The sequence below is a fragment of the Nocardiopsis eucommiae genome (assembly GCF_965344335.1).
In the GTDB taxonomy this organism is placed as follows: Bacteria; Actinomycetota; Actinomycetes; order Streptosporangiales; family Streptosporangiaceae; genus Nocardiopsis; species Nocardiopsis eucommiae.
This window is the reverse complement of record NZ_CBDRIY010000031.1, coordinates 1-57,671: the sequence shown is the minus strand read 5'-3', so window position 1 is coordinate 57,671 and position 57,671 is coordinate 1. Positions and strand designations below refer to the sequence as shown.

At 71.3% G+C, this 57,671-nt stretch carries 46 protein-coding genes, 3 tRNA genes and 1 pseudogene (1 of these 50 running past the window's edge); 29 read left to right on the top strand and 21 right to left on the bottom strand.

Annotated elements, in window-relative coordinates:
• Positions 1-388: the 3' end of a glyoxylate carboligase gene (gene gcl, locus ACRWK8_RS19340; protein ID WP_378741092.1), read on the top strand. 1,328 nt of this gene lie to the left of the window's left edge; the window shows 388 of its 1,716 coding nt (coding positions 1,329-1,716); its start codon lies off the left edge, out of view; its stop codon occupies positions 386-388.
• Positions 389-672: 284 nt separating this feature from the next.
• Here the strand turns inward: gcl and ACRWK8_RS19335 are convergent, their stop codons facing one another.
• The 3 genes from ACRWK8_RS19335 to ACRWK8_RS19325 form a co-directional block, all read right to left on the bottom strand.
• Positions 673-1,935: a M14 family metallopeptidase gene (locus ACRWK8_RS19335; RefSeq protein ID WP_431871987.1), complete on the bottom strand. Its 1,263-nt coding sequence runs from the start codon at positions 1,933-1,935 to the stop codon at positions 673-675.
• A 650-nt stretch (positions 1,936-2,585) separates the two neighbouring features.
• Positions 2,586-3,068, bottom strand: a complete 483-nt coding sequence (locus ACRWK8_RS19330; RefSeq protein WP_378741096.1) for a hypothetical protein — start codon at positions 3,066-3,068, stop codon at positions 2,586-2,588.
• A 10-nt stretch (positions 3,069-3,078) separates the two neighbouring features.
• Entirely contained in the window at positions 3,079-4,497 is a 1,419-nt protein-coding gene (locus tag ACRWK8_RS19325; protein ID WP_488186462.1) for a helix-turn-helix domain-containing protein, read from the bottom strand.
• 303 nt (positions 4,498-4,800) lie between these two features.
• Between ACRWK8_RS19325 and ACRWK8_RS19315 the strand changes: the two genes are divergently transcribed.
• The 3 genes from ACRWK8_RS19315 (at position 4,801) to leuA (ending at position 8,565) form a co-directional block, all read left to right on the top strand.
• The gene (locus ACRWK8_RS19315; protein WP_378741099.1) at positions 4,801-5,925 is read left to right on the top strand and encodes a methyltransferase domain-containing protein; all 1,125 of its coding nucleotides are present in this window, start codon (positions 4,801-4,803) and stop codon (positions 5,923-5,925) included.
• An 11-nt stretch (positions 5,926-5,936) separates the two neighbouring features.
• Entirely contained in the window at positions 5,937-6,419 is a 483-nt protein-coding gene (locus ACRWK8_RS19310) for an ATP-binding protein (RefSeq protein ID WP_431871984.1), read from the top strand.
• 445 nt (positions 6,420-6,864) lie between these two features.
• Entirely contained in the window at positions 6,865-8,565 is a 1,701-nt protein-coding gene (leuA, locus tag ACRWK8_RS19305; RefSeq protein WP_378741103.1) for a 2-isopropylmalate synthase, read from the top strand.
• Positions 8,566-8,968: 403 nt separating this feature from the next.
• Here the strand turns inward: leuA and ACRWK8_RS19300 are convergent, their stop codons facing one another.
• Complete coding sequence (locus ACRWK8_RS19300; protein WP_431871982.1) at positions 8,969-9,715, bottom strand: CAP domain-containing protein; 747 nt, start codon at positions 9,713-9,715, stop codon at positions 8,969-8,971.
• A 337-nt stretch (positions 9,716-10,052) separates the two neighbouring features.
• Here ACRWK8_RS19300 and recO point away from each other — a divergent pair, with 337 nt between their 5' ends.
• The 4 genes from recO to ACRWK8_RS19280 all read left to right on the top strand — a co-directional run bounded on the left by recO (position 10,053) and on the right by ACRWK8_RS19280 (position 13,361).
• Entirely contained in the window at positions 10,053-10,784 is a 732-nt protein-coding gene (gene recO / locus ACRWK8_RS19295; RefSeq protein WP_378741108.1) for a DNA repair protein RecO, read from the top strand.
• Entirely contained in the window at positions 10,781-11,608 is an 828-nt protein-coding gene (locus ACRWK8_RS19290; protein WP_431871980.1) for an isoprenyl transferase, read from the top strand. Before recO ends, ACRWK8_RS19290 begins: the two co-directional genes overlap by 4 nt.
• Positions 11,608-12,405: an SGNH/GDSL hydrolase family protein gene (locus ACRWK8_RS19285; RefSeq protein ID WP_378741112.1), complete on the top strand. Its 798-nt coding sequence runs from the start codon at positions 11,608-11,610 to the stop codon at positions 12,403-12,405. The genes ACRWK8_RS19290 and ACRWK8_RS19285 overlap by 1 nt, the downstream gene beginning before the upstream one ends.
• A gap of 119 nt (positions 12,406-12,524) precedes the next feature.
• Positions 12,525-13,361, top strand: coding sequence for an SGNH/GDSL hydrolase family protein (locus ACRWK8_RS19280; protein ID WP_378741114.1), 837 nt, complete (start codon positions 12,525-12,527; stop codon positions 13,359-13,361).
• A 62-nt stretch (positions 13,362-13,423) separates the two neighbouring features.
• On the opposite strand, the gene ACRWK8_RS19275 is transcribed toward ACRWK8_RS19280, so the two are convergent.
• From ACRWK8_RS19275 to ACRWK8_RS19245, 7 genes are all read right to left on the bottom strand, one after another.
• Positions 13,424-13,783, bottom strand: a complete 360-nt coding sequence (locus tag ACRWK8_RS19275) for a hypothetical protein (protein ID WP_352388364.1) — start codon at positions 13,781-13,783, stop codon at positions 13,424-13,426.
• On the bottom strand, positions 13,780-14,007 hold the full coding sequence (locus tag ACRWK8_RS19270) for a hypothetical protein (RefSeq protein ID WP_352388362.1): 228 nt from the start codon (positions 14,005-14,007) through the stop codon (positions 13,780-13,782). The genes ACRWK8_RS19275 and ACRWK8_RS19270 overlap by 4 nt, the downstream gene beginning before the upstream one ends.
• 65 nt (positions 14,008-14,072) lie before the next feature.
• Entirely contained in the window at positions 14,073-15,038 is a 966-nt protein-coding gene (sph, locus tag ACRWK8_RS19265) for a sphingomyelin phosphodiesterase (protein ID WP_378741116.1), read from the bottom strand.
• Between the two features lie 173 nt (positions 15,039-15,211).
• Positions 15,212-15,619, bottom strand: a complete 408-nt coding sequence (locus tag ACRWK8_RS19260) for a Fur family transcriptional regulator (RefSeq protein WP_378741118.1) — start codon at positions 15,617-15,619, stop codon at positions 15,212-15,214.
• Positions 15,616-16,518: a metal ABC transporter permease gene (locus tag ACRWK8_RS19255; protein WP_378741120.1), complete on the bottom strand. Its 903-nt coding sequence runs from the start codon at positions 16,516-16,518 to the stop codon at positions 15,616-15,618. The genes ACRWK8_RS19260 and ACRWK8_RS19255 overlap by 4 nt, the downstream gene beginning before the upstream one ends.
• Positions 16,511-17,356: a metal ABC transporter ATP-binding protein gene (locus ACRWK8_RS19250; RefSeq protein WP_378741122.1), complete on the bottom strand. Its 846-nt coding sequence runs from the start codon at positions 17,354-17,356 to the stop codon at positions 16,511-16,513. The genes ACRWK8_RS19255 and ACRWK8_RS19250 overlap by 8 nt, the downstream gene beginning before the upstream one ends.
• Positions 17,357-17,423: 67 nt before the next feature.
• Positions 17,424-17,795, bottom strand: a complete 372-nt coding sequence (locus tag ACRWK8_RS19245) for a DUF6703 family protein (RefSeq protein WP_431871975.1) — start codon at positions 17,793-17,795, stop codon at positions 17,424-17,426.
• Between the two features lie 337 nt (positions 17,796-18,132).
• On the opposite strand from ACRWK8_RS19245, the gene ACRWK8_RS19240 reads away from it, so the two are divergent.
• From ACRWK8_RS19240 to ACRWK8_RS19225, 4 genes are all read left to right on the top strand, one after another.
• On the top strand, positions 18,133-21,837 hold the full coding sequence (locus ACRWK8_RS19240; RefSeq protein WP_378741126.1) for a CDP-glycerol glycerophosphotransferase family protein: 3,705 nt from the start codon (positions 18,133-18,135) through the stop codon (positions 21,835-21,837).
• 68 nt (positions 21,838-21,905) lie between these two features.
• Positions 21,906-22,202, top strand: a complete 297-nt coding sequence (locus ACRWK8_RS19235) for an antibiotic biosynthesis monooxygenase (RefSeq protein WP_378741128.1) — start codon at positions 21,906-21,908, stop codon at positions 22,200-22,202.
• A gap of 202 nt (positions 22,203-22,404) precedes the next feature.
• The gene (locus ACRWK8_RS19230; protein ID WP_378741130.1) at positions 22,405-23,793 is read left to right on the top strand and encodes a glycine--tRNA ligase; all 1,389 of its coding nucleotides are present in this window, start codon (positions 22,405-22,407) and stop codon (positions 23,791-23,793) included.
• Between the two features lie 149 nt (positions 23,794-23,942).
• Positions 23,943-24,551, top strand: coding sequence for a LysE family translocator (locus ACRWK8_RS19225; protein WP_431871972.1), 609 nt, complete (start codon positions 23,943-23,945; stop codon positions 24,549-24,551).
• A gap of 25 nt (positions 24,552-24,576) precedes the next feature.
• Here ACRWK8_RS19225 and pdxR read toward each other — a convergent pair whose 3' ends face one another.
• Positions 24,577-25,959, bottom strand: coding sequence for a MocR-like pyridoxine biosynthesis transcription factor PdxR (pdxR, locus tag ACRWK8_RS19220; protein ID WP_431871970.1), 1,383 nt, complete (start codon positions 25,957-25,959; stop codon positions 24,577-24,579).
• Positions 25,960-26,261: 302 nt separating this feature from the next.
• Between pdxR and ACRWK8_RS19215 the strand changes: the two genes are divergently transcribed.
• The 3 genes from ACRWK8_RS19215 to ACRWK8_RS19205 all read left to right on the top strand — a co-directional run bounded on the left by ACRWK8_RS19215 (position 26,262) and on the right by ACRWK8_RS19205 (position 30,026).
• Positions 26,262-26,636 (top strand): PadR family transcriptional regulator, encoded by a 375-nt coding sequence (locus ACRWK8_RS19215; protein WP_431871968.1) that lies wholly within the window; start codon positions 26,262-26,264, stop codon positions 26,634-26,636.
• Positions 26,633-28,015, top strand: a complete 1,383-nt coding sequence (locus ACRWK8_RS19210; RefSeq protein WP_431871966.1) for a permease prefix domain 1-containing protein — start codon at positions 26,633-26,635, stop codon at positions 28,013-28,015. Before ACRWK8_RS19215 ends, ACRWK8_RS19210 begins: the two co-directional genes overlap by 4 nt.
• 124 nt (positions 28,016-28,139) lie before the next feature.
• Complete coding sequence (locus ACRWK8_RS19205; protein WP_431871964.1) at positions 28,140-30,026, top strand: outer membrane protein assembly factor BamB family protein; 1,887 nt, start codon at positions 28,140-28,142, stop codon at positions 30,024-30,026.
• Positions 30,027-30,080: 54 nt separating this feature from the next.
• Here ACRWK8_RS19205 and trhA read toward each other — a convergent pair whose 3' ends face one another.
• Positions 30,081-30,752, bottom strand: a complete 672-nt coding sequence (trhA, locus tag ACRWK8_RS19200) for a PAQR family membrane homeostasis protein TrhA (protein ID WP_378741142.1) — start codon at positions 30,750-30,752, stop codon at positions 30,081-30,083.
• 465 nt (positions 30,753-31,217) lie between these two features.
• Here trhA and ppdK point away from each other — a divergent pair, with 465 nt between their 5' ends.
• The 8 genes from ppdK to ACRWK8_RS19160 all read left to right on the top strand — a co-directional run bounded on the left by ppdK (position 31,218) and on the right by ACRWK8_RS19160 (position 45,461).
• Positions 31,218-33,911 carry a pyruvate, phosphate dikinase gene (ppdK, locus tag ACRWK8_RS19195; RefSeq protein ID WP_431871962.1) on the top strand — a complete coding sequence of 898 codons (2,694 nt, stop codon included), beginning with the start codon at positions 31,218-31,220 and terminating at the stop codon, positions 33,909-33,911.
• 341 nt (positions 33,912-34,252) lie between these two features.
• Positions 34,253-35,350, top strand: coding sequence for a YdcF family protein (locus ACRWK8_RS19190; protein ID WP_431871960.1), 1,098 nt, complete (start codon positions 34,253-34,255; stop codon positions 35,348-35,350).
• A 49-nt stretch (positions 35,351-35,399) separates the two neighbouring features.
• The gene (locus ACRWK8_RS19185) at positions 35,400-36,665 is read left to right on the top strand and encodes a deoxyguanosinetriphosphate triphosphohydrolase (protein WP_378741148.1); all 1,266 of its coding nucleotides are present in this window, start codon (positions 35,400-35,402) and stop codon (positions 36,663-36,665) included.
• Between the two features lie 147 nt (positions 36,666-36,812).
• Positions 36,813-37,838: a LacI family DNA-binding transcriptional regulator gene (locus ACRWK8_RS19180; RefSeq protein WP_431871957.1), complete on the top strand. Its 1,026-nt coding sequence runs from the start codon at positions 36,813-36,815 to the stop codon at positions 37,836-37,838.
• Positions 37,839-37,964: 126 nt separating this feature from the next.
• Positions 37,965-39,815 carry a DNA primase gene (gene dnaG / locus ACRWK8_RS19175; RefSeq protein ID WP_431871955.1) on the top strand — a complete coding sequence of 617 codons (1,851 nt, stop codon included), beginning with the start codon at positions 37,965-37,967 and terminating at the stop codon, positions 39,813-39,815.
• 161 nt (positions 39,816-39,976) lie between these two features.
• Positions 39,977-41,029 (top strand): RNA polymerase sigma factor RpoD, encoded by a 1,053-nt coding sequence (gene rpoD / locus ACRWK8_RS19170; protein ID WP_378741155.1) that lies wholly within the window; start codon positions 39,977-39,979, stop codon positions 41,027-41,029.
• A 117-nt stretch (positions 41,030-41,146) separates the two neighbouring features.
• The gene (locus tag ACRWK8_RS19165) at positions 41,147-42,475 is read left to right on the top strand and encodes a glycoside hydrolase family 18 protein (protein WP_431871953.1); all 1,329 of its coding nucleotides are present in this window, start codon (positions 41,147-41,149) and stop codon (positions 42,473-42,475) included.
• Positions 42,476-42,533: 58 nt separating this feature from the next.
• Positions 42,534-45,461: an FAD-binding and (Fe-S)-binding domain-containing protein gene (locus ACRWK8_RS19160; RefSeq protein WP_431871951.1), complete on the top strand. Its 2,928-nt coding sequence runs from the start codon at positions 42,534-42,536 to the stop codon at positions 45,459-45,461.
• A 22-nt stretch (positions 45,462-45,483) separates the two neighbouring features.
• Here ACRWK8_RS19160 and ACRWK8_RS19155 read toward each other — a convergent pair whose 3' ends face one another.
• The gene (locus ACRWK8_RS19155; protein ID WP_431871949.1) at positions 45,484-46,029 is read right to left on the bottom strand and encodes a hypothetical protein; all 546 of its coding nucleotides are present in this window, start codon (positions 46,027-46,029) and stop codon (positions 45,484-45,486) included.
• Positions 46,030-46,031: 2 nt separating this feature from the next.
• On the bottom strand, positions 46,032-46,376 hold the full coding sequence (locus ACRWK8_RS19150; protein ID WP_378741163.1) for a hypothetical protein: 345 nt from the start codon (positions 46,374-46,376) through the stop codon (positions 46,032-46,034).
• 158 nt (positions 46,377-46,534) lie between these two features.
• Here ACRWK8_RS19150 and ACRWK8_RS19145 point away from each other — a divergent pair.
• Together ACRWK8_RS19145 and ACRWK8_RS19140 are read left to right on the top strand one after the other, a co-directional pair.
• A tRNA-Asn gene (locus ACRWK8_RS19145) sits at positions 46,535-46,607 on the top strand.
• A gap of 163 nt (positions 46,608-46,770) precedes the next feature.
• Positions 46,771-46,843 (top strand) — tRNA-Asn (locus ACRWK8_RS19140).
• Between the two features lie 120 nt (positions 46,844-46,963).
• Here ACRWK8_RS19140 and ACRWK8_RS19135 read toward each other — a convergent pair.
• Positions 46,964-47,848: an SAM-dependent methyltransferase gene (locus ACRWK8_RS19135; RefSeq protein WP_378741165.1), complete on the bottom strand. Its 885-nt coding sequence runs from the start codon at positions 47,846-47,848 to the stop codon at positions 46,964-46,966.
• A gap of 607 nt (positions 47,849-48,455) precedes the next feature.
• On the opposite strand from ACRWK8_RS19135, the gene ACRWK8_RS19130 reads away from it, so the two are divergent.
• Both ACRWK8_RS19130 and ACRWK8_RS19125 read left to right on the top strand, forming a co-directional pair.
• Positions 48,456-49,157: a RibD family protein gene (locus tag ACRWK8_RS19130; RefSeq protein WP_378741167.1), complete on the top strand. Its 702-nt coding sequence runs from the start codon at positions 48,456-48,458 to the stop codon at positions 49,155-49,157.
• Complete coding sequence (locus ACRWK8_RS19125) at positions 49,157-49,642, top strand: cytidine/deoxycytidylate deaminase family protein (RefSeq protein WP_378741169.1); 486 nt, start codon at positions 49,157-49,159, stop codon at positions 49,640-49,642. Before ACRWK8_RS19130 ends, ACRWK8_RS19125 begins: the two co-directional genes overlap by 1 nt.
• Before the next feature lie 30 nt (positions 49,643-49,672).
• Here ACRWK8_RS19125 and ACRWK8_RS19120 read toward each other — a convergent pair whose 3' ends face one another.
• Both ACRWK8_RS19120 and ACRWK8_RS19115 read right to left on the bottom strand, forming a co-directional pair.
• Positions 49,673-52,165, bottom strand: a complete 2,493-nt coding sequence (locus ACRWK8_RS19120; protein WP_431871997.1) for a DEAD/DEAH box helicase — start codon at positions 52,163-52,165, stop codon at positions 49,673-49,675.
• Positions 52,166-52,313: 148 nt separating this feature from the next.
• Positions 52,314-53,303, bottom strand: a complete 990-nt coding sequence (locus ACRWK8_RS19115) for a malate dehydrogenase (protein WP_378741171.1) — start codon at positions 53,301-53,303, stop codon at positions 52,314-52,316.
• Positions 53,304-53,564: 261 nt separating this feature from the next.
• Between ACRWK8_RS19115 and ACRWK8_RS19110 the strand changes: the two genes are divergently transcribed.
• Positions 53,565-53,638: transfer RNA gene (locus ACRWK8_RS19110), tRNA-Ile, on the top strand.
• Positions 53,639-54,017: 379 nt separating this feature from the next.
• Here the strand turns inward: ACRWK8_RS19110 and ACRWK8_RS19105 are convergent.
• Both ACRWK8_RS19105 and ACRWK8_RS19100 read right to left on the bottom strand, forming a co-directional pair.
• The gene (locus ACRWK8_RS19105) at positions 54,018-54,452 is read right to left on the bottom strand and encodes a hypothetical protein (protein ID WP_431871946.1); all 435 of its coding nucleotides are present in this window, start codon (positions 54,450-54,452) and stop codon (positions 54,018-54,020) included.
• 19 nt (positions 54,453-54,471) lie between these two features.
• Complete coding sequence (locus ACRWK8_RS19100) at positions 54,472-55,074, bottom strand: hypothetical protein (RefSeq protein WP_431871944.1); 603 nt, start codon at positions 55,072-55,074, stop codon at positions 54,472-54,474.
• Between the two features lie 234 nt (positions 55,075-55,308).
• Here ACRWK8_RS19100 and ACRWK8_RS19095 point away from each other — a divergent pair, with 234 nt between their 5' ends.
• Entirely contained in the window at positions 55,309-57,216 is a 1,908-nt protein-coding gene (locus ACRWK8_RS19095) for a GDSL-type esterase/lipase family protein (RefSeq protein ID WP_431871942.1), read from the top strand.
• 10 nt (positions 57,217-57,226) lie between these two features.
• Here ACRWK8_RS19095 and ACRWK8_RS19090 read toward each other — a convergent pair.
• Positions 57,227-57,598 (bottom strand): annotated as a pseudogene (locus ACRWK8_RS19090) (TetR-type transcription factor C-terminal domain-containing protein); the annotation flags it as partial.
• Positions 57,599-57,671 lie beyond the last annotated feature (73 nt).

The following is a 57,671-nucleotide window of genomic DNA, read 5'->3' as shown; positions in this document are numbered from 1 at the left end:
CGTCGGCGACTACGGCTTCCAGTACATGGTCGAGGAACTCGCGGTCGCGGCCCAGTACAACGTGCCGTACGTGATCATCATGCTCAACAACGAGTACCTGGGCCTGATCCGCCAGGCGTCGATCCCGTTCGACATGAACTACCAGGTGGACATCCACTACGACGAGTACGGCACCGACAGCGTGAAGCTGATGGAGGCCTACGGCTGCTCCGGCCGTCGCGTCTGGGAGCCGGGGGAGATCCGGGAGTCCCTGGAGTGGGCCCGCAAGGAGGCACAGTCCACCTCCCGCCCGGTGCTGGTCGAGATCATGATCGAGCGCGAGGCCAACACCCCGCACGGTCCGGCCATCAACGCCGTCAGGGAGTTCGAGCCGCTGCCCGGCGAGTAGCTCCCAGGCCCGGCCGCTCCGGCGACCGGGCCCCACAGACCGCCACGGGGTCGGACCTGCACCCCGACCCCGTGGCACGGGCCCCCTCCGCGACCGGCAGGTGGGGGCCCGCACCAGCCCCGGGGGGTGGTGACGTTCTTCGCTGGCTCAGCGCCACCCCCCGGTTCCGCCACCGGACCCCGGGCGTTCCCGGGGTCCGGACAAGAGCGAACCCCCTCGCGCGTGCGGACCTTATCTCGGCACGCGCGAGGGGGCGTTCTGTCGCCCGGGCCCCGACCACGAGGTCAGGAGCAGTAGGCCTCCTCCTCGCCGATGATGCGATAGGGGCAGTCCGCGTAGTCGAGCAGGCGCAGCACGGCCTCCTCGTTGCGGGCGGTCTCGCGTTCGATCACCGAGGAGGGCGGGTAGAAGCCGCCGTCCTGGGGCGATTTCGGATACATCTCGTACGTGTAGTTCACGATGCCCTGGTCGGCCCAGAGCCAGTCGTTGATGGACCCGTCCGTGACGTAGAGATCGCTGGACTGCTGGGGCGTGTAGCCGTTGGCCTCGGCCATGTACTCGCCCAGGGCGCGGTGGGTGTCGTACTCCTCGCGGTTCATGCCGTCGGTGACCTCGTCGTACGTGTACCCGTACGGCCACAGGATGAGCTCGCTGTAGGTGTGGAAGTCGATGGCGCTGGTGATCTGCTGCTCGCCGTTCACCACGCGACCGCGCACGAAGTCCGCGACGGCTTGGACCTCGGGGGCCGACTCGGCGGAGTCCCCCCGGTAGGTGATGCTGCTCGGGTCGCCCGAGGAGCCGTTGCAGCAGCCCCAGTTGTGGGCCCAGTTGCGGTTGAGGTCGGTGCCGATCGCGGAGGTCCCCTCGTTGGGGGAGCGGTTCTTGCGCCAGTCCCGCCAGGTGTCACCCGCCATGTCGTACTCGCTGCCGTCCGGGTTGACGTTCGGCAGGATCCAGATCTCCCGGCTGTCCACCAGACCGGTCACACGCTCGTCCTCGCCGTACCCGTCGGTGAGCAGGCGCATCAGGTGGATCGCCATCTCCACGGTCAGGTGCTCGCGGGCGTGCTGGGAGTGGGTGAACAGCACCTCGGGCTGGTCCTCGTCCACGGACACGTTGTCGCTGATCTTCACCGCGACGAGGTCGCGGCCCTCGTGGGACTGCCCGTACACCTCCTGTGCGGCGATGTCGGGATGGGCCGCGACGAGGTCGTCGATGATCTCCAGCAGTTCCGGGTAGGTCGTGTAGCCCGGATCGGGGTTGGCGAAGGTCTCGGGGAGGGCGTACGGCTCGGCGGCGTAGCCGAGCTCGCCGAGCTCCGCCATGTCGTGCACCGAACCGGTGACCAGGACGGACTCCTCCCCGACGTGGTCGATGGCCACGCCGGACGCGGCTATCCGCGACCGTTCCTCGGCGGTGGTCACACCGGAGATCTCGTACAGGTCGTAGGAGGGTTCGGCGGTCGCGCCGCCCGGTGTCAGCAGCCCGAGCAGGAGGGCGCTCGCGGCGACCGGGACCAGTGTTCTTCGAACGGGGGTGAGGGACACGATGCCTCCGTAGAGCGGGGGTGAGGCTTCGGATATGTGGCGATATTGGAGATCGGGGCGCCCGGAACTGTCAATGTGGAAGGCCCCGTGCCGCAGGGGTTCGGAATCGTCTGGTTTGACGGCCTTGCCACGTGAAGCCCGCTTTTCCTGTCACGACTCACTCGCTCTCCGTGTCCGGATGTGGCCACGACGGAACCGGGTTCCGTGGATGGTGACAGTGGGGGAGAAGTGAAGGCTAGGTGGTCCGCGGCGGACGGCGCCACGGGGCGCGCCGGGATTCGGGTGGCGTGCGGTGTGGCGCGTGTGGTCTCGGTGATCAGGAGTGGCGTGAGGGGAGGGGTGTGTTCCGGCGGGAGTGACGGTCGGTCCGTGCCACGGAGCGGGGCACCGGTGGGCGCGGCGAGCGGCCCGCCGTGCCGGTGGCACGCGTCGGGTGTGTGTCGCTCCTGTGCCTGGGACCCCGCCCTCGGCCGAGTTTCGGGAAAACGCGGACACGGGCGGGTCCCGGGGGCTAGGTTGTGAGCAAGGCCGTGGAAACCCCCACGGCGCGGCCACGCCGGTCCACGGCCTGGCCATGCTCGACGGAGTCCCCGGTGTGCGTGTCGGAGACTCCTCGGTCCGGGGGAGGGATGGGGTGAGCCACGGGGTCCTCAGCCGCGCCGCACGCCGTCCGGCCAGATCACCTCGACCGGCAGCCCTCGCTGACGGGCGGTCTCCACGGCGTCCCCGGTCCCGCCGTGGCCGTCGGCCGGTTGACCGTCCCACACCGCGAAGAGTCGGTCCGCCTGGGACATCAGGGTCCGGTTCGCGGCTTCGTACGCCGCACGGCCCGCACTGCGGTGCGGCATGTAGCGGACCGAGTCGGCGCGGATGAGCAGCTCGTCGAACGAGTCCCGTTCGTGCGGCTTGACCTTGTTCTCGCGGTAGTCAGCCGAGGGAAGGACCACCTCCACGCGCCCGCCCGCCTCCAGAACCGCCGACGCGAACAGCTGGTCCGCGCCACGAGCCAGGCACGAGATCCCCACCAGCTCCCCGTCGCTGTACGGGGCGAGGGCGTCGGCCAGTGCCCCCCTCACGACCTGCGCACTGTTCCCTGTCAGGTTCGAATGTCCGGTGATACCTATCCGTGTCACAGCATCCCTTTCACGTTCGGGGCAGTGGAAGCAGGGTAAAGGAGAGCTCCTCGCGCAGCTGCGCCACGTCCGGGTCCCGGTGCAGGACGGCCGCTTCGGTGTGCCAGTCCTCGATCCGTCGCCGTACGCGTCCCGACCCGATGGCCGAACGGGATCCCAGCACACTGCGCACCGACGCGGCGGAGGCGGCGGGCTCACCGAGCACCAGGTAGGTCCGGCCCAACCCGACCTGGTCGAACGCGCGTCCCTTCTCCTGGTCGTCACCCCGTGATTCCAGGGCCCGCAGGAGGTACTCGGTCGACACCTCCGCGTACCGGCGCCTCTCCGCGGGCTCGTCCTGGAGCCGACCCAGGTCCCGGTAGCGGGCGCCGATCACCCCCGAGAGTTCCGCGCCGTTGAAGCTCCTGGCCCACAGGGGCAGGTCGTCCCCTCCCTGCGAGAACAGGTCCTCGGCCTGGTGGACGGAGCGGCGGAAGGCCGCGGCCCGGCCCATGTGCGCGTAGGACCACGCCTCCCGCGTGCGTAACAGGGAGCGGGCGACGGGTGCCAGTCCGAGGGACTCGGACTTGTCGAGGGCCAGCCGGATGAGGTCGAGCGCGTCCTCGGGACGGTGCAGGTCGAGCATCTGGCGGGCCATGTCGGCCAGGACGCCGATGCCGTAGGCCCGGTGTTCGGGCCCGGCCTGTTGCAGGGCCCGGAGCGAGATTCCGTAGTAGCGCTGCGCGGTGGCGTGGTCCCCGGAGTCGAAGGACATCGACGCCACGATCTTGGCGAGCTCCGCCATCACGGCGAAGAGCCTCGACTGCACCTGGGCGCCCTGCGGGTTCTCCACGAGTTCGGAGACCTCGGAGAGCTGGCCGATCACCGCCTTCCTCCGCGTCCCCATCCGCCACCTCTCGCGCCAGTGCCTCAGGCAGACCGTGGCGGCCTCGATCCTTTCGAGTTCCAGTTCCCCGATCGAATTCCGACCGTTCACCGGTCCCGCGGCGCGCGGCGCCAACCAGCGTTCGACCAGCTCCGTCAGGGCGGCGCCAGCGATCAATCCTCCGCCGACGGCGAAAGCGTCTCTGCGTTTCATCAGGTCCCTCAACGTGATCTCGGCGATGTCCCCCGCCGTTGTGGTGGAGGGAGAGAATTCGCCATGCTGTGGAGACAGTTCTGTCCCGGGACCCACATGATCATGCCTTTCCGGGCCATCGGCGAGTCCGAGGGCACGTCTGGCCTGGGTGGGCATCTCCAGGCCGTCCGCGACACGCAGCCACGTGTTGAGCGCGGTGACGGACCTGCGCCCCGACATGATCGCGCTCACGTGGGGCTGTGCCATGTCAACGGCTGATCCGATCACCTGTTGGCTCGCGCCGGTGTGCTGCCGAAGGAGGCCGAAGAGCCTCCCCGCGTCCCGTTCCGTGAGGGAGCGGCGGACGTCCATGCGGCTCCAGAATGGAAGTGGTGGCCTCAGTGCCGCGTGGGCCAGGTGTTTTGGCATTCATACCACCGGTGTATATCCGTTCGGGATTCCGCGAGGAAGGGTGATCGGGTTCCCATGTTCCTGTTCATCCTTACCCAGAACGAACGGCCGTGTAATGGACTCAAGACCCTGATTGGGTCCGGACCGCGGCGGATGGAGTCCGTCCACCTTGAAAACCGAGACACGGAGTCGAACGCACCAGCGAAACAGACCCTCGCGAGAAACGGCCCTCGACCCGTCGGAGCTGGTGAACGGGGGGCGTCCGTGACCTCCCACCGGAAGGACCTCGTCGGGCGGCTCCTGACACGGGGCCTGTTACCGATGGAGTGGCGGTCCTCCTTCGAGGCCCTGCCGCGTCACCTCTTCGTGCCCGATCGGTTCGAGGACTCCGAGGGAGTGCGGCTCGACCGGTACGAGGACGAGGACGGGTGGCTTCGCGGGGCCTACGCCGACTCCCAGATCCTGGAGCCGCAGGGAGAGGACCGGACGCGGCGGGTCCGTGTCGCGGTGTGCTCCCCCTCGCTGGCGGCCGAGGTCCTGGGTGCCTCCCGGGCCACACCGGGAATGCAGGTCCTGGAGGTCGGCTCCGGCAGCGGCTACTGCGCCGGGCTCCTCACGATGCGGCTCGGCGACGACGCGGTCACCACGGTGGAGTCGGGCTTCGCGCGATCCGAGCACGTCCGTGTCCGCCTGGCCTCCGCCGGGCTCGAACCGCGTGTGGTCAGCGTCGACACCGACGCGGGGTGGCCGGAGCGGGCGCCCTGCGACCGCGTGCTGGGCTTCGCGCCGGTCGATCGGATCCCCTACGCCTGGATACGCCGGTGCCAGCCCGGCGGACGGGTCCTCGTCCCGTGGGGGGACGCGTCCCTGCAACTGGCCCTGGCCGACCTGCGTGTGGGCCCGGACGGCGTGGCGAGGGGCCGGTTCTCGCCGCTGAGGGCGGGCGAGGGCCATCAGGGCGGGCTCGCGCTCTGGAACCGTCTGTCACGGAGTCTGCGGCCCGAGGCGGACCGGGCCGTTCGCGGTTCCGATCTGGGTCGCGGCGACCTCCTCGACCCCTCGGCGGTGTTCGCGGCGGGGCTCCTCCTCCCCGGGGTGGGGCGGGCCGTGCGCCACGGAGCGGGTCACACGGTGTCCCTGTGCCTCGTGGACCCGGCCACGGGTTCCTGGGCCCTCCTGCGTACGCCGGGCGAACCCAGGTTCGGGAGGTCCGAGGTCCGCCAGAAGGGTCCCCGGTTCCTGGCCGACGAGCTCGAACGGGCCCACGGTCTCTGGCGGGAGGCCGGTCGCCCGGACCCGGGCCGGTTCGGGCTGACGGTGACGCCCGACCGGCAGAGCGTGTGGATCGACGACGAGGCGTCGGTCCTGAGTGTTTCCCCATCATCCTGAGGAGAGCGGCCATGAACCGAACCAGCACCCACCCGACCGAACCCCGCACCGAGCAGCGCTGGAAGTCCCGTTGGTATCCGGGCGACCCCCGCCATATCGGCGTGGCCCGTGGCGATCTGGCTCGGGACCTCTCCCGCCTCCCCGGTGCGGGTGGGGAGACGGAGGACGCCGTGCGGCTCTGCCTCAGCGAGATGTTCACCGGAGCCCTGACCCGGGCCTCCTGGGCCGGCAGGGGGATCGTCGTGTTCCGCAGCCTGTCCCTGCGCGGCGGAGGGGCGTCCCGGCGTGTCTTACGCCTCTCCGTGGGGGAGAGGGAGTCCGCCGAGGTGGCACCGGTCCCGCCGCTCTGGGGAGGCGTGGAGCAGGCCGAGGGGACCGGGCTGACGCTCATCGCGCACTTCGCCAGCCGGTGGGGAAGCAGACGGATCGGCACCGAGGAGGAGTGGGCGTATCTCATGTGGGCCGAGTTCGACCTCGGCGTGCCCGAGCGGTGACGCCCGCGGTGTGAGGAGGTCCGTCGGCGGTACCGGCCCTGCGGTGGCTGGGCTTACCTGCCTGTGGGGGCCTCGGGTGTTGGCCGCACCCTGGGTCCCGCCGACGGACTCCGTATGACCCCCCTAGCACTGAAGGGTTCGCCACCAGGGTAACTGCTCGCGGCTGTATCTTGAAGTCGAGGTACCTGATTTCGAGGATCGGTTGATAGCCACGGAAACCGGGCAGGGCGTCCCAGTTCAGGCAGGGTGAGTCCCACCATGTGGACGTCGGGTACCAGAATTCACGCCCCGTCTGCTAGCGTGACGATCGTTATGCTGCGCGAGCTCCTCCTTCTTAGTGGCCGCGGCGGGGATCGTTAGAAGGTCGGCCCCTCGCCGCGGGACTTCGGCTTGCCGTGTCGACCACGACATCACGCGCCACACTTTTCCCGAGGAGCCCACCGTTATGGTGCCGCAGCAGCAGACCAGCCCCATGCCGTTCCACCGCTACCAGCCGTTCCGGTCGGTGGACCTGCCCGACCGCACGTGGCCGGCCAAGAGCATCACCGAGGCGCCGCGCTGGCTGTCCACCGACCTGCGTGACGGCAACCAGGCACTGATCGAGCCCATGGACGCCACCCGCAAGCACGAGATCTTCCGGCTGCTGGTCACGATGGGCTACAAGGAGATCGAGGTCGGCTTCCCCTCCGCCAGCCAGACCGACTTCGACTTCGTCCGGTCGCTGATCGAGGACGACCTGATCCCCGACGACGTGCAGATCTCCGTCCTGACCCAGGCCCGCGAGGACCTGATCGAGCGCACCGTGCAGAGCCTGGTCGGCGCCAAGCGCGCCACCGTGCACCTGTACAACGCGACCGCTCCCACGTTCCGCCGCGTGGTCTTCCGGGTCGACCGCGAGGCCTGCAAGGACATCGCGGTCCAGGGCACCCGCCACGTGGTGCGCTTCGCCGAGCAGTACCTGGGCGACACCGAGTACTTCGGCTACCAGTACTCCCCGGAGATCTTCGTCGACACCGAGCTGGACTTCGCCCTGGAGGTCTGCGAGGCCGTCATGGACGTGTGGCGGCCCGGCCCCGGGCGCGAGATCATCCTGAACCTGCCCGCCACCGTGGAGCGCTCCACCCCCAACGTCTACGCCGACCAGATCGAGTGGATGAGCCGCAACCTGTCGCGGCGCGAGCACGTGGTCCTGTCCGTGCACCCGCACAACGACCGCGGTACCGGTGTGGCCTCCGCCGAACTGGCCGTCATGGCCGGTGCCGACCGCGTCGAGGGCTGCCTGTTCGGCCACGGCGAGCGCACCGGCAACGTCTGCCTGGTCACCCTGGGCATGAACCTGTTCAGCCAGGGCGTCGACCCGAAGATCGACTTCTCCGACATCGACGAGATCCGCCGCACGGTCGAGCACTGCACCCAGCTGCCGGTCGCGCCCCGCCACCCCTACGGCGGCGACCTGGTGTACACCGCCTTCTCCGGCTCCCACCAGGACGCCATCAAGAAGGGCTTCACCGACCTGGAGGCCCGCGCCGAGGAGGCCGGGAACGCGGTCGAGGACCACCCGTGGGACGTCCCGTACCTGCCCATCGACCCCAAGGACGTGGGCCGCAACTACGAGGCGGTCATCCGGGTCAACAGCCAGTCCGGCAAGGGCGGCGTCTCCTACATCATGCAGCGCGACCACTCGCTGGACCTGCCGCGCCGCCTGCAGATCGAGTTCTCCCAGGTCATCCAGCAGTTCACCGACGCCGAGGGCGGCGAGTTCCCCGCCGACCGGATCTGGGACATCTTCACCCAGACCTACCTGGCCGAGAACGGTCCGGTGGCGGTCCTGGCGCACCGCTCCAGCACCGCCGAGGACGGCACCTACTCGATCCAGGCCGACGCCCGCGTCAACGGTGAGATCCGCGAGCTGAGGGGCACCGGCAACGGTCCCATCTCCGCGTTCGGCGACGCGCTGGCCGACGTGGACGTCAAGGTCCGGGTCATCGACTACGTCGAGCACTCCATGGGTGAGGACGGCAACGCCCGTGCCGCTGCCTACGTGGAGGCCGAGATCGACGGCCGGGTCGTGTGGGGCGTCGGTATCCACAGCAGCATCACCACGGCCTCGCTGAAGGCCATGTGCAGCGCCATCAGCCGCGCCTGATCCACTACCGCCGGGCGCCCCGGGCACAGGGCGGCCGGCTCCCCCCTCGCACTGGGAGGACGGGGCCCGCGACACGCGTCGCGGGCCCCGTCCCGCGTGTGGGGAACCCGTGGCGGGCCCTGCGGCGGAACGCCGACATTCCCCCCCCTGTGCCGAGAGCCCCCCACGCGCCGAGAGATCGTCCAGCGGAGCCCCAGGGTCCCCGGGCGGCCGAGCGGGACACCCGGAGAGGGCCCGGCGGCCACGCGGCGACTCGACGCCGCGCCGCTGTCCGCGGGCCTTCACGCTCTCCGCCGAACCGTTCCGGCTTCCTTCTCCTCCCCAGGGGCGTCGGCCGGAACACGCTCCCGCACACGACGACGGGCCGCGCCCCAGGGGACGCGGCCCGTCGTTTCGGGTCGGGCTACTGGTAGCCGAACTTCTGCGTCCAGGCGTTGCCGGACTCACCGACCCCGATCGCGACCAGGTCGCAGTTGAGGATGTTGGCCCGGTGCCCGGGACTGTTCATCCAGGCGTCCATGACCTGCTCCGCGCTGGTCTGACCCTTGGCGACGTTCTCCGCGCCCCAGGAGCCGTAGCCGTGCCGCTCCGCCCGGTCGCCCGGACCCTCGCCGTCGGGGTTGTCGTGGGCCATGTAGTCGCGGGCGTCCATGTCCTCGCTGTGCTCCTGAGCGGCGGAGGTCAGCTTGGAGTCCACGCGCAGGGCACCGCATCCGTTGGCGGCGCGCTCACTGTTGACCAGGGTCACCACGGCGGTGGCCTGCGGACCTCCGGTGGACGGGCCACCGCCCCCTCCGCCGCCGTTCCCACCGCCACCGTCGTCGGAGCCTCCGCCTCCGCCACCGCTCCCGCCGTCCTCGGGCGCCGACTCCTCGGCCTCCTCGGCGGAGGAGGACGCGGTGACCGTGGAGGTCCTCGGGCCGCCGTCCCCCTGGGGCTCGGCGGCGCTCGGCGTCGCCGTGGGCTCGTCGAAGAAGTCGTCCTCCGCGTCCGTTCCCGGGGCGTTGGCGTCGTCGCTCACCGAGCTCCCGACCCCGCCCGCGTCGGCGGCGGCCGTGCCGTCCGCCGGGCCCGTCGGGTCACCGGTCCCGGCCAGCACCAGTGCGCCGGCCAGGGTCAGCCCCACCGGGACCGCCACCATGGCGGCCACGACCGGCACCCTCCCGCGTCGTGCCGCACGGACCGAGCGCTGTTCGCGGGCGCTCGTCCTGCGTCTGCCTCGACGACCTCGCGCCATATCGCTCTGCCTTCCGGGTTGGGGAATTCCTCGGGCACCCACCTGGGGTTACGGTCACGGTCGTCGGCGCCGCGAGGGAAGGGCGGCGGGACCGAAACCGTCAGGCCCTAGCGCGTGAGAGTAGAGCAAATGCTGAGAAAAGGGAATCCAAACCGTAATAAACCTGTTCAGGGTGGTGCGCGTCATGGCGGCCCGGGGAGGCGGACACGGTGGACCCGGTCCGGTCGGTGCCATCCGCGACAATGGGAGGGTGAGTCTCTACCGCGACGAGGGCGTCGTCCTGCGCAACCAGAAACTGGGCGAGGCCGACCGCATCGTCACCCTCCTGACCCGGCGGACCGGTCTGGTCCGCGCCGTCGGCAAGGGCGTGCGCCGGACCAAGTCGCGCTTCGGCGCCCGCCTGGAACCGTGCACCCACGTCGACCTCCAGCTGCACACCGGCCGGACCCTCGACGTCATCACCCAGGCCGAGACCGTGCGCTCCTACGGCGCCGCCGTGGTCTCCGACTACTCCCGCTACACCGCCGCCACCGCCATGCTGGAGACCGCCGAGAAGATCGTGGCGGTGGAGAAGGACCCGGCCCTGCGCCAGTTCCTCCTGCTCATCGGTGCCCTGCGTACCCTGGGGGAGGGGAGCCACGACTCCCGCCTGGTCCTGGACGCCTACCTCCTGCGCTCCCTGGCGGTGGCCGGGTACGCGCCCGCCCTCACCGAGTGCGCCCGCTGCGCGAGCCGGGGGGAGCACCGTGCGTTCGCGGTGCACGCCGGGGGTATGGTCTGCTCGGTGTGCCGTCCCCACGGTTCCACGCATCCCGCGCCCGACACGCTCCGGCTCATGTCGGCGCTGCTCGGGGGCGACTGGGACAGCGCGGACGCCAGCGACGGTAGGCAGCGCTCCGAGTGCAGCGGGCTGGTCGCGGCCTACCTACAGTGGCACCTGGAAAACGGAATCCGATCACTGCGCCATGTGGAGCGTTCTTGAGTCTGTTCAGCTTCGACAACGGTGGACGGCGCGAGCCGGACCACACCCCGCCCGTCCCGCACCCGAGCGGCGCCCGGCCCCCGGAGGTGCCGGCCGACCTGGTGCCACGGCACGTGGCCGTGGTCATGGACGGCAACGGTCGTTGGGCGAAGGAACGCGGTCTGGCGCGTACCGAGGGGCACAAGGCCGGTGAGTCCTCGCTCTTCGACGTGATCGAGGGCGCCCTGGAGATGGGGATCCCCAACCTCTCCGCCTACGCCTTCTCCACCGAGAACTGGAAGCGCTCGCCGGACGAGGTGCGCTTCCTCCTCGGCTTCAACCGCGACACGATCCGCAACCGCCGCGACGAGCTCCACGCCCGGGGCGTGCGCGTCAAGTGGGCCGGGCGCCCCGGAATGCTCTGGAAGAGCGTCATCAAGGAGCTCAAGGACGCGGAGGAGATGACCCGGGACAACACCCGGCTCACCCTCCAGTTCTGCGTGAACTACGGGGGTCAGGCCGAGATCGTCGACGCCGCCCGCGAGCTGGCCCGCCAGGCCGCCGAGGGGCGCATCTCCCCGGAGAAGATCACCGAGGACACCCTCTCCCAGCACCTGTACGCCCCGGACGTGCCTCCGGTGGACCTGTTCGTGCGCTCCTCCGGTGAGCAGCGGCTGTCCAACTTCCTCCTCTGGCAGTCCGCCTACGCCGAGTTCGTCTTCCTGGAGACGCTCTGGCCCGACTTCGACCGCCGCGACCTGTGGCGGGCCTGTGAGATCTACGCGAGCCGGGACCGTCGGTACGGCGGCGCCGTGCCCAACCCGGTCGCGGAGGGGGGAAAGTGATGGAGCGGACCGACGAAGCACTGGTCAGGCCGGGGATGTCACTCGTCTCGGTCGGGGACAGCTTCACCGAGGGAGTGGGCGACCCCCACCCGGACGGCAGCGGTGTGTTCCGTGGCTGGGCGGACCGACTGGCCGAGCACCTGGCCGACCACGTGGGCGAGATCGAGTACGCCAACCTGGCCGTGCGCGGCAAGCTCATCCGGCAGATCGTCACCGACCAGATCCCGCCCACCCTGGAGATGGCGCCGGACCTGGTCACCCTGTGCGCGGGCGGCAACGACATCCTGCGTCCGGCCGGGGACCCCGAGCGCCTGGCGAAGATCCTCGACCACACCGTGTCCCGCCTGCGCGCCCAGGGCAGCCAGGTGGTCCTGTTCACCGGCGTGAACGTCTCCTCCGGGTACATGCGCGGCACCATCGGGCCGTTCGCGCGCTACTACCTGAACGTGCGCGCGATCGCGGACCGCTACGACTGCTTCCTGGTCGACCAGTGGTCCATGGACGTCCTCACCGACCCCCGCGCCTGGGACGAGGACCGGCTGCACATGTCGCCCGAGGGCCACCGCCGCCTGGCACTGCGCGTGGCCGAGGTCCTGGGCGTGCCCACCGGGGAGCGGTGGGACGAGCCGTGGCCGGAGGCGGAACCGGTCAGCTGGACCGAGGCGCGCCGGGACGACCTGCACTGGGTGAAGGACTCCCTGGGTCCGTGGATCGGCCGCCGCCTCACGGGGAAGTCCTCGGGAGACACGGTGACCGCCAAGCGTCCCGTGCTCACCCCGCTCACCAAGGACCGCTGAGCCGCTCCTCCGACACCGTTCCGGGCACACCGCTCATGGTGTGAGCTCTGCCCCAAAACGCGACGAAACCACAACCTACTGTCGCGTAACCGTGGCTTCGAGTTGCATCATCGAACACCATGAGCGGTGTGCCGACCGGATCTCCCGGTGACCTGAAAAGCAAGGACATCCTGTCCTACGTCGCCCTCGGGGACAGCTTCACCGAGGGCATGAGCGACCCCTACCCGGACAGCGACAGCGTGCCCCACGGCCGCTACCGGGGCTGGGCCGACCGCGTGGCCGAACACCTGGCGGACCACGTGCCCGAGGTCCGCTACGCCAACCTCGCCATCCGGGGACGCCTGATCGCGCAGATCCGCGACGAACAGGTGCCGCGCGCGGTCGAGATGAAGCCCGACCTCGTCACCCTGTGCGCGGGCGGCAACGACATCATCCGGCCCGGCAGTGACCCGGACCAGGTCGTGGCCATCTTCGAGTCGATGGTGGCCGACCTGCGCGCCACCGGCGCCCGGGTGGTCATCTTCACCGGCTTCGACACCAACTGGCAGCCGGTCATGCGCCACCTGCGCGGCAAGATCGCCACCTACAACATGCACATGCGCGCCGTCGCGGACCGGTACGGGTGCGACGTCGTCGACGTGTGGAGCATGAAGGTGTTCTCGGACGCCCAGGCCTGGAACTGGGACCGCCTCCACCTGTCCTCCGAGGGGCACCGCAGGCTCGCCCTGCGGGTGTGCGAGGTCCTGGGCCTCCCGGTGGACTCCGACTGGGACGAGCCCTTCCCGGCGCCGGAGCCGCGCGACTGGCGCACGGCGCGCCAGGAGGACCTGCACTGGGCCCGGGAGTTCCTGGTGCCGTGGATCCACCGGCGCCTGACCGGCCGTTCCTCGGGTGACGGGGTCGACGCCAAGCGGCCCACCCTGGAACGCTGCGACCGGTCCCGGGACGGTCGCTGACCCCCGGGGCACGCTGACCGCGAGGCCCCGCCGCACGGAGCGGCGGGGCCTCGCGCGTGGACTCAGGTGGCCGTGACCAGGTTCTGGGCGGCGGCCATGTTCACCCGGCTCGGCTGGTCGTCGACCGGCCAGTTCGGGGTGGCGCCGCCCGCCGCGTGGATCGCGGTGCGGATCAGGTCCAGGGCCCGGCGCAGCACCCGCGGTGGATCGCCCTCGTCCAGGACCAGGATCTCCACGGTGACGGTCCGTTCCAGGGCGTCGGTGCTCACGGTGGAGTCGGTGAAGTCGGGGTTGTGCCGTTCGAGTTCGAGCAGCTCCCGCATCACGGTCTCCCCGTGCGCGTGGACCATCTCCGGGGTGCTCGCGGGGTCGGTGCCGAGCCGGAACTGAAGGGACAACTGGGTGGCGGTCCGCACGCTCACACGTCCTCCTGCTGTTCGGGCGGGCACACTCGTCTCACGAAGCGTACGGTCTGGGTCCAGTAGTTCGGGTTGGAGGGCGACAGGTGGACCTGTCGCTGGTGGGCTCCGCAGGGGCACTTGATCGTGTAGTAGGTGGGCGGGTCCTCGATTCGCCACCCGAGCTCCGCGATCAGCCGGAGCGCCTCCTCGCCCTCCTTCTTCGGATGCTTGGTCCAGTGGCCCAACGGCGTTCCTTCCCAGGTTCCCCCAGGGGACGGGGGTCTGTCGAGGGTGCTTCTCCCGCCGGGGGTCAGGGGCGCGGGGTGGAACCGAACACCGGGTAGTGGTCCGAGTAGTCGTCGTAGGTGTGGGAACGGCCCCAGGAGCGTACAGTCCAGGGTTCGCTCTTCACCGCGCGGGTCTCGTTCACGTAGGACGTCGGGGCGGCGCCGTTGCGGATCGGCAGGACGTGGTCCAGTTGCTGACCGTCCCAGCCGGAGTAGTCGTGGGCGGCGATCGAGTTGCCCGCGGGGTCCCAGGAGGGCACGTCGCCGGTGTACTCCGGGGCCACGGCGTCCAGCCGGTCGACGGCCCGTTCCCACTCGGCGCCGCCGCCCACGATGTTCAGGTCACCGGCGAGGTAGATCCGCTCGTCGTCGGGGATGTCCTTGGAGTCCAGCAGCGCGACGATCTGGTCGAGCTGGCTCTCCCGGACGCGCGCGTCCTCGCCGGACCGGCAGGCGCCGTCCTCGGACTGCATGTGTGTGCCCACCACGTGCAGGCGACCGTCCGGGGTGTCCAGCTCCACGTAGGCGAAGCCCTTGTTGGAGAACCAGTCGGCCCCGCAGGCGCGGGAGAAGACGTGCTGTTCGGCGCGGACGACCGGCCAGACGCTGTGCACGCTGACGCCGCCGTTGGTGACGGTCTCGTTCCGGAAACCGGTGGTGTGGTCCCACCCGGCCTGGGAACGGCCCACGACGGGGGTGCCGTGCGGGTACTCCTCGGCCAGCCCCGTGCGCAGGCGGTCGGCGCTGGAGTTCTCGAAGAGCTCCTGGAGCACCACCACGTCCTGGCCGGAGAGGAGACCGTCCTCGACGGTCAGGTCGGCGCGGACGTCCTGCCCCCAGTTGGGGTAGAGGGCCTTGGGGAGGAGGAAGGCGTTGTGGGTGACGATGCGGGGGTCGGCCCGGCCCTCCTGGGCCGAGGCGGGGCTGGCGGGCAGGAGCGGGGAGATCAGCAGCGCGGTCAGCAGCGCGGCCGTGGTTCGTCTGTACACGAAGGCACAGCCTGGCCGAGGCACGACACGACTTGGCTACCAGTCGGTAACCACCGGGTGGAGACCGTGTGCACTGTGCGCTCCGTCCCTCCCGCGCCCCCGGGCGGTCCGTGAGCGGGCCGACACACGACGAGGGCCCCGCGCGATCGCGCGGGGCCCTCGGGCGTCGTCGGTCAGACCTGCTGTGCGCTGCCCTGTTGGGCCAGACGCCGCGAGCAGGTGCCGCAGGTGCCGAACACCTCGACCGTGTGCGTCACCCCGGTGAAGCCGTGCTTGGCCCCCACCTCGGCGGCCCACCGCTCCACGGTGGGACCCTCGATCTCCACTGCGGTGGAGCAGGTACGGCACACCAGGTGGTGGTGGTGGCTCTCGGTGTCGCACGCACGGTAGACGGCCTCGCCGTCGTCGGTGCGCAGGACGTCGACCTCACCCGAGTCACTCAGGGCCTGGAGGGCCCGGTACACGGTGGTCAGGCCGATCTTGGAACCGTCGGCTCGCAGGTCCGCGTACAGGTCCTGCGCGCTGCGGAAACCGGAGGACTCGGTCAGTGCCTGACGGACGGCCTCGCGACGTGTGCTCATGGTGTCACCCTCCCCCGATCTGTCTGGGGCATCGTATCCGCCGGACCCTCCGCCACGGGATGCAGGGGTGCCGGTGTCCGCCGCCTGGTCACGCGGCGCATGACCCCGCCGACCAACACGGCGAGGCAGAAGACGGCGAGGGCGAGCAGCACGATCGTGGCCCCCGGCGCGAGGTCGGAGTAGAAGGCCGTGGTCAGCCCGCCGAGCGAGGAGACCAGCCCGATCAGCACCGCCAACCCCATCGTCACCCGGAAGCTGCGGCTCAGCTGCTGCGCGGCGGCGACCGGGACGATCATCAACGCGCTCACCATCAGCACACCCACCACGCGCATCGCGATCACCACGGTCAGCGCCGCGGTCACCGCCAGCAGGATGCTCAGGAAGCGCACCGGCAACCCGTGGGCCCTGGCGACCTCCTCGTCCTGGCACAGCACGAACAGCTCCCGGCCGAAGACGGCCAGCACCGCGAGCACGCCCACCGCGAGCACGCCCACGATCCAGATGTCCTGCTCGCCCACGGTGCTGACCGAACCGAACAGGTACGAGGTGAGCGTGGCGTTGCTCGCCCCCGGGGTCAGCCCGATGAGCAGCACGCCGCCCGCGATGCCTCCGTAGAACAGCAGCGCCAGCGCCACGTCGCCGCTGGTGCGCGTGCGCACCCGGACCATCTCCATCAGGATGGCGCCCAGCGTGGCCACGACCGCCGCCGTGAGCACCGGTGAGGTGCTCGTGAGCAGGCCCAGGGCCACACCGGTCAGGGCCACGTGACCGATCCCGTCGCCCAGCAGGGCGAGCCGCCGCTGGACCAGGAAGGTGCCGATGACCGGGGTGACCAGGCCGACCAGCACCGCGGCGAGCAGCGCGCGCCGCATGAACTCGTACTGGAGCAGCTCAGTCACGGCGGGGTACCTCCAGGCGGACCATCTCCGAGGGCGCGGTGGCGTGCGCGGGGTCGGGATCGTTGGGGTCGGGGTGCGGATGCTGGTGCTCGTGCCCGGGGCGCGCGCACTCGCCGGTGGCCTCGGGCGGCGGGCCGTCGTGCACGATCCGGCCGTGCTCCAGCACGACCGCGCGCTCGATGACCTCCTCCAGCGGGCCCAGCTCGTGCAGCACCAGGACCACGGTGCTGCCCTGGTCACGCAGGTGGGTGATGGCGCGGGCCAGGGCGCGCTGGTTCTCCGCGTCCACCCCGGCCATGGGCTCGTCCATCACGAAGGTGTCCGGGCGTCCGGCCAGCGCGCGGGCGATCAGCACCCGTTGCTGCTGGCCGCCCGAGAGCTCGCGCACGGCGTCGCCGGCGCGGTCGGACAGGTCCACGGTGGCGAGGGCGTCGTCGACGGCGGCGCGGTCGGCCCGCGTGGGCAGGGAGAGGCGGCGGCGCCGGGCGACCTGCCCGGAGGCGACGATCTCGCGCACGGTGGCGGGCACGGCTCCCCCGGCGGTGAGCCGCTGGGGGACGTAGCCGATCCGCCGCCAGTCCCGGAACCGGCGCAGCGGCGTCCCGTGGAGGAGGATCCGTCCGGAGGTGAGGGGCACGATGCCGAGCATCGCGCGCATCAGCGTGGACTTGCCCGAACCGTTGGGTCCGAGAACGGCCATGGTCTGACCCGCGGGGACGTCGAGGCTCACGCCGTCGAGGACGGTGACGCCGTCGTAGGCGGCGTGCGCGTCGACGGCCTGGAAGGCGGGCGGGGTGTCGGGGCTCGGAGCCCCGTCCTCCGTGAACTGGGCAGACACTACTTCATTATCACGAAAACGAAAATGATTGTCAAAACTGGCAAGGGAGGCGGGAGTCCTCCTGTCCTCAGAAGCCCAGCACCCTCGCCACAGCCAACACCAGCACCACCACGATCATCAGGACCCGGGGCACCCGCTGCTGCCGCTGGAGCGAGGGCCAGGTCAGGAAGGCCAACCAACCGAAGGCCGCCGCCACCAGCAACAGGCACGGGGCACCCAGCCAACCCGGGGCCATCAGCCCCGCGAGGAACAGCGCCCCCAACACCACCGGCGGGAGCCACCCCGGCCGCTGGTGCAGCCACACCAGCGGTACCGCGCTCCTCCGCTCCACCTCGCCGCGCAACCTCCCCGCGCCCGGGGTGAACAGGGAGTCACCCGGGGGGAGGGGCCGCCCGTAGGAGGGCCGTCGCTGTTCGTCCTCGTGCTCGGGAGAGGCCATCGCCGCCTGTTCCTCTTCGCTGTGTCCCGGTTTCCGCGACGTCCTCGCACCCCCGCCCGGACGCCTCGGGGGTGGTCGGTGTGCGCACCGTGTCCCGGGGCCTGTGATAATCCTGGATCAGACCCTAGTGCAGGGCCCTGGCACAGCGCCGGGCACAGGCGCGGCGAACGCCGCGCATCTCCCCTCGTACCCGCACCCCCGACTGTTCCGGGTTCGACACGAGACGGGTCGTGAACCGTCTACATTCAGTTACTGGCCGTCTGTTCCATGCGGACCGTCCGCACCACGGTGCCCGCACGTCGTGTAGAGACGAACCCTCCGGAGGGTGTCAACTTCCGTGCCCGAACCCACAGTCGTCGTGACGTTCGACGTCACCGAACCACACTTGCAGAACTGCCTCGACTCGCTGGCCCGTCAACGTGACGAGAGCCAGACCGGGGCGGCGGCGCGCGAGGGCGCCGCACAGCCGGACGTCGAGGTCGTCCTCGCGCCGGTCCGAACCACCAACGGCGACGCCGGACCGACACCGGCCGACCCCGGGACCACCGACCCGGACACGAACGGGGACGACGAGGCGACCGCCGCCGACGCCTCCGACGAGTCCGTCCCGGAGGAGAACGACCAGGGGGACGAGGCCGTCGAGTCCGCGCGCGAGGACGGGCTGGCCACCGCCACCGCCTTCGCGGCCACACCGCCCGCCGGACTGCGCGTCACCCTCCTCACCGGAGAACCGGCCCCGGACCACGCCAGGGCACGCTCCCGAGGGGCCGCCGCCGCCACCGGCAGCCACCTGCTCTTCCTCACCGGCTCCGACGCGCTGACCGCCTACGCGCTCGCCCACCTGGCCCAGAGCGCGGCCGACACCCGCTCCGACCTGGTCATCGGCAACGTCCACCAGTTCAACGAACTCGGCGCCGCGCCCTCCAAGGCCCACCGCAAGTTCGGCCGCCAGCGGCTCGCCGAGGACCCCAGGGCGGTCCCCGGCCTGATCGCGGACGCCACCCTGGGCAACCGCCTCTGGCGCCGGGAGTTCTGGGACTCCCTGCCCGACCACGCCGTGGCCAGGGAGGACACCGACCTCGCCATCGGCCGCGCGACCCTGCTCGCCCAGGCAGTCGACGTCCTGCCCGCCCCCGTGCTGCTGATGCGCGAACGCGAGAAGAAGGTCACACCCCTGGAGAGCGCGGCACTCACGCGTCGCGTCACCACCATGCGCGAACTCGGCGCCGACCTCACCACCGCCGACCGCGAACTGTGGGACCGCATCCGCCTCCAGGGCGAGCTCCACCGCCTCCTCCTGCGGCTCGACGACGCGGACCAGGAGGTCCGCGAGACCGTCCTCGACCTGCTCAACACCTACCTCGACCACGTCCCGGACAGCCTCCTGCGCGGCCTCAACGTGCTGGACCGCCTCCTGTACCACCTGGTGCGCAAGCGGCGCCTGGACGACGTGCTGGAGGTCGCCACCTTCGCCAAGAGCGTCGAGATCAAGAAGGCCACGGTCGTCCGGCAGGGGCTCGGCTACTACGTCCGCTACCCCTTCTTCGAGGCGAAGGACCCGGCCAAGGCGGTCCCCAAGGAGATCTACCGCCTCGAGGACGAGATCAAGGTCCGGCAGAAGACCGAGGACATCCACTGGGAGGACGGTCGACTGCACGTCAGCGGGCGGATCGGTATCCGGAACCTGCGGGCCCGCAAGCGCTGGCAGCAGCACGTGGTCGCCTTCGTGGTCAACACCGCCACCAAGCGCCGCGTCCGTGTCCCCGTGCGGACCCGTCTGGCCGCCGAGTACCGGCTGCCCGACCTCCCCGACTCCGCCCGCCACGACTACGGCGGCTTCACCGTCGTCGTGGACCCGCGCCGTCTGCGCGGCTCCGGCGGCTGGGAGCCCGGCGAGTGGAAGATCGAGCTGGTGGTGTTCAACCGCAGCCTGGCTCGCCGCCGCATCGTCTCCAGCCCGGTCCCCGGCCCGCCCGAGCGGCCCGGGTACCAGAGCGTCGGCGACGACGTGTGGGTACGCCCGCACTGGAACCGGGACCGGCACCTGGTCATCGCCGTCGAACCCGCGCGCGCCCAGGTCACCGAGCACCACTTCGACGTCCGCACCGCCGAACTCACCCTGGGCGGCGAACTGCTGTCCGCGCCCGCCGCCGAGGCCACCGAGCTCCGGCTGGTGCGCCGTCCCGGCACGGCGCGGCTCAGCTACCCGGTCACCATCCAGAGCGGCCGCTTCGAGGCCAGGGTGCGGGCCGAGGAACTCTTCGCCCGCAGCCTCAGCGAGTGCGGAGGCGTGATCCGCCAGGAGGAGTGGGACGCCCACCTGGTCACCGCCGACCAGCGCACCGTCCCCCTGGTCCTGCCCGACGAGGTCCGCACCACCGCCTACGACTCCGAGGGCGCGCAGCAGCAGCTGGCGGTGCAGCGCACCTTCACCGGACACCTCAAACTGCGCGCCGGCCGGGCCCACCCCTGGGTGGACCGGGCGGAGTGGCAGGAGCGGGTCCTGGTCCTCGGCGGCGAGTTCTCCCCGGGCAACGAACTGAGCGTGGTGGCCAAGGCACGCGGCCGTGACGAGGAGCACCAGCTCACCGTGGAGCGGTCCGGGAACCGGTTCACCGCCCGGTTCGACCCCTCCCGCATCGCCACCCTGTCCGGCGAGCTGTCCCTGTCCACCGGCTCCTACCAACTGTGGGCGCGGGTCAGCGAGGAGGCCACAGGAGAGGGCGACGAGTCCTCCAGCGTGGACGTGGGCGTGGAGTTCACCGACGCGCTCATCCACGACCTGCCCATCGAGACGGAGAGCCCCGAGCGCTCCTACACGCTCTCCTACCAGGGGCGCGGCATCCCCGTGCTCCAGGTCGGCACCGACCTGCGCCCCGCCGAACGCGGCGCCTTCGCCCAGCGCGAGCTCCGCGAGACCTTCTACCCGGCCCAGCGCGCGGAACCGGTCACCGAGGGCATCCTCTTCGACACCTACACCGGGCGCCAGTACTCGGACAGCCCGCAGAGCCTCTACGCCGAGCTGCGCAAGCGCGACCAGTGGGCCGACTACCCGATGTCCTGGCTGGTCGCGGACGGACAGGTCCGTCTGCCCGACGGCCTCACCCCGGTCCGGCACAAGGGCGAGGAGTACTTCCGGGAACTGGCCCGCAGCCGGTACCTGGTCAGCAACTCCCGGCAGCCCGCCTGGTTCCACCGCCACCCGGACCAGGTGGTCGTGCAGACCTGGCACGGGTCCATGCTCAAGCGCATCGGCTTCGACGTGGAGAACATCCGGGGCAAGTCGCGCGACTACTTCGACAAGCTCGCGTGGGAGACCCGGCAGTGGGACTACCTGGTCTCCCCGAGCCCCTGGGCCACGCCGATCCTGCGCAGCGCCTTCCGCTTCGAGGGCGAGGTCCTGGAGACCGGCTACCCGCGCAACGACATCTTCTTCTCACCGGAACGCGAGGCCATCGCGGAGCGCACCCGGCGCCTGCTCGGCCTGCCCGAGGGCAAGAAGGTGGTCCTCTACGCGCCCACCTGGCGGGACGACAAGTACTACACGCGCGGCAAGCACAAGCTGGACCTGCACCTGGACCTGCGCCGCATGTACGAGAAGCTCGGTGACGACCACGTGCTGCTGGTGCGCCGCCACCCCCGCGTGGTGGACAGCGTCCCGATCGTGGGGGAGGGCTTCGTCCACGACGTGTCCCTGTACCCGGAGATCATGGAGCTCTTCCTGATCACCGACGTGCTGATCACGGACTACTCGTCGATGATGTTCGACTTCGCCAACACGGGCCGTCCCATGCTCTTCTTCACCTACGACCTGGAGAGCTACCGGGACAACCTGCGCGGGTTCTACTTCGACTTCGAGGAGACCGCGCCCGGACCGCTGCTGACCCGCTCCGACGACGTCATCGAGTCCCTGCTGGACATCGACGAGGTCGCCGGGCGCAGCGCCGCCTCCTACCGGTCGTTCGTGGACCAGTTCTGCCCCCTCGACGACGGCCACGCCTCCGCCAGGGTCGTGGACCGCGTCTTCGGCAAGGAACGGTGACCGGAGAGTGGGCCGCCCCGGAGCATCTCCGGGGCGGCCCACTCCCGTGTCTGCGCCACAATGGTCGGGTGATCGTCATCACCCGATACTCCGTGCCCGAGGCCGACACCGAGGCCTTCCGAACCGACGCCGACGCCGCCGTGGCGGTCCTGGCCCAGCGTCCGGGGTTCCGGTGCCACCGCATCGGCCGCGCCGCCGACGAACCCACGCTGTGGACCGTGGTCACCGAGTGGGACGGTGCCGGGTTCTACCGGCGGGCGCTGTCCGACTTCGACGTCAAGGTCACCGCCGTCCCGCTGCTCTCCCGGGCCATCGACGAACCCACCGCCTTCGAGATCCTCACCGGCGGTGAGGCGCCGTCCTGACACCCGGAGCCCTCCTCCGACAGGGGACCGGGCGGGCCCCGCACAAAGAGTGCGCACCCGCCTCCGGATTGCTCTAGCCTGGTGGGAAGCGGTCTCCCGGAGCGCCACACCCGTGGCTCCGCGCGCGGACCGCCTCCCCACAGAACCGACGATGTATCGCGAACAGCGATCCACCGACCGCCAGCCGGATGGAGAGTCACCCATGGCCGCCAAGTCAGAGGCAATGGACGCACTGGTCAACCTCGCCAAGCGCCGAGGTCTGGTCTACCCCTCCAGTGAGATCTACGGAGGTCTGCGCGCCGCCTGGGACTACGGCCCCCTGGGCGTGGAGCTGAAGAACAACGTCAAGCGCCAGTGGTGGCGTTCGATGGTGCAGGAGCGGGACGACATCGTCGGCCTCGACTCCAGCGTGATCCTGGCCCGCGAGGTCTGGGAGGCCTCCGGCCACGTGACGGCCTTCGTGGACCCGCTCACCGAGTGCCAGTCCTGCCACAAGCGCTTCCGGGCCGACCACCTCATCGAGGCCTACGAGGAGAAGCACGGCAAGGAGCCCGCCGACGGCCTGGCCGCGATCGCCTGCCCCAACTGCGGCGCCAAGGCCTCCTTCACCGAGCCGCGGATGTTCAACGGCCTCCTGCGCACCTACCTGGGCCCGGTCCAGGACGAGAAGGGCCTGGCCTACCTGCGTCCGGAGACGGCGCAGGGCATCTTCATCAACTACAAGAACGTCGAGCAGAGCGCCCGCCGCAAGGTCCCCTTCGGCATCGGCCAGATCGGCAAGTCCTTCCGCAACGAGATCACCCCCGGAAACTTCATCTTCCGGACCCGTGAGTTCGAGCAGATGGAGATGGAGTTCTTCGTCAAGCCGGGCAGTGACGAGGAGTGGCACCAGTACTGGATCGACCAGCGCCACCAGTGGTACCTGGACCTGGGCATCGCCAAGGACAACCTGCGGCTGTACGAGCACCCCCAGGACAAGCTCTCCCACTACTCCAAGCGGACCGTGGACATCGAGTACCGGTTCAACTTCCAGGGCAGCGAGTGGGGCGAGCTGGAGGGCGTCGCCAACCGGACGGACTACGACCTCAAGACGCACGCCGAGGCCTCCGGTGTCGACCTGTCCTACTTCGACCAGGAGAACAACGAGCGCTACATCCCCTACGTCATCGAGCCCGCGGCCGGTGTCGACCGGGCGGTGCTCACGTTCATGCTCGACGCCTACAACGTCGACGAGGCGCCCAACGCCAAGGGCAAGCTGGAGAAGCGCGCCGTGATGCGCCTGGACCCGCGCCTGTCGCCGGTCAAGGCCGCCGTCCTGCCGCTCTCGCGCAACGCCGACCTCTCGCCCAAGGCCCGCGACCTCGCCGCGCTGCTGCGCAAGCGTTGGAACGTGGAGTTCGACGACGCGGGCGCGATCGGCCGCCGCTACCGCCGTCAGGACGAGATCGGTACCCCGTTCTGCGTGACGGTGGACTTCGACACCCTTGAGGACGACGCGGTGACCGTGCGCGAGCGCGACACCATGTCGCAGGAGCGCGTGTCCCTGGACCGCGTGGAGATGTACCTGCTGGAGCGTCTGCCCGGCTGCTAGCGCCGGAGCCCGCGACACCCGCGGCCGTCCTTCCCCGACCCGGGGAGGGGCGGCCGTTCGGCGTTGGCGCCGCCCGGGAAGATTTGGACCACTCACAGCGTCCCGGTTTGGCTCTTCCGACCAGACCATGCTGGCGCGAGGGTGGGGGAGTGACCACCGAGTTCCTTCTGACGTCCCTCGTTCTGACCCTCACGCCCGGACCCGGCGTGGTGTTCACCCTGGCCGCCTCCCTCTCCAGGGGAGCGCGAGCGGGGGTGGTGGCCGCGGTCGCCTGCACCCTGGGCCTGCTGCCGCACGTGCTCCTCGCGCTGACCGGCGCGGCCGCGCTGCTCGCGGCCAGCCCCGTGGCCTTCGCCGCCGTCCGCTGGCTGGGAGTGGCCTACCTGCTGTACATGGCCTGGGGGAGCTGGACGGGGACGGGAGCCCTGAAACCGTCGGGCGGGAGCACGGCACCCTCGTACCGGGCGACCCTCACCGGTGCCCTCCTGGTGAACCTGCTCAATCCCAAACTGAGCGTCTTCTTCCTCGCCTTCCTGCCGGTGTTCGTGGACACGGGAGCGCCGGAGGCACTCCAGCGGATGGTCCTGCTCAGCGCCGTGTTCATGGCCGTCACCCTGGTGGTCTTCGTCGGCTACGGTCTGGGAGCGGCCCTGGTCAGCGAGCGCGTGGCCGCCCGTCCGGGGGTGATGAGGGTGGTCGGCAGGGTCGTCGCGCTGTGCTTCGTCGCGATGGCCGCCCACCTCGCCCTGGTGGTCTGAGACCCCCGGGGCGGGATCGCGCCGTTCAGGGGCGGCGGAGGAGTCCGCCGAGCACGGCGATCGCCGCCGCCAGCCGCGCGGGCGGATGGGTTCCGTAGGAGACCACCACCCCCGGCGGCCCCGGGACGGCGCGTAGGGACGACAGCGGCTCCACCCTGATCCCCTCCTCGCGGGCGCGTTCGGCCAGGACGGCGTCGTCCACGTGCTCCGGAAGCAGGACCAGCAGGTGGATTCCGGCGGCCACCCCCTCGACCACCGCTCCGGGGAGGTGCTCGGCCACGGCCCGGACGGCCGTGTCCCGACGCCTGCGGTGGCGGGTCCGCATGGTGCGCAGGTGCCGTTCCAACGCTCCGGAGCGCAGGAGCTCGGCCAACGCCAACTGGGGCAGCACGGGGGAGCCGAGGTCGGTGCCCCAGCGGGCCCGGACGAGGTCGTCGTGGAGGTCGGACGGGGCGACCAGCCAGCCGAGCCGCAGCCCCGGCCCGAGGGTCTTGGAGAGGCTCGACACGTGGGCGACGCGCTCGGGGGCCATGCTGTGCAGCGCGCGCACGGGGCGGCGGTCGTACCGGTACTCCGCGTCGTAGTCGTCCTCGACCACCAGCCCGTCCCGTTCCACCGCCCAGGTCAGCAGGGCGCGGCGGCGGGCGGGTGAGAGGACCACCCCCGTGGGGAACTGGTGGGCGGGGGTGACGAGTGCGGTCCGGGCCCCGCTCGCGGCGAGCTCGTGCACCACCAGTCCCTCCTGGTCGACACGGACCGGGACGGTGGGGGTCGACCAGTGGGCGAGGATGCGGCGGTTGCCCTCGGCGCCCGGGTCCTCGACCGCGACGGTCCCGCGCCCCCGGTCGTGCAGGACGCGGGCCAGGAGGGCGAGCGCCCCGGTGACGCCGCCGGTGACGATGATCCGGTCGGGAGGGGCGAGGACGCCTCGGCTGCGAGCCAGCCAGGAGGAGAGTTCGGTGCGGAGCGCGAGCGTGCCCTGGGCCGGTGCGTAGGTGAGCGCGCGACCGTCGGACCCGGACAGGACGCCCTCCTCCGCCCGGAGCCAGGCCGCGCGGGGGAAGGCGCTGAGGTCGGGGGTGCCGGTGGAGATGTCGAGCAGGTCCGGCTCGGCCCTCGGCTCCCGCGACCTGAACGCGGTCGGCGGCGGTGGGCTCGCGCTCACCACGGTGCCGCCGCCCCTGTTGGCGGTGAGCAGGCCCTCCTCGGTGAGTCTGCGGTAGGCCTCGACCACGGTTCCCCGGGCCACGCCCAGTTCCTCAGCCAGCGCACGGGTGGGTGGCACACGGGTGCCCGGTTCCACGCGGCCGTCCCGGAGGGCGGTCCGGACCCGCTCCACGAGCCAGCTCACCCGTCGGCCGCGTGGGACGTCGAGGGTGTGGAGCTGGAGGAAGTTCGCGCCGCTCATCGTGGGGGAGCCTAGCGGAAGGGGGCTCGACAGCAGAGACGGCCGGACCCGGGGGGATGTGGTTTCCGACCGCCTCTTCGACGCCCCGGCCGCACACGGCCGGAGCACCGGTTCTCAACCTAACGCCAGCCCCGAGGGGTGGTGGGGCGGTTTCGGCCCGCTTGTCCCATCGCGTGAGTAAATCGTGACGACCGTGAGCCCGCTCGTGCGCGGTACCACCATGCCCGGATTCATGCCTAGAACAGCTATGCCTAGAGCTGCTAGGGTTCGTCGGGTCGGAACACCGAGGTACGAGGACACGCATGCACATAGACAAGGACCTGGTCGCCGCTTCGGCCACCCCGATGGTTCTGGGAATCCTGTCCGAGGGCGAGTCCTACGGCTACGCGATCGTCAAGCGCGTCAACGAGCTCTCCGACGGTCGCATGAACTGGACCGACGGGATGCTGTACCCGCTGCTGCACCGGCTGGAGCGCAACGGTCTCGTCCGGGCCTCCTGGGGCCGGTCGGAGGCGGGCAGGCGCCGCAAGCACTACGCGATCACCGAGGCGGGGCTGGAGGCCCTGGCCGAGCGGCGCGAGCAGTGGAGCGTGGTCGAGGAGGCGCTCCGGCGGGTCTGGGAGGCGGTTCCACGCCCCGAGTACCCGGGCCCGGAGTCGGCAGGGGGGTTCGCGTGACGGTCGAGGGCGCACGCGGTGACGTGCTGGAGGAGCAGATCGACCAGTGGCGCGGCTTCGTGACGCGCCGTCGGGTCATCTCGGCGCCGGACGTGGAGGAGATGGAGGACCACCTGCGCGAACAGATCACCGAGCTGGAGTCGGGTGGTCTGGACAGCGAGGAGGCCTTCCTGGTCGCGGTCAAGCGCATGGGCGGCCTGGACGCGGTCTCGCGGGAGTTCGCGCGGGAACACTCCCACCGGCTCTGGAAGCAGCTGGTCCTGGTCCCCGACGCCGAGGAGGAGACCGGCGGCTCACGCTGGCGCGAGCTCGGGGTGACGCTGCTCTTCGCGCTCGGCGCGGGGCTGGCGGTCAAGCTGTTGGAGGTGACGGTCGACGACGGGATGGTGGTGACCCGCAACCTCCCCTTCGTGATCCTGCCCTTCCTGGCGGGGTGGTTCGCCTGGAAGCGCCGCGCGCCCTGGCAGGTGGGCGCCGTGACGGCGGCGCTCGCGGCGGTCCCGGCCCTGGCTGTGAACCTCTACCCGTTCCAGGAGTCCCCCGGGCCCTTCCCCCTGCCCGGGATGACCGCCGTCCTCGCCCTGACACACGCGCCGGTCCTGTTGTGGCTGCTCGTGGGCGTACTGCACACGGGTGGCCGGTGGCGCTCCCACGAGCGGCGGATGGACTTCGTGCGGTTCACCGGCGAGCTCGTGATGTACCTCGTGCTGATCGCCCTCGGCTCCATGGTCCTGGTGGGCCTGACCGTCGCGGTGCTCGGCCTGGCCGACGTGGACATCACCCCGTTCTTCGCGGCCTGGCTCCTGCCCGTCGGTGTGCCGGGCTCGGTGCTGGTGGCCGCGTGGCTGGTGGAGGCGAAGAAGAGCGTGGTGGAGAACATCACGCCGGTCCTGGCCAAGGTCTTCACCCCGTTGGCGCTGCTGATGCTGGTAGCGGACCTCGCCGCGCTGCTGGTGAACAGGCCCCTGGCCAGGGTCGACCGCGAACTGCTGATCGTGATGGACGCGGTCCTGGTGCTGGTCCTGTTCCTGCTGCTCTACTCGATCTCGGCGCGCGACCCGCTGCTGCGGCCGGGGGTCTTCGACTGGCTCCAGTTGGCCCTGGTGGGCACAGCGCTGGCGGTGAACGCCGTCGCCCTGACGGCCATGCTCACCCGGATCGCGGAGTTCGGCTTCACGGCCAACAAGACGGCTGCCCTCGGCCTGAACCTCGTGCTGCTGGTGCACCTGGCGTGGTCGGCCTGGCTGCTGCTGGGCTTCGTGCGGGGCACACGGCCGTTCGCCGCCGTCGAGCGGTGGCAGACCACCTACCTGCCGGTCTACGCGGTGTGGGTCGCCGTGGTGGTGCTGGTGTTCCCGCCGTTGTTCGTCTTCGCCTGACCGTTGCGATCGGTGGCCGGCCCCGAGCCCGGCCACCGAGGCGAGCGCCCCGGCCGTGCGGAGCACGGGCCGAAGGGCGGTACCGCCGAGGTCCGCTGCCAGGGGCCGCTGCCATACTCCCGTGGTGCCCTTCTCTCGTTCCCCCCTGGCCGGAGCGGGTGCCGTCAGCGGCGCCGTTCTCCTCCTTCTGGCCGTCCCCTCGCCCATCGGCCTGTCCGAACTCACCCCGTTCCCGGCCCGACTGTTCGGGCCCGCCGTGGTCGTCGCCGCACTGATCTTCCTGGTGTGGGACAGGCGCCCCCAAGAGATCCGGATCCGCTACATCCTCGCCCTCCTTGTGGGGGCGATCGCGCTGGGTCTGGCCCCGTTCCAGTGGCTCAACGCCGCACGTGTGATCCAGAGCGAGCTCTCACCCGCGTATCTTGCCGACGTCGTGTACCTCCTCGCCCTCGTGCTGGTGGGCCTCACCGTGCCAGTGTCCGTCGTCGTCTCCCACGTGTCCGACGGTGGAGACCCGAGCGCGTCCACGCGCTCGGCCGTCCGGGGGCCCCGGCGGGTCGCGCGCGGGGTCGGAGCGGGCGCGGTCGCCGCCCTGGCCCTGGTGGCCGTCGCGGTCCGGCCGGTCACGGCACTGATCCCGCTCCCAGCGCCTCCGTTCCGGTTCGACGCCGAGTCCGTCGTCGTGGAGGCCGGTGGCGCCCCCGCCCCGGTGCCCTCGACGGTCACCGGGGGCAGCTGGACGTGGCGGGCCCCGGAGGGCACCTTCGTGAGGGCCGCGTTCCCGGCGGGCCACGGTGTGCTCGCCCAGCTGGAGGACAGCCTGGTGATGCTGGACGGTCCCACGGGCGAGGAGCGGTGGTCCTACCGGCTCAGAAGTGAGGACGCCTCCATGCACGGGGTGGGGGTGAGCCCGGACGGAGGGACCGTGTTCCTGGAGTCGTTCTCCGGATCACCTGCCAGGGTCGCCATCGTGAGCCTGGACGCCCTCACCGGCGAGCCGCACTTCGAGACGGTGAGACCGGCGTCGTGGGAAGGCGCGACCCCGACCGTCACGGACGACACCCTCGTCACCTGGACCAGGGCGGCCGTCCTCGGGTTCGACGCGCGGACGGGCCTGCCTCTGTGGTCGCGGGACCTCCCCTCGGAGTGCGTCCTGCCGAACCAGGACCCCCACGACATGCCGAACCACACGGTGACGACGTCCGGCGCCGTCGTGGGGGCCCTGTGGTGCGGGGAGGTGGATCACCTCAGCGGCGCCCGGTGGAACGAGAGCGGGCAGGACGCCGTCGTACGACTGTGGGCATTCGATCCCGCGAATGGGGACGATCTGTGGCACTACGAACAGGACGTCTCCGCTGCCGAACGGTCACCGTCCGTGGTCGTGCGCGCGGCCTGGGACGCCTCGCTGGTCGGTTTCCATGTCGGCTACCGCTACGGGACCGACGAGGAGGAGGATCGTTACCTCCATCTGGCCCACAGGGTGATCCTGGACCCGGAGTCCGGTGAGCCGTTGGCATCCCAGTCGGCGCCGGAGTGCCGGGGTGCCGAGCCCGGAATCGTGGTCGGCACCGCCGCCATGGCCGGTCAGCACCTGTCCCTCGAGTTCGAGGGCGCGTGCCGGGACCGCGAGGAGATCGGCTACCGGATCGACGGTGTGAACGGGGAGACCGAGCTCGCCTTCGACCTTCCCGAGCAGGAGGGGGAGGGGTGGACGGTTCCCGGCCGACACACGGTGGAGCACCTCCTCGTCGCCGAGGACGTGCTCCTGGCCTTCTCCGCGCGCTACCTTCCTCTGCAGAGCGAGAGGCACGCCATCGACAAGGTCGAGTACGCGGTCGTTCCGGTCCCCCGTGGGACCGGAGTCCCGGGTGAGGCCGTCGCGGGGGAGGTCCCGGTGTGGGCCGACGGCGTATCGCTGGGGGACAGGGACGAGCTCGCTCCGTTCGTCCCCGCGCCGGGGGTGATCGCGCTCGCGATCCCCGGCACCACCGAGATCCACGGACTGGTCTGAGCACGTCGCGGCCCTCCCGCCCAGGTCACGCCGGGGTGGGAGGCCGGGCCGGGATCAGGTGGCCGTGTAGACGACGAACGAGACCGCGATGTAGTGGCAGACGAAGGCCGCGATGGTCAGGGAGTGGAAGATCTCGTGGAACCCGAACCAGCGGGGCGCGGGGTCGGGCCGCTTGAGCCCGTAGACCACGGCGCCGACGCTGTAGAGCACGCCGCCCACGAGGATGAGGATCCAGGTGGCCGGGTGGGTGCCGTTGACCAGGTCCGGGATGAACAGCACCGCGACCCAGCCGATGGCCAGGTAGAGCGCGGTGGAGAGCCAGCGCGGAGCGTTCAGCCACAGGAGCTTGAACGCGACCCCGGCGATCGCCCCGCCCCAGACCAGCGCGAGCATGGCCGTGCGCAGGGTGCCCTCCAGCACGAGCATGATGAACGGCGTGTAGGTGCCCGCGATGATGAGGTAGATGTTCGAGTGGTCCATGCGGCGCAGGACCTTCTGGGCCCGTGGTGACCAGCGGCCCACGTGGTAGATGGCCGAGGTGCTGAACAGCAGCACCGAGCTGAGCGCGTACACCGCGCTGGCCGCCATGGCGGGTGCGGTGGGGGAGAGCGCCACCAGGACGATGCCCGCCGCCAGGGCGAGCGGTGCGGTGCCCAGATGGAGCCATCCCCGGAGCCTGGGCTTGACCGCCTCCAGTAGGTCCCCCGCGGCAGCGGCTGCTCGCACGCTCCCTGTCTCCCGCGCCTTCGACACCGTTCACACCCTTCAGATCCGGCGACCCCGCTCCCTGGCGGGCCACACCGAGAAGCCTAACTTACGGATGCGTAGGTTACTTGATGGTAATCCTGTGTCGCGCGGCACAGTGCGTCCCGGGAGAGGGGGCCTGTCGGGGGATTGGTCGCGCCACGGTGTGGGCCGCCCGCGCCCGTCCGGCTCCGGATGGGGGCGGTGGTCGAGCAGGCGTGACCAGCGTCGACGTCCTCGGTGGAGTTCCTGGAGTCCCGTTCTCGCGGGTGGGTGGCCTGTTCTGCTTCTGGACCATTGGTATAGACCTCTTTGGCGTCCATGAACAGGCACTATGCCGAAACAGGGTGGTTCATGGAGGGTCGCTTGTGCGGACTGTGGATAGGGTCGCGCCCAACAGGGGCCGACCCCACGCCGACGGCCGCGAGAGAACGAGGGAGCACCCCCGTGACCAAGTACGTCTACAAGTTCACTGAGGGCAACAAGGACCTGAAGGACCTGCTCGGCGGCAAGGGGGCCAACCTCGCCGAGATGACCAACATCGGTCTCCCGGTTCCTCCCGGTTTCACCATCACCACGCAGGCGTGCCGTCACTACCTGGAGAACGGCGCCGTCCCCGACGGGCTCGACGCCGAGATCGAGGCCGACCTCAGGGACCTGGAGAAGGCCATGGGGCGGAGCCTCGGCCAACCCGACGACCCCCTCCTGGTGAGCGTGCGGTCCGGAGCCCGCTTCTCCATGCCCGGCATGATGGAGACGGTCCTCAACATCGGCCTCAACGACGAGTCCGTGGTCGGCCTGGCCGCCCAGGGCGGCGACGAGCGCTTCGCCTGGGACTCCTACCGGCGCCTCGTCCAGATGTTCGGCAGGACCGTCCAGGGCATCGACGGCGACCTGTTCGAGGAGGCCATCGACGAACTCAAGGCCGCCAAGGGCATCACCGACGACCTCGACCTGGACGCCGCCGACTTCCGCCAGCTGGTGGAACGGTTCAAGGAGATCGTCACCGAACAGACCGGGAGCCCCTTCCCGGCCGACCCCCGCGAACAGATGAACCTCGCGGTCAGGGCCGTCTTCGACTCCTGGAACGCCCCCCGCGCCGTCCTGTACCGCCGCCAGGAGCGCATCCCCGCCGACCTCGGCACCGCCGTCAACATCTGCTCCATGGTCTTCGGCAACCTCGGCATGGACTCCGGCACCGGCGTGGCCTTCACCCGCGACCCCGCCACCGGGCAGACCGGCGTCTACGGCGACTACCTCCAGAACGCCCAGGGCGAGGACGTGGTGGCGGGCATCCGCAACACCGTCCCCCTCACGGAGCTGGAGCGGATCGACCCCCACAGCCACGCGGAACTCCTGGGGATCATGGACACCCTGGAGAACCACTACCGCGACCTCTGCGACATCGAGTTCACCATCGAGCGCGGCCGACTCTGGATGCTCCAGACCCGCGTGGGCAAGCGCACCGCCGCGGCCGCCTTCCGCATCGCGGACCAGCTCGTGGACCAGGGCATGATCGGTCTGGACGAGGCGGTCCAGCGCGTCACCGGCGACCAGCTCGCCCAGCTGATGTTCCCCCGCTTCGACGAGGAGGCCGCCGCCGGGGAGGACGTCCACCGCCTCGGGCGCGGCATGAACGCCTCCCCGGGCGCCGCCGTCGGCAAGGCCGTCTTCGACTCCTACACGGCCGTCAAGTGGTCGCGCAGCGGGGAGCGGGTCATCCTCTGCCGCCGTGAGACCAACCCCGACGACCTGGAGGGCATGATCGCGGCCGAGGGCATCCTCACCAGCCGGGGCGGCAAGACCTCGCACGCCGCCGTGGTCGCCCGGGGGATGGGCAAGACCTGCGTGTGCGGGGCCGAGGAACTCGACATCGACACCAAGAACCGTCGGATGACCGCCCCGGGCGGCGAGGTGATCGAGGAGGGTGACGTCATCTCCATCGACGGCACCAGCGGCCGGGTCTACCTCGGTGAGGTGCCGGTCGTCGACTCCCCGGTGGTCCGCTACTTCGAGGGGGAGATCGACCCCGCCTCCGACCAGGCCGACGACCTCGTGCGCTCCGTGCACCGCCTCATGCACTACGTCGACGCGGCCCGCCGCCTCTACGTGCGCGCCAACGCCGACACCCCCGAGGACGCCGCCCGCGCCCGCCGCATGGGCGCCCAGGGCATCGGCCTGTGCCGCACCGAGCACATGTTCCTCGGCGACCGCCGCCAGCTCGTCGAGCGCCTGATCCTGGCCGACACCCCCGACGAACAGCAGGACTCGCTGGACGCCCTGCTGCCCCTCCAGCGCGAGGACTTCGGGGGAATCCTGGAGGCCATGGACGGGCTGCCCGTCACGGTCCGGCTCCTCGACCCGCCACTGCACGAGTTCCTGCCCGACATCACGGAGCTCTCGGTGCGCGTGGCCGTGGCCGAGGCGCGGGGGGAGAGCCACGAGAACGACCTGCGGGTCCTCCAGGCCGTGCACAGGCTCCACGAGCAGAACCCGATGCTGGGGCTGCGCGGGGTGCGCCTCGGCCTCGTCGTGCCGGGGCTGTTCACGATGCAGGTGCGGGCCATCGCCGAGGCCGCGGCCGACCGGATCAGGGCGGGCGGTCGCCCCCGGCCCGAGATCATGATCCCGCTGGTGGGCACCGTGCAGGAGCTGGAGATCATCCGGGACGACGCGCTGCGCGTCCTGCGCGAGGTGGGGGAGGAGAGCGGCGTGGAGCTGGACTTCCCGGTCGGCACCATGATCGAGCTGCCGCGCGCGGCGCTCACCGCCGGGCAGATCGCCGAGCACGCCGCCTTCTTCTCCTTCGGCACCAACGACCTCACCCAGACCGTGTGGGGCTTCTCCCGCGACGACGTGGAGGCGTCCTTCTTCTCCGCCTACCTGGAGAAGGGCGTGTTCGGTGTGTCGCCGTTCGAGTCGTTGGACGTGGACGGGGTGGGCCGCCTGGTCCGCATCGCCGCCGAGGAGGGCCGCGCCGCGCGGCCCGGCATCAAGCTCGGAGTGTGCGGTGAGCACGGCGGCGACCCGGCCTCGGTGCACTTCTTCCACCAGGTGGGGCTGGACTACGTCTCCTGCTCCCCGTTCCGGGTGCCGGTGGCCCGGTTGGAGGCCGGTCGGGCCGCCGGCCGCTCCGTGTAGCGGCCCACGATCACCCGTGGCCGCGCCCCCGCGACAGGGGCGCGGCCACGGGCGTTCCGGGCGTCCGGGGACACTAGAATCGGGCGTCACGGCCCAGGTCGACGGAAAAGTCAACCGTGACCTTTTCGTGATATATTCTCGACGTCGGTACGCTCCTGAGCGCGACGCCCCCGATCCCCCTCCACGCGGTCGGGGCCGCGGGCGTCCATCGGCCACCCGTTCCACCTCGGCTCCCCCTTCCCGGTGTCCCCGCTCACACGGGGAGGCCACGAACCAGCGGTGGGGGCCGGGCGTCCCAGAGGGGGTACCGCGTCATGATCCAACCAAGCGGAGGTGGGCCGGTGCGAACGGCGAGCGACGGTCGCGGTGACGAGCCGTGGGACGACCCGGCCACGGCCCCCTTTGACCACGAGGCCACACAGGTGTTCTCCCGTGACGGGCTGGCCGGTGCGGCCTCGGCGGCCGAGAGCACCCGGCGGTTCACCCGTCCCGAAGCCTCCGGCGGTCCCGTCGGCCCGGACGACGGCACCCGGGAGTTCAGCCGCGCCGACCCGACCGACTCCGCCGACCAGGGCGCCGCCTTCACCCGCAGGTTCGTCCGCGACCGACCGCCGACGCGCGGGGGCCGCGACCTTCCCCCGTACCGGGACACCGCCGACGACGACCACGGGCACGGCGGTACCGAGGACGGATACGAGGACCCCCTCGACCCTCCCTTCGGGGAACCGTACGAGGAACCGCCCTCCCGTGAACGCGGCGGCCGCCGGAACCCGCCGCCGCCCCGCGGACCGCGCACCCACACACCCAGGCGCCGCAGGCGCCGCCGCTTCCGGGTGCGCTGGCTCGTCGCCCTGATCCTGGTCACCGCCCTGGCGATCCCGCCCGGCACCTGGGGATGGGTCTGGTACACCGCCCGCCAGGACGACCGCGCGACCTCCGACGCCATCGTGGTCCTGGGCGCCAGCCAGTACAACGGCGTGCCCTCGCCCGTCTTCGAGGCCCGACTGCGCCAGGCGCAGGTCCTGTACCTGGACGGTGTGGCGCCGCACATCGTCACGGTGGGCGGCAAACAGCCCGACGACGCCTTCACCGAGGCGGCGGCGGGCCGCAACTGGCTCATCGAGGTTGGCATCCCCGCCGACCACGTCGTCGCGGTCGAGGAGGGCAGCGACACCCTCCAGAGCTTCCAGGCCATGGAGGGGGTCTTCGAGGCCAACGGCTGGGAGACCGCCATCCTGGTCTCGGACCCCTGGCACAGCCTGCGCAGCAAGGTGATGGCCGCGGACCACGGGATCGAGGCGGGCACCTCGCCCGCGCGCTCCGGCCCCGCCGTCATCGAGCGCCGGACGCAGCTGTGGTACATCACGAGGGAAACCGCCTCGCTCTGGTACTACTGGATCTTCAACGACAGCAGCGACATCCGTGTCAACGCGGCCTGACCAGGGCCAATGACATGTTTCGTCGTCGCCGGGAAGTAGGCTCGGGGCCATGACGACCATCCCCGGAGAGACCGTGACCCCGGAGAGCGGAACCCACGGGTACACCGCGCGCGACACCGAGCGCTACTCCCAGGAGTCACACAAGAGCAGGCGGCGCGGCCCGTTCGAGAGGGACCGTGCCCGTGTCCTGCACAGCTCCGCGCTGCGTCGGCTCTCCGCCAAGACCCAGGTCGTCCAGCCCGGAGTGAGCGACTTCCCGCGCACCCGGCTGACCCACTCCCTGGAGTGCGCCCAGATCGGCCGGGAACTCGGCCAGGCCCTGGGGTGCGACCCCGACCTCGTCGAGGCCGCCTGCCTCTCCCACGACCTCGGCCACCCGCCCTTCGGCCACAACGGAGAACGCGCCCTGGACGAGGCGGCCGCCGCGTGCGGTGGTTTCGAGGGCAACGCCCAGAGCCTGCGCCTGCTCATCCGCCTGGAGGGCAAGGTCATCGACCCCGACGGCCGCAGCGCCGGGCTCAACCTCACCCGCGCCACCCTGGACGCCACCGTCAAGTACCCCTGGAGACGCGGGGAGGGCGGCGACACCCACAAGTTCAACTGCTATCCCGACGACTCCGAGGCCTTCACCTGGCTGCGCGAGGGAGCGCCCGTCGGACGCACCTGCTTCGAGGCCCAGGTCATGGACTGGGCGGACGACGTCGCCTACTCCGTGCACGACGTCGAGGACGCCCTGCACGCCGGGCTGGTCAGCATGGCCGCCCTGCGCGACCCCGTCCAGCGCGCCGAGGTCTGCCGGATCGCCGCCGCCTACTACTGCGACGCCGAACCGGCCGAGCTCGACGAGGTCCTCGGCGACCTGCTCGCCGCACCCGTCTGGCCCACCGAGTTCACCGGCGACCTCGCGTCCCTCGCCGCGCTCAAGAACCTCACCAGCGAACTCATCGGCCGGTTCTGCCGCGCCGCCGAGGGCGCCACCCGCCGCGCCCACGGACCCGGCCGACTCACCCGCTACCGCGCCGACCTCGTCCTGCCGCGCCGCGCCCTCCTGGAGTGCGCCCTGCTCAAGGCGGTGGCCGCGCACTTCGTCATGTCCCGCGAGGAGGCCAGGATCTACCAGGCCGAGGAGCGCCGCACCATCACCGAACTCGTCACCGTCCTGTGGGAGGGGGCGCCCGGGGCCCTGGACCCCCAGTTCCGCGCCCTCTACGAGAACGCCACCGACGACGCCTCGGCCCTGCGGGTGGTCGTGGACCAGGTCGCCTCCCTCACGGACACCTCCGCCACGGCCCTGCACGCCCGGCTCGTCCGCTGACCCGTCCCCCCACAGGCGGGCGAGATCGTCGCGCCCACCGGTCTTGACGCGCACCGCGGGAGCCCACACACTGCTCAGTGCGTCCGGCCACCGTGCCCGTGTGGCGGGGCGCCCAGGAGCGCACCGGTACGAGCGAGGGACCAGGGCATGCCCCCACAGCCTGGACGCGGCCCCGTCATGAACGACGTCGCCAGGCTGGCCGGTGTCTCGCACCAGACCGTCTCGCGCGTCCTCAACGCCCACCCGGGAGTGCTCCCCGAGACCGAGGCCCGTGTGCGCGCGGCCATCTCCGAACTCGGCTACCGCCGCAACTCCTCCGCGCGCGCCCTGGTCACCCACCGCTCCGCACTGGTCGGCGTCCTCACCACCGTCCCCGACCACCCGGACACCGTCCGTGCGGTGGTCGGGATGGAGCGTGCCCTGGGCGCCACCGGACGCACCGTGCTGTACGCCGGAGCCGCGCCCGAGGACCTGTCGGCCGTGGCCGAACGCCTGCTGGAACACGCCCCTGAGGGCTGCGTCGCCCTCGTCCCCGGCCAGGAGGGGGAACTGGCCGCCCTCCAGCACCCGCCGCCGACCGTCGTGATCGACCCCGACCCCGGTAACCCGCACCACACCCTGGCGGCGGTGGGGACCGACCACCTCGGTGGTGCCCGCGCCCTCACCCGCCACCTGCTCGGGCTCGGCCACCGCACCGTGCACCACGTCGCGGACGACGCACCGGGGCACGCGGCGCGCACCCGGGGATGGCGGAGCGCCCTGGCGGAGGCCGGGGCGCCGGTACCCGCACCGGAGATCCCCGCCCGGACCGGACCCGGAGGCGGTCACGCCGCCGGACTCGCGCTCGCGGCCCGGCGCGCGGCGGGGGAGGAGGTCACCGCGGTGCTCGCCGCCGACGACCTCCTCGCCCTCGGGGTGCTGCGCTCCCTCGCGGAGTCCGGTCTGCGCGTTCCCGGGCAGGTCAGCGTCGCCGGGTTCGGCGATCGCCCGGAGGCGGCCCACCTCGTCCCCGCGCTGACCACCGCCACCGGTGACCCCGCCGAGGTGGGGGAGGCCGCCGTGGGCCTGCTCCTGAGACTGCTCGGCGGCCACGACACGGACACGCCCCTGCTGGTCCCGGCCCGCCTACGGGAGCGCCACAGCACGGGACCACCACCCCTGCGCCGCCGCTGACCTCCGACCGAGGGCCGCGACGACCGTCACTCCGGGCGGCCGGACCCACCCGTGGGCGGGCGACGCGGGCGACCCGCCCTGTGGACGGTGGTCGGAACGTCCCGGGGGAGAACTACCCTGAAAACCGTGGCAGGCCGGATCAAAGACGAAGACATCGCCCTCGTACGCGAGCGCACACCCATCGCTGACGTGATCGGTGAGTACCTCCAGTTGCGCAACGCCGGAGGTGGCTCGCTCAAGGGGCTCTGCCCCTTCCACGACGAGAAGTCCCCCTCCTTCAACGTCACCCCCGCCAAAAACTTGTTCTACTGCTTTGGTTGCGGGGAGGGCGGGGACGTCATCTCCTTCGTGCAGAAGATCGACAGCCTCAGCTTCGCGGACGCGGTCGAGTCCCTGGCACGGCAGACCGGGATCGTCCTGCGGTACGAGGAGGGCGGGCGCAGCACCCCGCGCAGGGACGAGGGCAAGCGCCAGCGCCTGCTGGACGCGCACCGGGCGGCTGCCCAGTTCTACTCGGAGCAGCTCCTGTCTCCCGGTGCGGTCGCGGCGCGGCGGTTCCTGGGGGAACGCGGGTTCAACCGGGTGCACGCCGAGCAGTTCGGACTGGGGTTCGCCCCCGGCGGCTGGCAGAACCTCACCGACCACCTGCGGCAGAAGGGGTTCACCGACGCCGAGATCATCGAGGGAGGCCTGGCCAGCCAGGGGCGGCGCGGCGCCTACGACCGGTTCCGCAACCGCCTGCTCTGGCCGGTGCGGGAGGTGACCGGTGAGGTCGTCGGGTTCGGGGCGCGCAAGCTCGACCCCGAGGAGGACGGCCCCAAGTACCTCAACTCCCCGGAGAGCCCCATCTTCCACAAGGGGCGCCTCCTCTACGGCCTGGACATGGCCAAACGGGAGATCTCCCGACAGGGCAAGGCGGTCATCGTCGAGGGCTACACCGACGTCATGGCCTGCCACGAGGCCGGTGTGACGACCGCGGTCGCCACCTGCGGCACCTCGTTCGGCGAGGACCACCTGAAGATCCTGCGCCGCATGCTGCACGGGAGGGCCAACCACGAGACCCGGGTCGTGTTCACCTTCGACGGCGACAAGGCCGGGCAGAAGGCGGCCGTGCGCGCCTTCGCTGAGGAGCACGGCTTCTCCTCCGAGACCTTCGTGGCCGTCCAGCCCGACGGGCTCGACCCCTGCGACCTGCGTCTCCAGAACGGGCCCCAGGCGGTGGTCGACCTCGTGGACGAGGCCACCCCGCTGTACGAGTTCATGGTCCGCAAGACCTTCGAGAACTACGACCTGTCCACCGTGGAGGGCCGGATCGCCGCCCTGGACGCCGCCGCGCCGGTGGTGGCGAGCATCCGCAACGCGGGCACCCGGGAGGCCTACGCCAAGAACCTCGACCGCTGGCTCGGGTTCCTGGACGAGGCCTTCGTCGTGCGCCGCGTCCGCCAGCACATGCGCCAGGGCGGGGCCCGGCCCGCGCCCCGGGCGCCGCTGCCCACCCCCGACGCCCAGAGTGCCCCCTACGACCTGCGCGACCCCTCGGTGCAGCGCGAACGGGAGGCCCTCAAGATCGCCGTGAAGCACCCGAACCTGGCCCGGGGCTTCGACACCCTCACGGACGAGGACTTCACCGTCCCCCAGCACCGCGCGGTGCTCCAACTCATCCGGCAGCAGGGCGGCATCGACGCGGTGAGCGATCCCGAGACGTGGGCGCTGACGCTCCGGGACGCGGCGCCCAATGACGCACAACGCGATTTCGTCACACGCCTGGGTGTAGAGGAGATCAAGTTCTATGGAGAACTCGACGAGCATTTCGCCCAACAAATCCTGAGCACAATCAGGACTCATTCCATCAACCGGCGGGAGTCAAACCTCAAATCCGAACTGCACCGGATTGACCAGGTCGCCCAACCGGAGGAATACAACCGGGTCTTCGTCGAACTCATGCAGCTCGGCCAGCAGAAACGCGCTCTTCAGTAGTCGCGTCGCAGCGGTATGTAGCACCGGGGTGACAATAGTAGTTCTCCCTGTCGCGGCAGGTGTCCGGGCACAATGGAGTGGTGCCTCCCACAGTCGTGTCCAACGAAATTCCGCCCGTTCGCCAGGTCGTTCCGCTCCTCCCCGACTCCGGCCGGGGAACGGTGAGTCGTGGGGAGGTCGCGTCGGCGTTGGAACGCCTCGACGCGCCGCCCGACTCGCTGGACCAGACCATCAGCGACCTCGCGCACGCCGGGGTCGACGTGGCCGAGCCCCCCGAGGAGGCGATCCTCGTCACCGACCCGGGCCGCCGCTCGGGGTCGGACCTGGTCCGCATGTACCTCCGCGAGATCGGCCGGGTCCCGCTCCTGACCGCTCAGGAGGAGGTGGACCTGGCCAAGGCCGTCGAGGCGGGCCTGTACGCCCAGCGCCACGAACCCGCCCCGGGGCACTGCGCGACCGACGAACTCGCCGTGCTTGTGGAGGAGGGTAGGCGGGCCAAGCGGCGGCTGATCGAGTCCAACCTGCGCCTGGTCGTGTCCATCGCCAAGCGCTACATGGGGCGCGGGCTCCTCTTCCTGGACCTCATCCAGGAGGGCAACCTCGGCCTCATCCGGGCGGTGGAGAAGTTCGACTACACCAAGGGCTTCAAGTTCTCCACCTACGCCACCTGGTGGATCCGCCAGGCCATCACCCGGGCCATCGCGGACCAGGCCCGCACCATCCGCATCCCGGTGCACATGGTCGAGACCATCAACAAGCTCGTCCGCGTCCAGCACCAACTGCACCAACAGCTCGGGCGCGAGCCCACCGTCGCCGAGATCTCCGCCGCCGCCGGATGCGTCGGAGAGCGGGTCCTGGAGATCCAGCGCATCGCCCGCGAACCGGTCTCCCTCCAGTCACCCATCGGAGAGGAGGAGTCCGACTTCGGCGACTTCATCGAGGACTCCGACGCGGTCACGCCGGTCGAGGCGGCCGCCTTCACCCTGCTCCAGGAGCAGTTGCGGGTGCTGCTGGGCGACCTCTCGGAGCGGGAGAGGCGGATCATCCGACTGCGCTTCGGCCTGGCCGACGGCCACCCGCGCACCCTGGAGGAGGTCGGCCGCGAGTTCGGGGTCACCCGGGAGCGCATCCGCCAGATCGAGGCCAAGACCCTCGCCAAGCTCCGCCACCCCTCGCGCGCGGGCACCCTGAAGGACTTCCTGCACGGCGGCTGAGCCACCCATCAACGTCCGGGACCCGCGACGGGTTCCCCCGAACCGTGGAACGGCCTCATCTGGCCGACATGGGACGAACGCCCCGCCCGCCCCCCGCCGTGCCCCTACGGTCGAGGTGTGAACGCCCTGCCGACCCCGCCCGAGTCCAGGTCGCCCCTCGGACGGCGTCCCCTGCTGGCGCTGGGCGCGGCCGCGACCGCCGTCCTGCTGCTCGTGGGTGCCGCCGTCGTGCTCAGCTCCCGACACGAACCCGAGCGGATCGGGTACTTCGCGGACTGGAACGTGGCCAACCGCGGCTACACCGTCAACGAACTGCGCCGGAGCGGGGCCCCCGCCGACCTCACCCGGATCATGTGGGCCTTCGGCGGCATCGACGACGACGGCCTCTGCCACATCCCGGAGGGCCGCCACGACCAGCCCTGGGAGCTCTACCAGCGGCGCTACACCGCGGACGAGAGCGTGAACGGGCGCGCGGACGAGTACGAGCAGGAGCTGGCGGGTGGCCTCAACCAGCTGCGCCAGCTCCGAGCGGAGTACCCGGACCTGGGCGCCAGCCTGTCCCTGGGCGGCTGGAACTGGTCGGTGAACTTCTCCACCGCCGCGCGCACCCAGGAGTCCCGTGCGGCCTTCGTCGCCTCCTGCCTCGACCTGTGGTTGCGCGGGGACCTCCCGGTGCGCGGTGACGAGCCCCAGGGGGGCGCGGGAGCCGGAGCGGGAGTCTTCGACGGTATCGACCTGGACTGGGAGTGGCCGGGCGGGGACGGCAACCCCGACAACGTGGTGCACGCCGACGACCCCGCCAACTTCACGCTGCTGGCAGCCGAGTTCCGCCGCCAGATGGACGCCCTCTCCCGGGAGACGGGGCAGGACTACGTGCTGTCGGTGTCCCTGCCCGGCGGGCCGGACCACGCCGAGGCCTACGAACCCGAGGTCTTCGACCACGTCGACTTCGCCACCGTGCAGGGGTACGACTTCTCCGGCCCCTGGAGCACGCACACCGCCCACCACTCCAACCTGTACGCCCCCGACTTCGACCCACGGGCCAACAGCGTGGACCAGGCCGTCCGGCGCTACCTCGACCTGGGCGCCGACCCCGGGCAGCTCGTGATGGGTGTCCCGGCCTTCGGACGCGGCTGGCAGGGGGTCCCCGCCGGGGACGACGGCCGTGGCCAGCGGGCCGAACGCGCGGCCGACGACGACTACGACGGCCCCACCCGCCCCTTCGACCAGCTGGAGGAGATGGACGGACGCCGCTTCCTGGACGAGGAGTCCGGCGCCTACTGGGTCTACGACGGCGACGAGTGGTGGACCTACGACAACACCGAGGTCGTCGAACTCAAGGGCGACTACGTCCGCGAGCACGGCCTGGCCGGAATGATGGTGTGGAACCTCGACATGGACCCCGACGGCGCACTGGTCCGCGCCATGCGCGAGTCCCTGGACTGAGCGCACCGCGCCGCGCGCCGAGGTTGCCACCCCACACCGCCCGCGCCACGCTGTGGGCATGGCCGATCCGCACAGCACCATCCCACACCCGGACCTTCCCGCACTCCGCCGCGACCTGGAGGAGGGCGTCCAAGGAACCGTCGCCCTGGACGCGGGCACACTCGCCCTCTACACCTCCGACGCCTCCAACTACCGGCGCGTCCCGCTCGCCGTGGTCATCCCCGAGACCGTCGACGACTGCGTGGCAGCCGTCCGCGCCTGCGCCGCGCACAGGGTGCCGATCATCCCGCGCGGCGGCGGCACGTCCATCGCCGGGAACGCCATCGGCACCGGCGTGGTCATCGACACCTCACGCCACCTGCGCGGGATCCTCGACATCGACCCGGAGGCGCGCACCGCCACCGTCGAGCCCGGGGTCATCCTCGACGACCTGCGCGCCGCCACCGCCGAACACGGGCTCACCTTCGCACCGGACCCCTCCACCCACAGCCGCTGCACCATCGGCGGCATGATCGGCAACAACGCCTGCGGCTCCCACTCGGTGGCCTGGGGCACGACCGCCGACAACGTGGTCTCCCTCGACCTGCTGCTCTCCGACGGCACCCGGATCACCGTCGGCTCCGGGCACACCGAGGCGGAGTTCGAGGAACTCGCCGCCCGCCCCGGACGCGAGGGGGAGATCCACGCGGCCCTGTCCCGCCTCGTCGAGGCCCACCGCGCCGAGATGCGCACCTCCATGCCCGAGTTCCGGCGCCGCGTCTCCGGTTACGCCATCGACCGCCTGCTGCCGGAGAAGGGCCGCGACGTCGCCGCCTCCCTGGTGGGCACCGAGGGCACCTGCGCCATGGTCGTGGGCGCCACCGTGCGCCTGGTCGAGTCACCTCCGGCCCGCGCCCTGGCCGTCCTGGGCTACGACGACGCCCCCTCGGCCGCCGACGCCGTCCCCGGGCTGTTGGAGCACTCCCCCCTCACGGTCGAGGGCATCAACGACCGCATCGTGGCGGCCCTGGACCGCCACGGGTCGAAGTCACGGGTCCCGCTGCCGCTCGGCCACGCCTGGCTGCTCGTGGAGATCGCGGGCGCGACCCCGGACGAGGCGGCCGCCGCCGCACGGGAGATGATCGACTCCCTGGGCGAGGGCACCCGTCCGCGCGACTCCGCCGTGGTCACCGACCCCGCCCACCAGAAGGCGCTGTGGCGCATCCGGGAGGAGGGCGCCGGACTCACCTCCCGCACCCCCACGGGGGCCGAGGCGTGGTCGGGCTGGGAGGACGCCGCGGTCCCACCGGAGAACCTCGGAGACTACCTGCGTGACTTCGAGGCCCTGATGGCCCGCCACGACCGCTACGGCGTCGTCTACGGGCACTTCGGCGACGGCTGCCTGCACGTGCGCATCGACTTCGAGCTCACCCACGAGCGCGGACGCCGCGAGTACCGGGCCTTCATGGAGGAGGCCGCCGGGATCGTGGTGCGGCACGGGGGGTCGCTCTCCGGTGAGCACGGTGACGGCCAGGCGCGCTCCGAACTCCTCTCCCGCATGTACCCGAAGGGCCTCGTGCGGGCCTTCGGTGAGTTCAAGCGGGCCTGGGACCCCGACGGCCTCATGAACCCGGGCATCATCGTCGACCCGCTGCCGCTGGACGCCGACATCCGGGTCGCCACCGACGTACGCCCGGAACTCCCGCTGCTCTCCCGGACCACCCTGGCCTACGGCGAGGACGACGGGGACTTCGCCAAGGCGCTCCGGCGCTGCTCGGGGGTGGGCAAGTGCCGCCGCCAGAGCGGCCCCGGGGTGATGTGTCCCAGCTACCAGGTGACCCAGGAGGAGAAGCACTCCACCCGAGGCCGCGCCCACCTGCTCTTCGAGATGGCCAACGGCGAGGTGATCACGGACGGGTGGCGCTCGGAGGAGGTCCGGGAGTCCCTCGACCTGTGCCTGTCCTGCAAGGGGTGCCTGAGCGACTGTCCGGTCAACGTGGACATGGCCTCCTACAAGTCCGAGTTCCTGCACCAGCACTACAAGGGACGGATCCGCCCGGCCGCGCACTACTCGATGGGCTGGCTGCCGGTCCTGGCCCGGCTGGCCTCCCTGGCCCCGATGGAGGCCAACCGCGCGGTGCGTCTGCCCGGGGTGTCCTCGCTGGCCAAACGGATGGCCGGGGTGGCCGCCGAACGCGATCTCCCGGCCTTCGCCCCCACCACCTTCGCCCGCGCCCACCGGCGCCGTCTCAACCGGGGCGAGGGGCGCGCGGGCGGGCCCAAGGTGGTGCTGTGGCCGGACACCTTCGGCAACCTGTTCCACCCGAACGTCCTGGTCTCCGCCGTCCGCGTGCTGGAGGACGCGGGGTTCTCCGTGGTGCTGCCCAAGGGTCAGGTCTGCTGCGGACTCACGTGGGTCTCCACCGGCCAGCTGGACGTGGCCCGGGCGGTGATGCGCCGCGCGGTGGCCGCCCTGGCGCCGCTGGTGTCCCAGGGGCTGCCCGTGGTGGGCCTGGAGCCGAGCTGCACGGCCGCGCTCAAGCACGACCTCGTGGAGCTGCTGCCGGGGGAGGAGAGTTCACGGGTCGCCGCCGCCGTGCACACCTTCGCCGGGTTCCTCAACGAGCACGCGCCGGACTGGCGTCCGCCGCGCGTGGACGCCTCCGCCCTGGCCCAGGTGCACTGCCACCAGCACGCCGTGTCCGGATTCGACGCGGACCGGGAGCTGATCGCCCGCGCCGGGATCGACGGTGAGGTGCTGGACTCCGGCTGCTGCGGGCTGGCGGGCGACTTCGGTTTCACCGAGGGGCACTACGAGGTGTCCTCGGCCATCGGTGAGCGCGAGCTCCTGCCCCAGGTGCGCGCGGCCGACCCCGACACCCTGGTGCTCGCGGACGGCTACAGCTGCCGCACCCAGATCGAGCAGGGGACCGGACGCCGGGCCCTGCACCTGGCCGAGGCGCTCGCGCTGGGCCTGGACCGCAGGGGCCGGACCCGGCGCGACTGACGCGGGCGGGTGCGCGGTGGGCTCACACGCCCATCTGTTCGTGGAGGAGGGCCAGGGCCCGGGAGACGGCGTCGGACAGGCGCGGGTCCCCGGGGTCCAGGTCCTCGCCCAGGTGCACCCGCCAGTCGATCTCACTGCCCAGGGGCGCGCGCCGGGCCACCAGCCGGAAACCGGTGGCGGACTCGGTGGTGGGGAAGGGGACGAAGCGGTTCACCAGGATGGTGGAGGTGACCCGTTCGGCGACGGTCTCGGCGATGCGCCGGTAGTCCACCGGGTCGCCGGTGAGTTCGGTACGCAGCCGCACGGTGTGCTCGCCCACGCCCTCCTCGACGAACGTGAGCGCGTCCGGGGTCCACCGGGCCTGGTCGATGTCCTGCCAGGGGACGCTGCGACCGTCGGGCAGGTACAGCGCCCGGGTGGTGGCCACCAGCACGGCGGCGGGCCCGGTGCCCTCGGAGCCGGGGGCGCCGCCGGCCGGTGCGGCGACGCGGGCCTGGGAGAGCACCCGCTCGCCGCGCTCCAGCCGGGAACGGAGGTCCTCGGGGACGTTCTGGCCGAACAGTGCCATCGTCAGACGTCCCGACCCTCGGCTCCGCCGCCGTTGGCGCCGCTCTCGGGGCGGGTCCCGTTGGACATGCTGGTCTCCCATTCGACGAGGGCGATCTCCTCCTCGGTGGGCCGCGCGAGGAAGTCGCGCACGGAGGTGATGGGCATCCTCTCGACGGCCTTGTCGTAGACGGCGCGGCCCGCCCTGCTGGTCTGCGCGCCGACGACCCCGGCCACCTCCTGGACCAGGGGGCTGTCGGCCACCTTGCGGGCGGTGCGTGCGAGCTGCTCGTAGCGGGCCCGGCCCGCCTTGGCGCCCAGCACGTATCCGATGGCGAGTCCGGCGACGAACGTGATCCGGTAGCGCATGGGTTCCTCTTTACGGCCTTGGTGACGGTCGACGTGGTCCGTGCCCCGACGTTACCCGGTCGTGCCGCGGGCCACACGGGCCGACACCGGTCACGAGCACTCCTGAAGCGCGCTAGTCTGTTCATGTCGACGAGGCCGCTGGCCTCGGAAACGCGCGATCCCGCGTAGCTCAATCGGCAGAGCAGCCGGCTGTTAACCGGCAGGTTACTGGTTCGAGTCCAGTCGCGGGAGCGTAGGAGGAAGGCCCGTCGGGGAGCCCGGCGGGCCTTCGTCGTGTGTACCCGTCCGACGTCGCGAAAGCTGGGCCGAGCCCCGAGAAAACGTCCCAAGCACCCTTGCGGGCGCGCTAGGATTAGTGCTGTCGCCAAGGCCGCAGGGCCTGGGGGAGACGCGATCCCGCGTAGCTCAATCGGCAGAGCAGCCGGCTGTTAACCGGCAGGTTACTGGTTCGAGTCCAGTCGCGGGAGCGTAGGAGGAAGGCCCATCGGAGGAATCCGGTGGGCCTTCGTCGTGTGCGGGAACCAGGGGCGACCCCCGCCCGCTGCCGGGCCCGTGGGCTCCAACGCGGGGACGAGGGTGGACCGTACTCAGACGCGTCCCATGCCGCCGATGATCAGGTGCCGGTTGCGGTGCGGCATCTGGTAGCTCCCCGGGACGGGGGGAGCGACCGGAAGGGTCCGCCACTTCTGGGCTTGGAGCAGGCCCGGAGGCACCGATTCCCAGCCGTCGAAGAGTGAGGCGACCTCGGATTCCGCGCGCCAGTAGCCGTGCCCGAGCTGCTCGGTGAACAGCTGCTGGAGCTGGTCGGCCCGGAGCGCGTCCTTGGGGTGGCGGACGGGGTCGGGGCGACAGTAGTGGCTGAGGACCATGTGACTCCCGGGAGCCAGGGCCCCGCGCAGCTCCGCGATGCCGCGAGCCGCCGTGTCGAGGTCGCCCAGGTGCGAGACCACCCCGGTGAGCAGGAGACCGACCGGTCGGTCGAGGTCCAGGAAGCTCGTCTCCGGGTCGCGGAGAAGGCCGGGGACGTCCTCCAGCCCGCCGCGTACGGCGGTGGTGGTGCGGCCGTCACGGATCAGGGCCAGATGGTGGGCGAGCACCACGGGGTCGTGGCTGGCGTAGACGACCCGGGCGTCGGGGACGCTCTCGTGGGCGATCTCGTGCGGATCCCCCGGAGTGGGCATGCCCGCGCCCACCTGGAGGAACTGTCGGATCCCGAGGTCGGTGGCGAGGTGCCGCACGGCCCGCTGGAGGAAGGCCCGTTCCCCCAGGACGAGGTCGACGAACCCGGCCGCCGTGTTCTCGGCCTTGGCCGCCAGGTCCCGGTCCACCTGGAAGTGGTCCTTGCCCCTGAGGTGGAAGGAGTGGAGCCGGTTGATGTTGGCCCTGGCCAGGTTGACGGGCGGCGGGGGCTTGGCCCGGACGTGGTTGTCCCCCGCCTGCCTCAGGAAGTCGGGGGAGGTGAAACGAGACATCGCCGTCCTCTTGTCTGAGGTGGGGAAGTGCGGTCGACTCCCAGGATTGGGATGACCCCTTGCGGGGTCGCGTCAAAGGATTCTATTCCGCGTTGGCGCGGTTGTTAACAGAGTCCACGATACCGGTGGTAAAAATCGTCGACCGGGCTCGTCCTTGGAGGTGTGGAGGTCACGCGTTAAGACGGGCTTGCGTGGACTTGCGCTTATACACCCAATGTCCATTTTGCGAGGAATGGGGGTCGAGATCGTGTCCACTCCGCCCCCGCACCCACCCGGCGATGACCCGCATCCCCCTTCCCTCAGGCCTCACCGGGCACTCCGTCGCGGCCGGAGCGCACCCCCACGCGTGCGCCCGCTCCCGGTGCGCTCCGTCCGAAGGGCCCGGGTCATCGGTCCCGAACCGTTCGGGAGTGAAATCGGTCCGGGGGCACGAGGGGAAAGGCGATGGACAATTTCCCTAACGCACCCGTCTGCCTGCGATAATCCGCCGAATCGCGGTGAAGGTCATTCACGATCGGGGTCGGAGGGAAGCACCGGAAAAGGGGGTGGTCGGACCAGGGGGACGCGCCCCGGGCCCCGACTCCCCGGCCCCGGTTAACCTGGTGCCATGGACCGTCCCCACACCATCCTGAGCTGTGCCATGTCGATCGACGGACGCATCGACGACACCAGCCCCGAACGCCTGCGCCTCTCCAACGAGGCCGACTTCGCCGAGATCGACGAACTGCGTGCCGGATGCGACGCCATCCTGGTCGGCGCGGGCACCCTGCGAGCCGACGACCCCCGCCTCCTGGTGCGCTCGCCGGTCCTGAGGGAACGCCGCCGGGCACGGGGACGGACCGAGAACCTGCTCAAGGCCGTCGTCACCCGGAGCGGCGACGTGGACCCCGGGGCACGCCTCTTCTCCACCGGCGACGCGGGCGCGGTCGTCTACACCGGCGGCGCCGGGGTGGCCACCGCCACCAGGCTCCTGGCCGGGCGCCCCGACACCGACCCGCCCGCCGAGGTCGTGGACGCGGGAGACCCGCCCACCGCCGAAGCGATCCTGGCCGACCTCGCGCAGCGCGGCGTCTCCCGCCTGCTGGTCGAGGGCGGCGGCCACATCCACACCCTGTTCCTCACCTCGGGGCTGGCCGACGAGCTCCGGCTGGCGGTCGCCCCGTTCCTGGTGGGGGAGGAGGACGCCCCGCGCTTCGTCATGCCGGGCGCCTACCCCTACACCCCCGGGTCGCCCATGCGCCTCGTGGAGGCCCGCGCCCTCGGGGAGATCGCCGTGCTCCGGTACGCCCTCGACACGGTGGAGCGGTGATGGACCGGAACGCGACCACGAGCGGACCGGCGCCGGAGGAGGGCGGGGCCGACGCGTTCTGGCTCACGGAGACGGTGCGGCTGTCGCGCTCCTGCCCGCCCTCGGCCACCGCCTATTCGGTGGGGGCCGTCGTGGTGGCCGAGGACGGTGCGGTCCTGGGGGCGGGGTACTCCCGTCGTGACGACCCGCACGACCACGCCGAGGAGGTCGCGCTGCGCGGGATCGACCCCGAGGACCCGCGCCTGGCCGGAGCGACCGTCTACTCGTCCCTGGAACCGTGCAGCTCGCGTGCCTCACGCCCGCGCTCGTGCACCGAGCTCATCCTCGCCACACCCGTGCGCCGGGTGGTCCTGGCCTGGCGCGAACCGGCGCTGTTCGTGGACTGCGACGGCGCCGAGCGGCTGGCCGCGGCGGGGGTCACCGTGGTCGAGCGCCCCGACCTCGCGGAGGGCGTCCGCGAGGTCAACGCCCACCTGCTCGGCTGAGGGGACCTCCGCGCGGAGGCCCCCGAACGGCTACAGCCGGTTCACGTCCGTCACGTGCACCACGGCGCGGCCCTCGGCGTTCGACGCGGCCAGGTCGACCTCGGCGCTGATACCCCAGTCGTGGTCACCGGCCGGGTCAGCGAGGATCTGCCGGACCCGCCACATGTCGTCCTCCTCCTCGATGAGGAGCATCTTCGGGCCGCGCGCGTCCGGGCCCGTACCGATCTGGTCGTGTTCGGCGTAGTACGCCTCCACGGCCTCGGCCCACTCCTCGCCGCTCCACTCGTCGTCCTCGGACAGCTTCCCGAGGTCGCCGTAGCGCCGCCGGGAGGCCAGCTCCACACGGCGGAACATCTCGTTGCGGACCAGCACCCGGAAGGCGCGGGCGTTGGAGGTGACCGGCCGAACCCTCTCCTCGGCCTCGGCCGCCTCCCCCTCGGACTCCTCCTCGGGGTTGGTGAGCTGCTCCCACTCGTCCAGCAGACTGGAGTCCACCTGGCGCACCAGCTCGCCCAGCCACTCGATGAGGTCGCGCAGCTCCTCGGTCTTGGAGTCGTCCGGCACCGTCTGGTTGAGGGCCTTGTAGGCGCTGGCCAGGTACCGCAGCACGAGCCCCTCGGAGCGGGCGAGCTCGTAGTAGCCCACGTACTCCACGAAGTTCATCGCCCGCTCGTACATGTCGCGGGCCACGGTCTTGGGCCGCAGCGGGTGGTCGCCCACCCACGGGTGACCGCGCCGGTAGACCTCGTACGCGTGGTCGAGGAGTTCCTCCAGCGGCTTGGGGTAGTCGATCTCCTCCAGCCGCTCCATGCGCTCGTCGTACTCGATGCCGTCCATCTTCATCTGCTGGACGGCATCGCCCCGGGCCTTGTTGAGCTGGGCCCCGAGGATCTGGCGCGGGTCGTCCAGCGTGGACTCGACCACGGTGAGGGCGTCCAGCGGGTAGGTCGGGGACTCGGTGTCCAGGAGCTCCAGCGCCGCCAGGGCGAACGTGGACAGCGGCTGGTTGAGCGCGAAGTCGGCCTGGAGGTCCACGGTGAGCCGGGCCGTGCGCCCCTGGTCGTCCGGTTCGGGCAGGGCCTCGACGATCCCGCCGTCCAGCAGCGACCGGTAGATGGCGATCGCCTCGCGGATGTGGCGCCGCTGGGACTTGCGGTCGTCGTGGTTCTCGGTGAGCAGGTGCTTCATGGCGGTGAAGCAGTTGCCCGGCCGCGCGATGACGCTCAGCAGCATCGCGTTGCTCACTCGGAAGCGCGAGTTCAGCGGCTCGGGGTCGGCGTCGATCAGCTTGCGGAAGGTGGCCTCGTCCCAGGAGACGAACCCCTCGGGCGCCTTCTTGCGCACCACCTTGCGTCGCTTCTTGCTGTCGTCGCCCGCCTTGGCCAGCGCCTTCTCGTTCTCGATGACGTGCTCGGGGGCCTGGGCGACCACGTTGCCGACCGTGTCGAACCCCGCCCGCCCGGCGCGTCCGGCGATCTGGTGGAACTCACGCGCGCGCAGCCTGCGCACCCGGACGCCGTCGTACTTGCTCAGCGCGGTGAAGAGCACCGTGCGGATGGGCACGTTCACGCCCACCCCCAGGGTGTCGGTGCCGCAGATGACCTTGAGCAGTCCGGACTGGGCGAGCCGCTCCACGAGACGCCGGTACTTGGGAAGCATCCCCGCGTGGTGCACGCCGATGCCGTGCCGCACGTAGCGGGACAGGTTGCGGCCGAACTTGGTGGTGAAGCGGAAGTTGCCGATCTCGTCGGCGATCCGCGCCTTCTCCTCCTTGGTGCACATGTTGATGCTGGTCAACGACTGCGCGCGCTCGATCGCCTGCGCCTGGGTGAAGTGCACGATGTACACGGGCGCGTCCCCGTTGCCGAGCAGCTCCTCCAGGGTCTCGTGCAGCGGGGTCGCGCGGTAGTCGTAGTAGAGGGGGACGGGGCGCTCGGCGGACGTGACCACGGCGGTCGATCGTCCCGTGCGCTTCTCCAGGTCCTCCTCGAAGCGGCTGACGTCGCCGAGGGTGGCCGACATCAGCAGGAACTGCGCCTGGGGCATCTCCAACAGGGGGACCTGCCAGGCCCAGCCTCGGTCGGGTTCGGCGTAGAAGTGGAACTCATCCATGACGACGGTGTTGATGTCGGCGTCGCGGCCCTCGGCCAGGGCGATCTGGGCGAGGACCTCCGCCGTGCAGCACACGATGGGCGCGTCGGCGTTGACGCTGGCGTCGCCGGTCATCATGCCGACGTTCTCGGTGCCGAAGATCTTGCACAGGTCGAAGAACTTCTCCGACACCAGCGCCTTGATGGGCGCGGTGTAGAACGCGCACTCGTTCCGTGCCAGAGCGGCGAAGAGCGCGCCCGTGGCGACCATGCTCTTGCCGGAGCCGGTGGGGGTGTTGAGGATGACGTTCGACCCGGAGACGACCTCGATGAGGGCCTCCTCCTGGTGCGGGTAGAGGGTGAGGCCCCGCTCCTCGGCCCACAAAGCGAACGCCTCGAAGAGGGAGTCGGGTTCTGGTTCGGCCGGAAGCACATCAATGAGACTCACGGTCTCTATACTGCCCGGTCCCCGACCCCCTTCGGGACACGGCGGGGTGTTCGTCCCCTCACCGGCGCCCGGAACACCGACGGGCACGTCCCCCGAGGGGAGACGTGCCCGTCACCGTGGTACCGCTCCGAACCTAGACCAGGCCGAGCTGCTTGACGGTGTCGCGCTCCTCGACGAGCTCCTGCACCGAAGCGTCGATACGGCCGCGCGAGAACTCGTCGATCTCCAGGCCCTGGACGATCTCCCACTTGCCGTTCCGGGAGGTGACGGGGAAGGAGGAGATGAGGCCCTCGGGGACGCCGTAGGAACCGTCGGACGGGATGGCCGCGGAGGTCCAGTCGCCCTCGGGGGTGCCGTTCACCCAGTCGTACACGTGGTCGATGGCGGCGTTGGCGGCCGAGGCGGCCGAGGAGGCGCCACGGGCCTCGATGATCGCGGCGCCGCGCTTGGCGACGGTCGGGATGAAGTCGTTCTCCAGCCAGGCCTGGTCACCGACGGCCTTGGCGGCGTTGGCGCCGTTGACCTCGGCGTTGAACAGGTCCGGGTACTGGGTGGCGGAGTGGTTGCCCCAGATCGTGAGCTTCTTGATGTCGTTGATCGACACGTCCAGCTTCTTGGCGAGCTGGGTGAGCGCGCGGTTGTGGTCCAGACGCGTCATCGCGGTGAAGCGCTCGGCCGGGACGTCCGGGGCGTGGCTCTGCGCGATGAGGGCGTTGGTGTTGGCGGGGTTGCCGACCACCAGGACGCGGATGTCGTCGGCGGCGCCGGCGTTGATCGCCTCGCCCTGGGGCTTGAAGATGCCGCCGTTGGCCTGGAGCAGGTCACCGCGCTCCATGCCCTTGCCGCGCGGGCGGGCGCCGACCAGCAGACCCACGTTGGCACCCTCGAACGCCTGGGTGGCGTCGTCGAAGATGTCGATGCCCTGGAGCAGCGGGAAGGCGCAGTCGTCGAGCTCCATCGCCGTGCCCTCGGCGGCCTTGACGGCCTGCGGGATCTCCAGCAGGCGCAGCTTCACCGGGGTGTCGGCACCGAGCAGCTGGCCGGAGGCGATCCGGAACAGCAGCGCGTAGCCGATCTGACCGGCCGCGCCGGTGACGGTGACGTTGACGGGTGCGTTGGACATGCGTGAACTCTCCTGACGACGTTGTGCGACCCGCGATGTTACCAACGGGTTCGTGACGGCTCCGGTGCCGGGCCCAGGGGGTACGGCCTGGCGCGCGCCGCACCATCACACCCTAGACCGCCCCCCGGCGCCGCTCGCGTCCAAGGTGCGCCCAAGCGCTCCGCGCGTCGTCACGGGTGCGGGCAAGCCTTGCGGAGCAACGGATTTCGGGCGAGGAAACGTCGGACGCATCCTGTTAGGATGACGTTTGCTGACGACGGAGGGCCGGTAGCTCAGTTGGTTAGAGCAGGGGACTCATAATCCCTGGGTCGCGGGTTCGAGTCCTGCCCGGCCTACCCCTTCCGAACATACGAAAAGCGCCGCCAGCCTGCACCGACAGGCCAGCGGCGCTTTCTTTCCCACCCGGCTGTGTACTGTCGGTCACGACTCGGCCCGGGCCCACCTTGCTGAATGTGTGCTGACGTTTCCCGGACCCGAAACCCGTCGAAACCACCCTTCCCGCGCACGCGGGATTCCCCTTCACTCAGCGCGGGATTCGGGCATAAAACCCAAGAAGGGCGTCAAGTCCCTGCCGCCCCATTCCCGCCCCCGGCACGGCGAGGTGCCGTCGCACCTCTCGGGCGAGGTTCACGCGCCCCTCGTCGTCACCCTGCTCTCAGTCGGGGGCGCCGACGACCCGTCGCGACCGTCGTCGCCCCCGTTCCCGAACACCGGTCAGTCGTCTCCGACCAGCCCCCGTACGAAGGCGCGGTGGTCCCGCAGCGTCACGCGCAGGGCCTCGGTGTCCTCGTCGGCGTCCTCCAAGGCGGTGCGCAGGGCGGCGCGGCGCGCCTCGATCTCAGCGATCACGGCGTCGGCCACCTCCGAGGCCAGGGCGTCCGCCGCGCGCACCGATCCCGGCGGGTCGTCCACGAACTCGCCCTGGGCCGCGTCCCAGCGTTCACGCACCTCGGCGGGGACCAGGCCCCGGGGCTGCGGCCGCCAGTCTCGGGAGGGGTCGGGGGTCCTTCGGGGGCTGCCCTGCCGGGGCACTCTCACCTCGGTGGTCCGGGGGGTCTCCGGTTGCTCCGGAGCCGGGGGCTTCACGGGTTCGGGGTCGATCCGTTTCGCACCCGGACGGTGCCTGGGCCGCACTGGGCGATCCGCCATGTGTACCTCCCTCGTGTGCTTACTCCACCTGTGCGGTGCGGGTGGTCTCGGTGCCGAGCAGGGCCTCCACCAGGCCCCGGTAGGCGATCAGGGCCTCGCGCAGGTTCTCGGTGGCCGTCTCGTCGGCCTCCGCGAGGTGTCCCGCGGCACGGGCCGCGCGGTAGCGGGCGACCGCCTCCGCATGGTCCACGGACAGGTCCCGGGCCCGCCGCTCGAAGCTCGCGTCGTCGTGGACGCCGTCCTCCGCGACGGGGCCGTCGGGGTAGCCGAGGTCCCGCATGATGGTGTCGGTGAGTCTTCGGGCTCCCCGGACCGCCGCGACCGGGTCGTCGACGAACTCCTTCTGCACGTCGGTCCAGGCGCGTGCGTGGTCGGAGCGTTCCTGTTCGGTGGGGGCGCGCAGCTCCGTGTCCCGGCGCTGGCGCAACCGCCCGGCGAGGTCCTGCTCGGCCCCGTCCCGGTCGCCGTGCGCCGCCAGGGCCTGCTCGTACTCCGGGCCGAACCGCGCCCTGAGCCGCCGCGTGCGCAGGGCGGGGAGGACCGCCAGCCACGCGATGATCGCGGCTCCTCCGATGACGATGACCACGGCCGCGACGATGATGACGATCGTTCCGGTCTCCACGGGGGGTACCTCCTGACGAGCCTGTGCCCCCGCGCGCGCGGTGCGAAACGCCACGTTCCGTGTTGTGGATGTCCCTGGGCCGCTCACGGCAGGTCCGGAACCCGATAGGTCCGTTACGCCCTAGACTGGCCGCCGGTCGGAGGGGCACCGTGGCCCACGTCTCGGCAACCACCGCGCCGCGGGGACCGTCGAACACGTGAGGTGAACGGACGAAACCGGTGAGGAAGGCGTGCGGTGGACGGGGGCAGAACGGCGGGGCACGGCACGGACCGGCCCGCCACGGTCTGGGACCACGTCCTGAGGGTGGTCTCCGTCGGCACCGTGGTGGTCCTGCTGCTGGTCGCCTTCAACGCCAGCGTCTCCCGCGACGTCGCCGTACGGCCCGCCGAGGAGCGTGGCGAGTCCGGCGCGCTCCCGCTCTCCGACGTCCTCGACGGGACCGGTGTCTCCCAGGACGGCACCGTGGGCTCCGCCGACCTCGACGGTGCGGGCAACAGCCTCTCCGCCCGCACCCTGGCGGCGGCGGGCTGGCGCCCCGGGCAGGAGGTGGTCCTCCTGGACACGCCGCTCGAACTCCCCGCCTACGGCCCGGGTCGCCCGGACCACGTGACCGCCGACGGCCAGTCCGTGGCCCTGTCCGCCGCACCCGCCCGGTGGGACTCCCTGACCTTCCTGGCCACGGGCACCCGCACCGACGGCACCGGCGCCGACGTCCGTGGCGAGGGCCGGGTGGTCTACGCGGACGGCACCACCCAGGACTTCCCCCTCTCCGTGCCCGACTGGGCCGCCGGTCCGGCCGGGGACGCCGCCCTGTCCCTGCCCTACGCCAACTCGGCCACGGGATTCGGGCAGGGCGCCATCGGCTCCGTGCGCCTCTACGCCCGCTCGGTACCGCTCGACCAGGGCCGGGAGGTCGACCACGTCGTCCTGCCCACCGTGGCCGACGACGACGCCAGCCTGCACGTGTTCTCCCTGGGCGGGCGCCCGGCCACACAGGCCTGGACCGGCACCTGGGCCCGGGCCGTCTCCGGGTACGCGTCGGTCGGCCCCTGGGAGGACCAGACGCTGCGGATGACCGTGCGCACCACCACCGGCGGTCACAAGGCGCGCCTGCGGTTCGACAACACCTTCGCCGCCCGCCCGGTCACCCTGGGCGCGGTCTCGGTCTCGTTGCGCGGCCAGGGCGCCGCCACCCACGGAGCGGCGGTCCCGCTGACCTTCGACGGGGCTCCCGGCGCGGTCATCCCCGCCGGAGGGAGACTGGTCACCGACCCCGTCGACCTCCTCCTGCCCCCGCAGACCGAACTCCTGGTCAGCGTCCACCTGCCCGAGCGGGTGACCGCCGCGCCCATCCACTACGCGTCGGTCGACACCAACTACACGAGCGTCCCCGGCAGCGGTGACCAGACCCTGGACCGCACGGGAGAACCCTTCACCGGGTTGGTCGAGCAGTGGCCCTTCCTCACGGGCGTCGAGGTGACGGACGGGCCCGGGGCGGTGGTGACCTACGGCGACTCGATCACCGACGGGCTGCGCTCCACCCGGGACGGGCACGCGCGCTGGCCGGACGTGCTCAGCGCACGGCTGCACCGGAGCCAGGACCTGCCCAACCTGGGCGTGCTCAACCTCGGAGTGGCGGGCAACCGGATCACCTCGGACGGCTACCCGGGGGAGGGCGTGTCCACCTACGCCAGCGGCGTGAGCATGCTGCACCGGGCCCAGCGGGACGTGTTCGCGCAGAACGGCGTGGAGGCCCTCGTGGTCTTCGCGGGGATCAACGACCTGCGCTGGGGCGCCACCCCGGACGTGGTGGTCGCCGGGCTCGGGAGGCTGGCCCTGACGGCGGAGGAGCACGGGGTGCGGGTGTTCGTGGCGACGCTCGCTCCGTGCGCGGGGGGTTCACGGTGCACCCCGGAGGTGGAGGAGGCGCGCCAGCGGGTCAACGCCCACCTGCGTTCGGAGGCGGCGGACCCGGAATCGGTCTTCACCGGGGTGTGGGACTTCGACGCGGTGCTACGGGATCCGGCGCTTCCGGAGCGGTTGCGTCCCGAGTTCGACTCCGGTGACCACCTGCACCCCAACGACGCGGGGCTGCGGGCCGTCGCGGAGTCGGTGGACCTGTACGAGCTCGTCGGGGGCTGAACCGTCGCGGTCAGCGCGGACAGCGCAGGTGGTGGTGGATCACCAGGTCCACGTACACCCCGCCCAGGTCGTTGAGGCTGAGCCCGGCCCCGGGGTCGTACCAGTGCAGGAGGGAGTCGAAGGTTTCCAGGACGCTGTCGGTGGCCCTGCCGGTGTCCCGTATCCGGAACTGGTCGGCGGTCACCCCGGCCACGATGATCTCGCGCACGTGCTCGCGGTAGGTCCGGTGCAGCGAGCTGATCTCCCGGTGCCGGACGGGGTGGATGGCGCGCAGGGTGGGCAGCAGTTCCTGGCTCAGGGCGATGGCGGACCGGTGCCGCCAGCCCGAGTTCACGTGTCTGCGGACCAGGCTGGACATGCGTTCGGTGGGGGAGTTCCCGGGCGCGGGGGGGGGGGGGGGGGGGGGGGGGGGGGGGGGGGGGGGGGGGGGGGGGGGGGGGGGGGGGGGGGGGGGG

Excerpts from the sequence above, each read along its gene's own strand:
- ACRWK8_RS19325 (WP_488186462.1), bottom strand. The coding sequence starts at position 4,497 with ATGGACGTCCGCCGCTCCCTCACGGAACGGGACGCGGGGAGGCTCTTC.
- ACRWK8_RS19310 (WP_431871984.1), top strand. The coding sequence starts at position 5,937 with ATGAACCGAACCAGCACCCACCCGACCGAACCCCGCACCGAGCAGCGC.
- leuA (WP_378741103.1), top strand. The coding sequence starts at position 6,865 with ATGGTGCCGCAGCAGCAGACCAGCCCCATGCCGTTCCACCGCTACCAG.
- ACRWK8_RS19285 (WP_378741112.1), top strand. The coding sequence starts at position 11,608 with ATGGAGCGGACCGACGAAGCACTGGTCAGGCCGGGGATGTCACTCGTC.
- ACRWK8_RS19280 (WP_378741114.1), top strand. The coding sequence starts at position 12,525 with ATGAGCGGTGTGCCGACCGGATCTCCCGGTGACCTGAAAAGCAAGGAC.
- ACRWK8_RS19260 (WP_378741118.1), bottom strand. The coding sequence starts at position 15,619 with ATGAGCACACGTCGCGAGGCCGTCCGTCAGGCACTGACCGAGTCCTCC.
- ACRWK8_RS19245 (WP_431871975.1), bottom strand. The coding sequence starts at position 17,795 with ATGGCCTCTCCCGAGCACGAGGACGAACAGCGACGGCCCTCCTACGGG.
- ACRWK8_RS19230 (WP_378741130.1), top strand. The coding sequence starts at position 22,405 with ATGGCCGCCAAGTCAGAGGCAATGGACGCACTGGTCAACCTCGCCAAG.
- pdxR (WP_431871970.1), bottom strand. The coding sequence starts at position 25,959 with ATGAGCGGCGCGAACTTCCTCCAGCTCCACACCCTCGACGTCCCACGC.
- ACRWK8_RS19215 (WP_431871968.1), top strand. The coding sequence starts at position 26,262 with ATGCACATAGACAAGGACCTGGTCGCCGCTTCGGCCACCCCGATGGTT.
- ACRWK8_RS19185 (WP_378741148.1), top strand. The coding sequence starts at position 35,400 with ATGACGACCATCCCCGGAGAGACCGTGACCCCGGAGAGCGGAACCCAC.
- ACRWK8_RS19180 (WP_431871957.1), top strand. The coding sequence starts at position 36,813 with ATGCCCCCACAGCCTGGACGCGGCCCCGTCATGAACGACGTCGCCAGG.
- ACRWK8_RS19160 (WP_431871951.1), top strand. The coding sequence starts at position 42,534 with ATGGCCGATCCGCACAGCACCATCCCACACCCGGACCTTCCCGCACTC.
- ACRWK8_RS19155 (WP_431871949.1), bottom strand. The coding sequence starts at position 46,029 with ATGGCACTGTTCGGCCAGAACGTCCCCGAGGACCTCCGTTCCCGGCTG.
- ACRWK8_RS19150 (WP_378741163.1), bottom strand. The coding sequence starts at position 46,376 with ATGCGCTACCGGATCACGTTCGTCGCCGGACTCGCCATCGGATACGTG.
- ACRWK8_RS19135 (WP_378741165.1), bottom strand. The coding sequence starts at position 47,848 with ATGTCTCGTTTCACCTCCCCCGACTTCCTGAGGCAGGCGGGGGACAAC.
- ACRWK8_RS19130 (WP_378741167.1), top strand. The coding sequence starts at position 48,456 with ATGGACCGTCCCCACACCATCCTGAGCTGTGCCATGTCGATCGACGGA.
- ACRWK8_RS19125 (WP_378741169.1), top strand. The coding sequence starts at position 49,157 with ATGGACCGGAACGCGACCACGAGCGGACCGGCGCCGGAGGAGGGCGGG.
- ACRWK8_RS19115 (WP_378741171.1), bottom strand. The coding sequence starts at position 53,303 with ATGTCCAACGCACCCGTCAACGTCACCGTCACCGGCGCGGCCGGTCAG.
- ACRWK8_RS19105 (WP_431871946.1), bottom strand. The coding sequence starts at position 54,452 with ATGGCGGATCGCCCAGTGCGGCCCAGGCACCGTCCGGGTGCGAAACGG.